This window comes from Pseudomonas sp. GD03875 (assembly GCF_029840585.1).
GTDB lineage: Bacteria > Pseudomonadota > Gammaproteobacteria > Pseudomonadales > Pseudomonadaceae > Aquipseudomonas > Aquipseudomonas paralcaligenes.
The window spans coordinates 1-57,070 of record NZ_JAOCCV010000003.1 but is presented as its reverse complement, the minus strand read 5'-3'; the positions used below and the strand labels follow the sequence as shown (position 1 = coordinate 57,070).

At 68.5% G+C, this 57,070-nt stretch carries 47 protein-coding genes (1 of these 47 cut by a window edge); 19 read left to right on the top strand and 28 right to left on the bottom strand.

The window, feature by feature from the left end; all coding sequences use genetic code 11:
• The 3 genes from N5D30_RS03215 to N5D30_RS03205 form a co-directional block, all read right to left on the bottom strand.
• A protein-coding gene (locus N5D30_RS03215) for a transporter substrate-binding domain-containing protein (RefSeq protein ID WP_279902740.1) crosses the window boundary here: on the bottom strand, positions 1 to 736 show its 5' portion. Its footprint begins 5 nt before the window's first position; only the first 736 of its 741 coding nucleotides appear in the window; its start codon is at positions 734 to 736; the stop codon falls past the left edge of the window.
• Positions 737 to 846: 110 nt separating this feature from the next.
• Positions 847 to 1,281, bottom strand: a complete 435-nt coding sequence (locus tag N5D30_RS03210) for a VOC family protein (protein WP_279907633.1) — start codon at positions 1,279 to 1,281, stop codon at positions 847 to 849.
• A gap of 60 nt (positions 1,282 to 1,341) precedes the next feature.
• Positions 1,342 to 2,016 (bottom strand): hypothetical protein, encoded by a 675-nt coding sequence (locus N5D30_RS03205; RefSeq protein ID WP_279907632.1) that lies wholly within the window; start codon positions 2,014 to 2,016, stop codon positions 1,342 to 1,344.
• A gap of 142 nt (positions 2,017 to 2,158) precedes the next feature.
• Here N5D30_RS03205 and N5D30_RS03200 point away from each other — a divergent pair, with 142 nt between their 5' ends.
• Positions 2,159 to 2,638 (top strand): NYN domain-containing protein, encoded by a 480-nt coding sequence (locus N5D30_RS03200; protein WP_279907631.1) that lies wholly within the window; start codon positions 2,159 to 2,161, stop codon positions 2,636 to 2,638.
• Between the two features lie 3 nt (positions 2,639 to 2,641).
• Positions 2,642 to 3,247, top strand: a complete 606-nt coding sequence (locus tag N5D30_RS03195) for a 3'-5' exonuclease (RefSeq protein WP_279907630.1) — start codon at positions 2,642 to 2,644, stop codon at positions 3,245 to 3,247.
• A 260-nt stretch (positions 3,248 to 3,507) separates the two neighbouring features.
• Here the strand turns inward: N5D30_RS03195 and N5D30_RS03190 are convergent, their stop codons facing one another.
• A complete protein-coding gene (locus N5D30_RS03190) occupies positions 3,508 to 5,091 on the bottom strand; it encodes a peptide chain release factor 3 (RefSeq protein ID WP_279907629.1) in 1,584 nt (527 codons plus the stop codon).
• Between the two features lie 525 nt (positions 5,092 to 5,616).
• On the opposite strand from N5D30_RS03190, the gene N5D30_RS03185 reads away from it, so the two are divergent.
• Together N5D30_RS03185 and N5D30_RS03180 are read left to right on the top strand one after the other, a co-directional pair.
• Positions 5,617 to 6,456: a transporter gene (locus N5D30_RS03185; protein WP_279907628.1), complete on the top strand. Its 840-nt coding sequence runs from the start codon at positions 5,617 to 5,619 to the stop codon at positions 6,454 to 6,456.
• A 60-nt stretch (positions 6,457 to 6,516) separates the two neighbouring features.
• Positions 6,517 to 8,307 carry an alpha/beta fold hydrolase gene (locus N5D30_RS03180; protein WP_279907627.1) on the top strand — a complete coding sequence of 597 codons (1,791 nt, stop codon included), beginning with the start codon at positions 6,517 to 6,519 and terminating at the stop codon, positions 8,305 to 8,307.
• A gap of 60 nt (positions 8,308 to 8,367) precedes the next feature.
• Here the strand turns inward: N5D30_RS03180 and N5D30_RS03175 are convergent, their stop codons facing one another.
• Positions 8,368 to 9,177, bottom strand: coding sequence for an AraC family transcriptional regulator (locus tag N5D30_RS03175; RefSeq protein ID WP_279907625.1), 810 nt, complete (start codon positions 9,175 to 9,177; stop codon positions 8,368 to 8,370).
• 274 nt (positions 9,178 to 9,451) lie between these two features.
• Between N5D30_RS03175 and N5D30_RS03170 the strand changes: the two genes are divergently transcribed.
• Complete coding sequence (locus N5D30_RS03170; RefSeq protein WP_279907623.1) at positions 9,452 to 10,027, top strand: TetR/AcrR family transcriptional regulator; 576 nt, start codon at positions 9,452 to 9,454, stop codon at positions 10,025 to 10,027.
• A gap of 44 nt (positions 10,028 to 10,071) precedes the next feature.
• On the opposite strand, the gene N5D30_RS03165 is transcribed toward N5D30_RS03170, so the two are convergent.
• The 4 genes from N5D30_RS03165 to N5D30_RS03150 all read right to left on the bottom strand — a co-directional run bounded on the left by N5D30_RS03165 (position 10,072) and on the right by N5D30_RS03150 (position 15,666).
• The gene (locus N5D30_RS03165) at positions 10,072 to 11,706 is read right to left on the bottom strand and encodes a methyl-accepting chemotaxis protein (protein WP_279907622.1); all 1,635 of its coding nucleotides are present in this window, start codon (positions 11,704 to 11,706) and stop codon (positions 10,072 to 10,074) included.
• A 108-nt stretch (positions 11,707 to 11,814) separates the two neighbouring features.
• Complete coding sequence (locus tag N5D30_RS03160; protein WP_220812021.1) at positions 11,815 to 13,077, bottom strand: sodium:proton antiporter; 1,263 nt, start codon at positions 13,075 to 13,077, stop codon at positions 11,815 to 11,817.
• A 163-nt stretch (positions 13,078 to 13,240) separates the two neighbouring features.
• Entirely contained in the window at positions 13,241 to 14,473 is a 1,233-nt protein-coding gene (locus N5D30_RS03155; RefSeq protein ID WP_279907621.1) for an NADH:flavin oxidoreductase/NADH oxidase family protein, read from the bottom strand.
• Positions 14,474 to 14,583: 110 nt separating this feature from the next.
• Entirely contained in the window at positions 14,584 to 15,666 is a 1,083-nt protein-coding gene (locus N5D30_RS03150) for a saccharopine dehydrogenase NADP-binding domain-containing protein (RefSeq protein WP_279907620.1), read from the bottom strand.
• Positions 15,667 to 15,948: 282 nt separating this feature from the next.
• On the opposite strand from N5D30_RS03150, the gene N5D30_RS03145 reads away from it, so the two are divergent.
• Positions 15,949 to 16,953, top strand: a complete 1,005-nt coding sequence (locus N5D30_RS03145; RefSeq protein WP_279907619.1) for an acetoacetate decarboxylase (ADC) — start codon at positions 15,949 to 15,951, stop codon at positions 16,951 to 16,953.
• 53 nt (positions 16,954 to 17,006) lie between these two features.
• Here the strand turns inward: N5D30_RS03145 and N5D30_RS03140 are convergent, their stop codons facing one another.
• A complete protein-coding gene (locus N5D30_RS03140; protein ID WP_220812029.1) occupies positions 17,007 to 17,453 on the bottom strand; it encodes a MerR family transcriptional regulator in 447 nt (148 codons plus the stop codon).
• 257 nt (positions 17,454 to 17,710) lie between these two features.
• On the opposite strand from N5D30_RS03140, the gene N5D30_RS03135 reads away from it, so the two are divergent.
• A complete protein-coding gene (locus N5D30_RS03135; protein WP_279907618.1) occupies positions 17,711 to 18,541 on the top strand; it encodes an alpha/beta hydrolase in 831 nt (276 codons plus the stop codon).
• Between the two features lie 125 nt (positions 18,542 to 18,666).
• On the opposite strand, the gene N5D30_RS03130 is transcribed toward N5D30_RS03135, so the two are convergent.
• Positions 18,667 to 19,572: a LysR family transcriptional regulator gene (locus tag N5D30_RS03130; RefSeq protein WP_279907617.1), complete on the bottom strand. Its 906-nt coding sequence runs from the start codon at positions 19,570 to 19,572 to the stop codon at positions 18,667 to 18,669.
• Between the two features lie 103 nt (positions 19,573 to 19,675).
• Here N5D30_RS03130 and wrbA point away from each other — a divergent pair, with 103 nt between their 5' ends.
• The 11 genes from wrbA (at position 19,676) to N5D30_RS03075 (ending at position 35,450) form a co-directional block, all read left to right on the top strand.
• Positions 19,676 to 20,302, top strand: coding sequence for an NAD(P)H:quinone oxidoreductase (gene wrbA / locus N5D30_RS03125; RefSeq protein ID WP_279907616.1), 627 nt, complete (start codon positions 19,676 to 19,678; stop codon positions 20,300 to 20,302).
• A complete protein-coding gene (locus N5D30_RS03120; RefSeq protein ID WP_279907615.1) occupies positions 20,302 to 21,504 on the top strand; it encodes an MFS transporter in 1,203 nt (400 codons plus the stop codon). The genes wrbA and N5D30_RS03120 overlap by 1 nt, the downstream gene beginning before the upstream one ends.
• Positions 21,505 to 21,691: 187 nt before the next feature.
• A complete protein-coding gene (locus N5D30_RS03115) occupies positions 21,692 to 22,390 on the top strand; it encodes a response regulator transcription factor (RefSeq protein ID WP_279902721.1) in 699 nt (232 codons plus the stop codon).
• Positions 22,387 to 23,712 (top strand): sensor histidine kinase, encoded by a 1,326-nt coding sequence (locus N5D30_RS03110; protein ID WP_279907614.1) that lies wholly within the window; start codon positions 22,387 to 22,389, stop codon positions 23,710 to 23,712. Before N5D30_RS03115 ends, N5D30_RS03110 begins: the two co-directional genes overlap by 4 nt.
• A gap of 88 nt (positions 23,713 to 23,800) precedes the next feature.
• Positions 23,801 to 25,744: a TonB-dependent receptor gene (locus N5D30_RS03105; RefSeq protein WP_279907612.1), complete on the top strand. Its 1,944-nt coding sequence runs from the start codon at positions 23,801 to 23,803 to the stop codon at positions 25,742 to 25,744.
• 689 nt (positions 25,745 to 26,433) lie between these two features.
• Complete coding sequence (locus N5D30_RS03100; RefSeq protein ID WP_220812045.1) at positions 26,434 to 27,597, top strand: type III PLP-dependent enzyme; 1,164 nt, start codon at positions 26,434 to 26,436, stop codon at positions 27,595 to 27,597.
• A gap of 359 nt (positions 27,598 to 27,956) precedes the next feature.
• A complete protein-coding gene (locus N5D30_RS03095) occupies positions 27,957 to 30,197 on the top strand; it encodes a catecholate siderophore receptor Fiu (RefSeq protein ID WP_347881407.1) in 2,241 nt (746 codons plus the stop codon).
• A 306-nt stretch (positions 30,198 to 30,503) separates the two neighbouring features.
• On the top strand, positions 30,504 to 33,065 hold the full coding sequence (locus N5D30_RS03090; protein ID WP_279907610.1) for a sulfite reductase flavoprotein subunit alpha: 2,562 nt from the start codon (positions 30,504 to 30,506) through the stop codon (positions 33,063 to 33,065).
• Between the two features lie 56 nt (positions 33,066 to 33,121).
• Positions 33,122 to 33,868: a LamB/YcsF family protein gene (locus tag N5D30_RS03085; protein WP_279907608.1), complete on the top strand. Its 747-nt coding sequence runs from the start codon at positions 33,122 to 33,124 to the stop codon at positions 33,866 to 33,868.
• Positions 33,865 to 34,539, top strand: a complete 675-nt coding sequence (gene pxpB, locus N5D30_RS03080; protein WP_279907607.1) for a 5-oxoprolinase subunit PxpB — start codon at positions 33,865 to 33,867, stop codon at positions 34,537 to 34,539. The genes N5D30_RS03085 and pxpB overlap by 4 nt, the downstream gene beginning before the upstream one ends.
• Positions 34,536 to 35,450 (top strand): biotin-dependent carboxyltransferase family protein, encoded by a 915-nt coding sequence (locus N5D30_RS03075; RefSeq protein WP_279907605.1) that lies wholly within the window; start codon positions 34,536 to 34,538, stop codon positions 35,448 to 35,450. The genes pxpB and N5D30_RS03075 overlap by 4 nt, the downstream gene beginning before the upstream one ends.
• Before the next feature lie 7 nt (positions 35,451 to 35,457).
• Here the strand turns inward: N5D30_RS03075 and N5D30_RS03070 are convergent, their stop codons facing one another.
• From N5D30_RS03070 to N5D30_RS03030, 9 genes are all read right to left on the bottom strand, one after another.
• On the bottom strand, positions 35,458 to 36,429 hold the full coding sequence (locus N5D30_RS03070) for an ABC transporter ATP-binding protein (protein WP_279907603.1): 972 nt from the start codon (positions 36,427 to 36,429) through the stop codon (positions 35,458 to 35,460).
• Positions 36,429 to 37,403, bottom strand: a complete 975-nt coding sequence (locus N5D30_RS03065; RefSeq protein ID WP_220812065.1) for an ABC transporter ATP-binding protein — start codon at positions 37,401 to 37,403, stop codon at positions 36,429 to 36,431. Before N5D30_RS03065 ends, N5D30_RS03070 begins: the two co-directional genes overlap by 1 nt.
• 99 nt (positions 37,404 to 37,502) lie before the next feature.
• Positions 37,503 to 38,414, bottom strand: a complete 912-nt coding sequence (locus N5D30_RS03060; protein WP_279907602.1) for an ABC transporter permease subunit — start codon at positions 38,412 to 38,414, stop codon at positions 37,503 to 37,505.
• A 103-nt stretch (positions 38,415 to 38,517) separates the two neighbouring features.
• The gene (locus N5D30_RS03055; RefSeq protein WP_279907601.1) at positions 38,518 to 39,528 is read right to left on the bottom strand and encodes an ABC transporter permease subunit; all 1,011 of its coding nucleotides are present in this window, start codon (positions 39,526 to 39,528) and stop codon (positions 38,518 to 38,520) included.
• 111 nt (positions 39,529 to 39,639) lie between these two features.
• A complete protein-coding gene (locus N5D30_RS03050) occupies positions 39,640 to 41,226 on the bottom strand; it encodes an ABC transporter substrate-binding protein (protein WP_279907600.1) in 1,587 nt (528 codons plus the stop codon).
• Between the two features lie 254 nt (positions 41,227 to 41,480).
• Positions 41,481 to 42,197, bottom strand: coding sequence for an SIMPL domain-containing protein (locus tag N5D30_RS03045; RefSeq protein WP_279902708.1), 717 nt, complete (start codon positions 42,195 to 42,197; stop codon positions 41,481 to 41,483).
• A 119-nt stretch (positions 42,198 to 42,316) separates the two neighbouring features.
• Entirely contained in the window at positions 42,317 to 43,702 is a 1,386-nt protein-coding gene (locus N5D30_RS03040) for a LuxR C-terminal-related transcriptional regulator (RefSeq protein WP_279907599.1), read from the bottom strand.
• Positions 43,663 to 44,784 (bottom strand): hypothetical protein, encoded by a 1,122-nt coding sequence (locus N5D30_RS03035; RefSeq protein WP_279907598.1) that lies wholly within the window; start codon positions 44,782 to 44,784, stop codon positions 43,663 to 43,665. Before N5D30_RS03035 ends, N5D30_RS03040 begins: the two co-directional genes overlap by 40 nt.
• Before the next feature lie 167 nt (positions 44,785 to 44,951).
• On the bottom strand, positions 44,952 to 46,892 hold the full coding sequence (locus tag N5D30_RS03030) for a DUF1302 domain-containing protein (RefSeq protein WP_279907597.1): 1,941 nt from the start codon (positions 46,890 to 46,892) through the stop codon (positions 44,952 to 44,954).
• Positions 46,893 to 47,134: 242 nt separating this feature from the next.
• On the opposite strand from N5D30_RS03030, the gene N5D30_RS03025 reads away from it, so the two are divergent.
• Positions 47,135 to 48,502 carry a DUF1329 domain-containing protein gene (locus tag N5D30_RS03025; RefSeq protein ID WP_279907596.1) on the top strand — a complete coding sequence of 456 codons (1,368 nt, stop codon included), beginning with the start codon at positions 47,135 to 47,137 and terminating at the stop codon, positions 48,500 to 48,502.
• Between the two features lie 564 nt (positions 48,503 to 49,066).
• Here the strand turns inward: N5D30_RS03025 and N5D30_RS03020 are convergent.
• The 8 genes from N5D30_RS03020 to N5D30_RS02985 all read right to left on the bottom strand — a co-directional run bounded on the left by N5D30_RS03020 (position 49,067) and on the right by N5D30_RS02985 (position 57,039).
• Positions 49,067 to 49,198 carry a hypothetical protein gene (locus tag N5D30_RS03020; protein ID WP_279907595.1) on the bottom strand — a complete coding sequence of 44 codons (132 nt, stop codon included), beginning with the start codon at positions 49,196 to 49,198 and terminating at the stop codon, positions 49,067 to 49,069.
• 293 nt (positions 49,199 to 49,491) lie between these two features.
• The gene (locus N5D30_RS03015) at positions 49,492 to 50,988 is read right to left on the bottom strand and encodes a DUF1214 domain-containing protein (RefSeq protein WP_279907593.1); all 1,497 of its coding nucleotides are present in this window, start codon (positions 50,986 to 50,988) and stop codon (positions 49,492 to 49,494) included.
• A 137-nt stretch (positions 50,989 to 51,125) separates the two neighbouring features.
• Entirely contained in the window at positions 51,126 to 52,457 is a 1,332-nt protein-coding gene (locus tag N5D30_RS03010) for an ectonucleotide pyrophosphatase/phosphodiesterase (protein WP_279907592.1), read from the bottom strand.
• Between the two features lie 76 nt (positions 52,458 to 52,533).
• Positions 52,534 to 54,081: a DUF1254 domain-containing protein gene (locus N5D30_RS03005; protein ID WP_279907591.1), complete on the bottom strand. Its 1,548-nt coding sequence runs from the start codon at positions 54,079 to 54,081 to the stop codon at positions 52,534 to 52,536.
• A 9-nt stretch (positions 54,082 to 54,090) separates the two neighbouring features.
• Positions 54,091 to 54,864, bottom strand: a complete 774-nt coding sequence (locus N5D30_RS03000) for a glucose 1-dehydrogenase (RefSeq protein ID WP_279907590.1) — start codon at positions 54,862 to 54,864, stop codon at positions 54,091 to 54,093.
• A gap of 17 nt (positions 54,865 to 54,881) precedes the next feature.
• A complete protein-coding gene (locus N5D30_RS02995; RefSeq protein WP_279907589.1) occupies positions 54,882 to 55,826 on the bottom strand; it encodes an NmrA family NAD(P)-binding protein in 945 nt (314 codons plus the stop codon).
• The gene (locus N5D30_RS02990) at positions 55,823 to 56,206 is read right to left on the bottom strand and encodes a hypothetical protein (RefSeq protein WP_279907588.1); all 384 of its coding nucleotides are present in this window, start codon (positions 56,204 to 56,206) and stop codon (positions 55,823 to 55,825) included. The genes N5D30_RS02995 and N5D30_RS02990 overlap by 4 nt, the downstream gene beginning before the upstream one ends.
• A 14-nt stretch (positions 56,207 to 56,220) precedes the next feature.
• Positions 56,221 to 57,039: a glucose 1-dehydrogenase gene (locus N5D30_RS02985; protein ID WP_279907587.1), complete on the bottom strand. Its 819-nt coding sequence runs from the start codon at positions 57,037 to 57,039 to the stop codon at positions 56,221 to 56,223.
• Positions 57,040 to 57,070: the final 31 nt, after the last annotated feature.

Below are 57,070 nucleotides of genomic sequence, written 5' to 3'. Positions count from 1 at the left end.
CCACCCGCAGGTCTTCCCCGGCCGCCTGCAGTTCCTCGTAGGCGCGGTCGAGCCTTTCCAGCAGGCGCTTGCCGCCGGGCCAGTGGCGCGAGGCGATCAACCTCGACTCGAAGCGCTGCAGTACGGTGTAGGGCAGGGGCGACAGGCCCAGCTCCTTGCGCACCTGCTCCACCGGGGCCTGGTAGTCGAGCAGGTAGTCGCCACGCTTGCGCAGCAGCATGGCCAGGGCGGAAGCGTGGGTGCTGGTGCGGTGGGTGCTGATGCCCATGTGCGGCGCTTCCAGCAGGTCGTTGATCTGCTTCCAGTAGCTGTAGCCGCCGATCACGATCACGTCCTTGCCGCGCAGGCCGTCGGGGAGTTCCGGCGGTGGCGTGTCGTGGCGGTAGTAGAGGGCCAGGCTGAAGTGGCCCAGCGCATGGCGGGCCTCGTGGGTGTGGCCGATCAGCTCCGACTTGCCGCCGGCGCCGGGCCAGAGCTGCACGCTGCCGTCCTGCAGCCCGGCGTACAGCCGCGCGCCCGGCAGCGAGCGGTACTCGCCGCGGTAGCCGGCGTGGCGCAGCAGGCGCTCGGTCAGGGCCAGGACCGAGCCGCGCGGCTCGCCGTTCTCGTCGGTCCAGGTGTAGGGGGGGAATTCGTAGTAACCGACCGAGATGACCGGTTCGGCGGCCGCGCTCTGGGCCAGGGCGCCGGCACAGCAGAGCCACGCCAGGAGGGCAGGAAGAAGGGTTCTGCGCATCGTTTACCGCCGCGCGACTCGAGGCCGTCTTGTTGTTTCGTCACGGCTTCGAGCATGGCGGCCGGCGCAGGCTTTGTCCAGTGCACACCTGTGCGCTCTTGCGCCTCGGCTCAGCCCTGCTGGGGCTCGACGTACAGCTCGTAGATCAGCTCCATGTCCCAGTAGGCGGCCTCGATCTTGTGCCCGTCCAGGTCGCGCACGAAGCAGCCGTAGTAGGGCTCGCCGTAGTGCGGGCGTGGCCCGGGCGGGCCATCCGGGCTGGCGCCGGCGGCCAGGGCGGCCTCGTAGAAGGCGTGTACCGCCTGCTTGTCCTGGGCGACGAAGCCGAAGTGGGTGCCGTTGCCGACGTTCGCCGGCTGGCCGTCGATGGGCGCCTGCACCCAGAACTCCGGGTATTCGCGGCCCCAGGCCACGGCGCCGGGGTGTTCGAGGACGCGCTTGCAGCCCAGGGCGGGCATCACCTTGTCGTAGAAGGCCACGGCCTCGTCGAACCGGTTGGTGCCGATGGAGACGTGGGACAGGATGCTGGGGTTCTGCTCGGCCATGGTGTTTCCTCCCTGGAGTGGAAGTGCCAAGCCTAGCAGTTGCGCCGGTTTTTTCCCGGCTCAGCTGCTGTGGCTGTCCTCGGTGGGTCGCGGGCTGCACAGCATGAAGCAGCGGAACAGCACCACGCTGGAGAACAGCTGGAGGAAGCCGTTGATCACGTCCAGCAGCAGGCCGTCGATGGCGTCCGGCTGCTCGCCGAGCAGTTGCAGGGTCCAGTCGTCCAGCAGCCACAGCGGCACGATCACCAGCAGCACGCAGGCCAGCAGGGACCAGAAGTGGCCCACGCTCAGCGCATAGCTCTCGCGCATGGACTGCAGCGGCGACAGGCCGCGCAGCACCAGCAGGTATTCGGCGAAGGCCAGCTTGACCATCAGCCACAGCGCCAGCGGCAGGAACAGGGCGCCGCCGAGCATGATCAGCAGCGTGCTCAGGGCCGTCAGCACGGCGAGCGACGGCCACAGCGGCAGGCTGGCGGCCAGCAGGTTGATCAACGCGGGGCGCTGGCCCTGGCTGCGGGCGTCGAGGTAGAGGATCAGCGCCGCGCTGTACAGCGGGTAGAAGAACAGCCCCACCAGCAGCTCGTAGGCCGGCGCGTGCGACGGTTCCACGATGGCCGAGACCAGGGCGCGCACCAGGCATTCGGCGGCGATCAGCGGCAGGCACAGCGGGGCGATGCGGGCCAGGTGGCGGGTAAAGAAGTAGAAGGAGTCACGCAGGATGCTGAGCGGGTTCATCGGCAGGTATCGCGGCAGTACGTCTGCCTCACTTTAGCCGATGGGCGGGGCGGGGAACATGCCCGGCACCTGCGCACGCATTAATGTCCCCGGTTACCGGGCGGCAGGTCATAATGGCGGCCTTTTCCATGCGAGCCCAGCCGTGCGCAGAATCGCCTTGTTCGCCGACGTGCAGAACCTCTATTACACCGTTCGCCAGATCCATCGTTGCCACTTCGACTACGCCGAGCTGTGGCGCCGGCTCTCCGCCGATGGCGAGATCGTTGAGGCGCGTGCCTACGCCATCGACCGTGGCGACGCCAGGCAGCAGCAGTTCCAGCAGATCCTCCGTGGCCTGGGCTTTCAGGTGATGCTCAAGCCCTATATCCAGCGCAGCGACGGCTCGGCCAAGGGCGACTGGGACGTGGGCATCGCCCTGGATGTGATGGAGGCGGCCGAGCGGGTGGACGAGATCGTCCTGGCCTCCGGCGACGGCGATTTCGACCTGCTGCTGGAGCGTGCCCGCGCCCGCCACGGGGTGACCTGCACCGTGTACGGTGTGGACGGTCTCACCGCCCATTCCCTGATCCGCGCCGCCGACCGCTTCGTGCCGGTCGAAGGCTCCCTGCTGCTGAAGCACTAGCCGATGACGGAACGCATCGCCGTGATCGACTTCGAGACCACCGGCATGTCGCCGGCCCAGGGCGCGCGACCGACCGAGGTCGGCGTGGCGATGATCGAGGGCGGGCGCATCGTCGCGCGCTACCAGAGCCTGATGAACGCCGGCGCCTGGGTGCCGCCCTTCATCGAACAGCTCACTGGTATCAGCAATGCCATGGTCCGCCGTGCGCCGCCGGTGGCCGAGGTGATGGCCGAGGTGGCCGGGTTCGTCGGCGACGCGCCGCTGCTGGCACACAACGCCGCCTTCGACGCGAAGTTCTGGGATGCCGAGCTGGGCCTGCTCGGTCGCCGCCGGGCGCGCGACTTCGCCTGCTCGCTGCTGCTCTCGCGGCGCCTGCTGCCGGAGGCGCCCAGCCACGCCCTGGGCAACCTCAACCGCTGGGCCGGGCTGCCCGACACCGGCCAGGCCCACCGCGCCCTGGCCGACGCCGAGATGGCGGCCAACCTGGCCCTGCACCTGCAGGGGCTGCTGTGGGAGCGTCACGACATCCGGGCGGACCACGCCTACCTGTGCGGCCTGCAGAAGCTTTCGGCGGCCAAGGTGCGGGCGCTGCTGCGCGCATCTGTGTAGAAGAGCAGGAGTCTCCCCTCTCCCCGTGGGAGAGGGGCCGGGGGTGAGGGTCTTCCAGGCCGCTCCGAGTTGCTTATGGCACCCTCACCCTACGCGGGCCGCCCCAACCCTCTCCCAAAGGGAGAGGGAGTCAGCTCTGTAGCGGCAGAGGAGCGCCGGTGCGCATGGCGCACCCTACCCGGCGCCGCAACGGGATTGTGCAGTTGACCCGAACGAAAACGCCCCGGCAGTGGCCGAGGCGTTTTCGTATCAGCCGCGCATCAGTGATGCTCGCGGGTGGCGCGGAATTTCACGTCGGGCCAGCGTTCTTCCATCAGGCTCAGGTTGACCCGGGTCGGGGCCAGGTAGGTGAGGTGTCCGCCGCCGTCCACGGCCAGGTTCTCGAAGGCCTTGTCGCTGAATTCCTTGAGTTTCTTCTCGTCGGCGCACTCGATCCAGCGGGCCGACCAGACGGTGATCGCCTCGTAGGCGCACTCGACCTTGTATTCCTCCTTGAGGCGGCTGGCGACCACGTCGAACTGCAGCACGCCCACGGCGCCGAGGATGATGTCGTTGTTGCGCTCGGGGAAGAACACCTGGGTCGCGCCTTCCTCGGCCAGTTCCTGCAGGCCCTGGCGCAACTGCTTGGACTTCAGCGGGTCCTTCAGGCGCACGCGGCGGAACAGTTCCGGGGCGAAGTGCGGGATGCCGGTGAAGCCCAGCACCTCGCCTTCGGTGAAGGTGTCGCCGATCTGGATGGTGCCGTGGTTGTGCAGGCCGATGATGTCGCCGGCCCAGGCCTCTTCCAGCTGCTCGCGCTCGCTGGAGAAGAAGGTCAGGGCGTCGGCGATCTTCAGGTCCTTCTTGATCCGCACGTGGCGCATCTTCATGCCCTTCTCGTACTTGCCCGAGCAGATGCGCATGAAGGCGATGCGGTCGCGGTGCTTGGGGTCCATGTTCGCCTGGATCTTGAACACGAAGCCGGAGAACTTCTCCTCGGTCGGCTCGACCACCCGCTCGTGGGCGGCGCGCGACAGCGGCTTGGGCGCCCAGTCGACGATGCAGTCGAGCACCTGGTCGACGCCGAAGTTGCCCAGCGCGGTGCCGAAGAACACCGGGGTCATCTCGCCCTTGAGGAAGGCGGCCTGGTCGAATTCGTGGCAGGCGCCCTGGACCAGTTCTAGCTCATCGACGAAGCGCTCGTAGAGGTCGCCCAGGTGGGCGCGGGCCTCGTCCGAGTCGAGCTTGTCGATGATCTTCTGCTCGGTGCGCTCGTGGCCGTGGCCCGGCGTGTAGACGATGATCTTGTCCTGGGCCAGGTGGTAGACGCCCTTGAAGTCCTTGTAGCAGCCGATCGGCCAGGTGATCGGCGCGGCCTTGATCTTCAGCACCGCCTCGATCTCGTCGAGCAGCTCGATGGGGTCGCGGATGTCCCGGTCCAGCTTGTTGATGAAGCTGACGATGGGTGTGTCGCGCAGGCGGCAGACTTCCATCAGGGCGATGGTGCGCGGCTCCACGCCCTTGCCGCCGTCGAGCACCATCAGCGCCGAGTCCACCGCCGTCAGGGTGCGGTAGGTGTCTTCCGAGAAGTCCTCGTGGCCGGGGGTGTCCAGCAGGTTGACCATGTGCGCCCGGTAGGGGAACTGCATCACCGAGGTGGTGATGGAGATGCCGCGCTGCTTCTCCATCTCCATCCAGTCGGAGGTGGCGTGGCGGTCGGACTTGCGCGACTTCACCGTGCCCGCGACCTCGATCGCCTTGCCCATCAGCAGGAGCTTCTCGGTGATGGTGGTCTTACCGGCGTCGGGGTGGGAAATGATCGCGAACGTGCGGCGTTTGGCGACTTCGGCGGCCTGGATGGTCATGGGTCTGTGCCTGCGGGAGAGCGGTGGCGGGCGCGGGGCGCCCGGAAAAGCGCGGGATTATAACGGCAACCGGCCCGCCAAGGCAGGCCGGGTGTCGCCGACGCGGCAGCGGCCATGTGGGAGAGCGGTGGGAGCGATCTTGTGGGAGCGGCCTTGGCCGCGATGGGGCCGGTGCGGGGTTTTCGCGGCCAAGGCCGCTCCCACGAGAGCAACAGCTCCGCATGGGCCGGGTTCGCTCGGTGCCCCTCCGCCCCCAAGGCGCCAGCCCATATCTGAACAGACCAATCCAGACGCTTCGTGAAGCCCCGTTTCATCGCCATCGCAGGGCGGCTGCGGACCCGAATAGCGGGTGGCAGGTGGCCTCCGTAGCATTTTGAGCCAGGCACCGCCGAGGGGGCGTTCGGAGTTCCATCACGCTCAGCTAAGCAGCCCAGCCAACGCTAAATAACAAGAAAGGCAGATATGACAATGGCGATTTCCAGGTCCTCGCTCACAGGTACTTGTCTGGCGGCATGTGTATTGTCCATGACCCACTCGGTGGGCGCGTATGCGGTTCAGGCCAGGGACTACATCCCGTTGCCGGACGGCACGGCGGCAATGCAGTTCCTGCATACGTACGGTACCGGCAACGAGCTGTATTCGCGCGGCCACAAGGTGTCGGATGACTTCGACCTGAGCAGCAACATCAACGTGCTGCTGCCGGTCTACTACTCGACCCTGTTCGGCATGCCGGCCGTCTATGAGGCTATCATTCCGTTTGGCCGCGCCAGCGCCAGTGGCGATGCCGTCGCCGCCGTCGATGCGCAGTACAAGCGGAGTTCGGGGCTGGCGGACCCCAGTTTCCTGGTGGGTTTCTGGCCGATCCATGACGAGGCCTCGAAGACCTGGTTTGGCGTCAGTGGCTGGGTGACTGCGCCGCTGGGCGAATACGACGGGGACAATATCGTCAACCTGGGGCGCAATCAGTGGGCGTTCAAGGCCCAGGTGGGGCTGGTCAAGGGATTCGGCGATTTCCGCGCCGAGGTGATCCCCTCGGTGGAGTTCTATTCGCGCAACAATGACCTCGGCGGGAACGACGGCACCCTGAAGCGCAAACCGCTTTACGCCGTGGAAACCCACTTCAGCTATGACGTGAACCCATCGTTGCTGGTGTCTTTGGACGCGTTTCACTTCCGTGGCGGCGCGACCGAGGTATCCGGAGCGACCTGGGATCGCCGCCTCGACTCCACGTCCGTGCAGCTGACCTCGCGTTTCGCCCTGGCCCCCAACCAGTTCCTGCACGTGCAATACCTGCAGGACGTTCGCGTCAAGGAAGGCCCGAAGATCGATAACCGTTTCAGCGTCCAGTTCACGCACGCCTTCTGACCCGGCCACCGGCCGCAGAAGGTGAAGAAACGTCACGATGTCATTGGGTGAAAACCGATCATGAAGAATTCCAGGCTACTCGTATTGGGCTTGCTGCTCGTGCTGCTGGGCAGCTTCGCCGCTTCGCGCCTCCAGTCGGGCAACGGCGCGATAGAGGTCGTCGATGTGGTGATCGCCGGCAAGAACGGCGCCCGCCTCAGCGCGCTGATGTTCATTCCCAAGGGTGTCAGCGATCGCGCGCCGGCACCGGCGGTGGTGATTGCCCACGGCTATGTGAACCAGAAGGAGGTCATGACCAATTTCAGCCTCGAGTTCGCCAGGCGGGGCTACGTGGTGCTGGCTCCCGACCTGTCCGGCCATGGCGGCTCGCAGGTCATTCCCGGGGACGGCAGCAGGGGCGTCGGCGATATGCTGCGCTATGTCCATGGCCTGTCATTCGTCGACCGCAACAACGTCGGCCTGCTCGGGCATTCCATGGGCGGCTGGTCGGTGATCACGGCGGCCATGGAGAATCGCGGGATGGCCAGGACCGTGGTGGTGGCGGGATCGTCCCAGGGCGGCCACGAGGCCGGGTTCATGCTCGGCGCGCCGACCATCCCGATGGATGCGGGCTTCAACTTCGGCGTCGAGTTCGGCAAGTACGACGAGTTCGTGGGGATCAACTACTTCGACCGCAAGAAGGCGGCCGACTTCGTCGACAGCCACTGGCTGAAGGGACCGTTCGGCACGGAGGAGCGGGTCGTGCTGGGCCGGGCCTATGGCGACTTCGCCAATGGCACGGGGCGCATCGCCACCCAGTCGGCCGAGACCCATGCGGGGGTACACCAGTCCGGTACGGCCATCGCCAACGTCCTGCGCATGTTCCAGCTGTCTTCGCCGGCCCCGCTGGAGCGGGACCCGATGGACCAGGTGTGGCCCTACAAGGAGGCCGCCAGCCTGGTGGCCTATGTCGGCCTGATCCTGTTCATGCTGGGCCTGCTGATCCGGCTGCTGGCGACGGCGCCGTTCGACTCCATCGTCCAGCCGGCCAGCGCCAGGAAGGCGCAGTCGCCGCTGGTGTACCTCGCCTGCTCGGTGCTCGTGGTCACGGCGGTGGCGCTGCTGCTGGTGCCGCTGCAGATGTGGGCGATGCATCACCTGGGCGTCAGCGAGACCTTCCCCCTGATGTTCGCCAATACCTCGATCGTCTATTTCGGTGCGATTCAGGCGGGGTTCCTCGGCCTGTTCGTCCTCTGGCACTTCCTGGTCGGCCGCAAGCGTGGCGAAACCTTGCTGAGCTACGGGCTGTCCACCCATCCCACGGCCATGGCGTTCAGCTGGCGCTACCTGGCCAGGGCGCTGGCGCTGGCGGCGATCACGGTGGCGGGCGGCTATGCGCTCCTGGCCTGGGTCTACGGCTTCTGGCACGTGGACGTACGCTGGTGGATGCTGCTGATCAGGCCGATGGAGCCCCATCGCGTGGTCACCGCGCTCGTCTATGTCATCCCCTTCACTGCGATCTTCTTCGTCAACAACCTGCTGGCGTTCGGCTGGCTGCGCCTGAAGGATTTCGGCAGCGACCTGCGCAACAACCTGTTCTGGACGCTGGCGCTGTTCGTGGTGAATGCCCTGGGGGTGGTACTGGTCATCGGCGCGCAGATGGGCTCCCTGTATCTCACCGGCCAGCCGTACATCGGCGAGGTGGGCTACGACACCCTGATGGTCATCCTGGGCAACGGCTACCTGCCGCTGTTCGCCGTGACCAGCGTGGTGTCGACCTACTGCTACCGACGCACGGGCAATGTCTACACCGGCTCGCTGCTGTGCGGCCTGCTGGCCACCTGGATGATCGTCTGCTACCAGCCGTACTGATGCACCGTGACAAGGCCGGCCCTGGCGACAGGGCCGGCCTTGTCGTTTCAGCGACAGCGCTCAGGCGGCGTCGTGCCCGGACGGCAGGAAGATCCTCGCATGCATGCCCTTGCCGAACAGGCGGCTGGGCGGCAGGCCCCACATGGAGCAGAAATAGTTGCTGTAGTGGGGCAGGTCGGAGAATCCCGCGTTCAGTGCCGCATCCGTGAAGTTCTCGCCCCGCCCGATCGAGATCACGGACTCGTACATCCGGTGCCAGAGACGGAAGCGGCGAATGGGCACGCCCGTCTGCAGCTTGAACAGCTGCACCAGCCTGGGCACCGACAGTTCCGTCATCTCGGCCAGCGCCGCCACGGGCAGGTTCTCCTGAAAGCTCTGCCTGATGCGCGCGACCACGTGGCTGATACGCCCGTCGATGGCCGAGGCGGCATCACCGTTCGCGTAGCCGTATTCGAGCAGGCGATCCAGGTGCCGATAGGCATCGTCGGAGCCGGCCGGCTGGTTGTACAGGGAGCTGAACTGGTCCCTGAAGTCCGCTTCGTCGCGCAGCTCGATACCGACCCCCTCGGACTCGTCCCGCAGACAGCCGCTGATGCGCAGGTAGTCCTCGCCCAGGACGTCCAGGTGGCAGATGGCGACCACCTCGCTGCGGGCGTCGATCGTCACGCACAAGCCTGCCGGAATCACGAAGCTGTGGCAGCGCACGACGCGCTTGCCGGCGCTGAAGCAGATCGCGTCGCCCAGGCTGACCACCAGCGTGGCGGCACCGTAGGCCACCTGGACCGGCGCGGGCAGCGGTCCGAGGAACAGGGTGCGCTTGCTCCAGGGATACATGAGCGCGTCTTTGAGGTGGCGGTGATAGGCATGCATCTGCGTTGACTGTCCTGGCGGAAGCGGTCGTGTCTGGAATGTACCCCACGTGGCTGGTGGCCAGTAGCCATCCTTGGCTGTTTTGCCGCCATCTGGGAGTGGATCATCAAAAATTACAATCTCTGTTTTTCCCCGCCGGGTAAGGTTGCGCCGCAAGGGCGATGGCGGTTGCCGCCGGCCGAACAACAAGAAGAACCATGCGGGTATTTTCATGACTTTCAGCCGTCCCCGGCCTGACCCCAGGTCGCGCCGCACGCCCCGGCAGCATCGTTCGATGATGACCGTCGATGCCATTCTGGAAGCCGCCGCCATCCTGTTCGCCCGCGATGGATTCGAGAAGACCAGCACCACCAGGATCGCCGAGCTGGCAGGTGTCAGCGTCGGTTCGCTGTACGAGTATTTCTCCAACAAGGACGCCTTGCTGGCCTGCCTGATCAAGCGCCACTGCGACCGGATGCTGGAGCATGTCGAGCAGCGGCTGCGGGCATCGCAGGATTGCGAGGTGATGACCGCGCTGGCGGTCTTCGTCGACTCGATCCACGAAAGCTACGCGATGAACATTCCTCTGCAGCGGGTGCTGATCGAGCACCTGGGCAGGCTCAGCAAGCCGCATCACTTCGAGCGCGTCTCCGGCGCGCTGATCAGCGTGCTGGAGGCGCATCTGCATGCGTGCGGCCAGGAGGTGCCCCGGCCCGATGTGCGCCAGGCGCTGTATGTCGTCGAATGCATCGTCGAGTCGCTGATCCACCGTTCGATCCTGTTCGATCCGCACTTCTTCCACGACAAGCTCAGGGACGAACTGCTGACCGTGTCTGCCAACTGCCTCGGGCTGCCCGCGGAGCGGGACTGAACCGGCTGGACCATCGCGGCGCTGCCCATCGACGATGCCGCGCTTCAGACCTTCAGCTTGTCGACCTGGTCATGCAGGCGGTGGGAGAGTTCGAGCAGCTCGGTGCAGGATTGGCGGGTCTGCTGCAGCGCGTCGACGCCGACGATGGTCGCATCGTGGATGCGGGTGATGCTGCGGTTGATCTCTTCCGCGGTGGCCGCCTGCTGCTCCGCCGCGCTGGCGATCTGCAGGGTCATCTGGTTGACGGTGGTCACCGAGTCGATGATCTGCTCCAGCGCCTGGCCGGCGCGGGCCGAATCCTGTACCGGCCGTTCCGCGGCGTCGACGTTGGCCGAGAGCTGCTCGGTCGCCCGGCGCGCGCCATGCTGCACGCGCTCGATGATTTCCTTGATCTCCAGGGTCGATGCCTGGGTGCGCATGGCCAGGGTGCGCACCTCGTCGGCCACCACGGCGAAGCCCCGGCCATGCTCGCCGGCCCTGGCCGCTTCGATGGCGGCGTTGAGGGCCAGCAGGTTGGTCTGTTCGGCGATGGACGTGATGACATCCAGCACCCTCTCGACCCTGGCGGAGTCCCCCGCCAGTTGCTCGACGACGGAGGCGCTGCCGGCCAGGGCGCGGGTGAGGTCCTGGATCGAGCCGATCGTCGCCTTCACGACTTCGTGCCCATGGATGGCCTGCTGTTCGGCCGTCTGTGTGGCGGTGGCGGCCGTCGAGGTGTTCTGGGCCACCTCCTGCACCGTCGCCACCATCTGGCTCATGGCGGTCGCCAGGCTGTCCGTCTCGCCTTGCTGGTTCTCCATGCCCTGCCTGGCCTGGGACGTGATCGCCTCAAGCCTGTCGCTGGTCGCCGAGACGTGGTTGCTGGCCTCGGCCATGCCGCAGGTTATCTGATGCGCGGCCTGCATCAGGTGGTTGAAGCTCTCGGACATTCGGGTCAGTTCGTCGTCACCCGTGACCGGCAGGCGCAGGCTCAGGTCGGTCACGCCCCGGGTGGCGCCGGCCAGCGCGCCCGCGGTCTCGGCCAGTGGCCGGACGATGCTGCTGGCGAACAGCCACGCGAGGAGGCCGATGGCCGCCAGGGCCAGGCCGGCGGCGACGGCCGGGCCGACCAGCACCTGGTTGACGATGTCCCGGACGTCCTGCGGGTGGAGACCGCTGACCAGCACCCAGCCCCAGGGCGCGAACAGGCGGGCCTCCGAAACCTTGTGCTCGGCCACGGTCGAGCCCGGGCGCGGGAAGGAGTATTCGACGAGGGTGCTGCCGTGTTCCCTGACGCCGCTGATGATGTCGCGGACGAACAGCCGGCCTTCGGCGTCCTTGAAGTCGAAGACCTCCCGGCCGTTCAGGTTGGGGGAGGTGGGGTGCATCACCACCACGTGATCGAGGTTGGTCACCCACAGGTAGTGGTCGCCCAGGTAACGGATGGTGCCGATCACCTCGGCAGCCTGCTGCTTGGCCTCGGTGAGGCTTATCTGCCCGAGCCGGACCTGCCGCTCGTAGTGCTCCAGGATGTTGGAGGCGGTATTGAGCGCCGTCGCCACGCCCGCCATCTTTTCCTGGTACAGGCTCCGTTGCAGCACGTTGCTGAACCACAGGCTCAGGATCACCAGGAGCATGGCCATGGCGCTGACCAGCAGGGTCACTCGGGTACTGATGCGGAGGTTTCTCAGTGCTGACATCGGAGGCCTCTTTCTTGTTTTTGTTGATTGGCAGACCCGTATCCCGGGTCTGCCTTTCGGCCGATTGCGGTTGGCACTGAAATTCTAGGAAGTCTCCCCCTGAGCCCGCTATTCGGATTGTGCCGGTGGCGGTGTGTGGCCCTTGTAGATGTGCTTGACCAGCGGCCCGATGGACAAGCCCTGCAGCAGGATCGACACCAGCACCACGATGTAGGTCAGGGTCAGCAGCAGGTCGCGCTCCGGGCCCAGCGGCAGGGACAGCGCCAGCGCCACCGAGACACCGCCGCGCAGGCCGCCCCAGGCCAGGATGCGGATGGTGCCCAGCGGCGCCGGGTGGCCGAGCCGGCGCAGCAGGAAGATCGGCGGTGCCACGGTGACCAGGCGCGAGGCCAGCACGGCGGCGCCGAGCAGGCAGGCCGCGCCGATGTGCAGCCAGGAGAACGGCAACAGCAGCAGCTCCAGGCCGATCAGGGCGAACAGCAGGGCGTTGAGGATTTCGTCGATCAGCTCCCAGAACTTGTCGATGTAGCGCCGCGTCTCGTCGGACATGATGTGCTGGCGGCCGTAGTTGCCGATGATCAGGCCGGCCACCACCATGGCGATCGGGCCGGACACGTGCAGCGCCCTGGCCAGCGCCGCGCCGCCGAACACCAGGGCGATGGTCAGCATGACCTCCACCTGGTACTGGTCGATGCCGCGCATCATCAGCAGGGTCGCGCCACCGATGGCCATGCCGAACAGCACGCCGCCGATGGCTTCCTTGGCGAACATCCAGCTCACCTCGCCGAAGGTCGGCGTGTGGCCGCTGAGCAGGATCGCCAGGAGGATGCTGAACACCACCACGGCGGTGCCGTCGTTGAACAGCGACTCGCCGACGATGGTGGTCGCCAGCGGCTTGGGCGCGCCGGCGGACTTGAGGATGCCCATCACCGCGATGGGGTCGGTCGGCGAGATCAGTGCGCCGAACAGCAGGCAGTAGAGCAGGGGAATCTGCCAGCCCATCAGGTCGAAGATGAACCAGGCCAGGCCGCCGATGATGGCGGTCGCCAGCAGCACGCCGAAGGTGGCCAGCAGGCCGATCGGCCATTTGTAGCTGCGCAGGTCGTTGAGATTGACGTGCAGCGCGCCGGCGAACAGCAGGGCCGGGAGGAACCATGTCATGAGGATTTCGGAGAAGTCGATGTCGCGGATCAGCCGCTGCATCTCCAGCTCCAGCACCGGGAAGCCGGCCAGGCTGACCACCTGCAGCAGGGCCGAGAAGACCAGCGCGGTGGCCATCACGCCGATGGTCGGGGGCAGCCTGATGAACCGGTAGTTCACGTAGGTGAGCAGGGTGGTCAGGCTGATGAAGGCGGCGACGAGGTTGAGCATCGGCGGGCTCCTGAAAAACGGGGCGGGCATCATCGCTTCCCGCACCCGCATCGGACAAGCCGAAACGCCCCGCGCCGGCCGGCGCGGCGGCCAGCCTGTGTGCCGGCTCACACTGCCCGGCCCCGCTGTGGCAGGGCAGGCGAGCCGGCGTGCGCCGCGGCCGTCAGCGCGTGCGCCGGGCCATCCAGCGCCGGTACTGGCGGGTGCGCGAGGCGTTGGCCAGCTGCTGCATGATCAGCGCGCGCAGCGGCGACACCCCGGGATTGGGTGTCTTGTCCAGGCTGAGCTTGCGCAGCTGGAACTTGACCACCGCCATGTTGGCCAGGGAGGCCAGGGTCTTGTTCTTCCAGGTGATGGGCGGCAGCTGCGGGGCGCTGTCCTTGCCCTGGCGCCAGTCGCGTGGCAGGTCGGGGTCGATGGCCAGGGCCGTGCCGATGCCGACCATGGCGACGCCGCTGTCGATCACCTGCTCGGCCACCGGCCGGCGGCGGATGCCGCCGGTGACCATCACCGGCATCGTCGCGACCCTCTGGATATCGCGGGCGAACTCCAGGAAGTAGGCCTCCCGCGCCAGGGTGCGGCCGTCGCGGGCCTCGCCCTGCATGGCCGGCACCTCGTAGCTGCCGCCCGACAGCTCGACCAGATCGACGCCCTGGCCATTGAGCAGCCGTACCACCTGCTCGGCGTCCTCGGCGCTGAAACCGCCGCGCTGGAAATCCGCGGAGTTGAGCTTGACGGCCACCGAGAACCCGGGGGAAACCTCGGCCCGCACGGCTCTGACGATCTCCAGCAGCAGGCGCGCCCGGTTCTCCAGGGAGCCGCCCCATTCATCCGTCCGCCGGTTGGTCAGGGGCGACAGGAACTGGCTCAGCAGGTAGCCGTGGGCCGCGTGGATCTCCACGCCGGTGAAGCCGGCCAGTTCGCCGAGCCGGGCGGTGCGGGCGAAGCGGCGGATCACCTCATGGATGACCTCCGGCGTCATCGCATAGGGGGTGTTGAAGTGCTTCGACATCATGCCCAGGTCCAGCGGGATGGCCGAGGGCGCCCAGGTCTTCTGCCCGAGGTTGGCCTGCATCTGGCGGCCGGGGTGGTTGATCTGCAGCCAGAACTGCGCGCCCCTGGAGCGGCCGATCCGGGCCCAGCGCTTGAACTTCTCCAGCTGCCGGTCATCTTCCAGCACCACGCCGCCGGGGCCGGTCATGGCGCGGCCGTCGACCATCACGTTGCCGGTGATGATCAGCCCGGCGCCGCCATCGGCCCATGCCTGGTACAGGCGCATCAGCTTCTCGGATGGCGCCTGGTCGTCGTCGGCCATGTTCTCTTCCATGGCGGCCTTGGCGATACGGTTCGGCATGCGCGAGCCGTTGGGGAGGGTCAACTCGTCGAAAACGCCCATGAAGCACTACCTCGTGTGATGGTGGTGCGACCTTAAGATTAAAGTTTACTTTAATGTCAAGACCTTCTTCGCGGCCCCGGACGGCGGCATCCACGTGCCGGGGTCGTGCCTCACTCGATGCGCAGTTCGCCGGACCCGGGCAGGCTGGTCACCAGGTCGGGGCCCAGCAGCCTGGCCGGGGTGTAGGCGCCGCCGGCCGGCCGCATCTGCATCAGGTAGCCGATCACCGCCAGCGCGCCGGTGACGGTCAGGCTGTAGACATTGACCGTGCGCAGCCGGGCCACCTTGCGCTCGCCACGGGCGTTGCGCGCCTCGCCCCAGACCCAGGTGCCCGACCCGGCGCGCTTGCCGTCGTCCGGCCCGGTGACCTTCCTGCCGATGCGGGCCTTCAGCTGCCGCTGTACCCAGGGCAGCCCCAGCAGCGGCCGGATCAGGTTGGCAAACCTGGCGCCACGGATCATGCCCGGGGAGCCGGGCACGAACACCTCGATGTTGGGGATGCCGGTGGTGTGGTAGGCGGTGGAGACATCGCCCCACGGAATGGTCATGGCGGGCTTCTCGCCGTCGCCGAAGTCGATGCGGCGCACCCGGTAGGCCAGCGGCACCTGGACGATCTTGCCGTCGCGGCGCACCTTGCCGCCCTGCGCCAGCCCCTCGATGGAGGTCTTGGCAGTGCCGGGCGACATGCTGGAGCGGGTGTCGAAGCCCAGCGCGAGATGGGTCGCATCGGGCAGGGCGGCCTTGAGCGCGGCGGCCACGCAGTCGGTGGGGATCACGTCGAATCCCACGCCAGGGCAGATCACCACGCCGGCGGAGCGTGCAAGTTCGTTCAGCGTCTGGGCGTGCTCGAACACCGGGATCTCGCCTGTGATGTCCAGGTAATGGGAGCGGGCGCGCAGGCAGGCCTCCATCATCGGCGCCGCGGTGGCGGAGAAGGGGCCGGCGCAGTGCATCACCAGTTCGCAGCCCGCGAGCTGCGCGTCCAGCCGCGACGCGTCGTCAAGGTCGAAGTGGCGCGCTTCGAGGCCGAGTTCGCCGGCCAGCGCCTCGACCTTGGCGCGGCTGCGGCCGGCCAGCACCGGCCGGTAGCCGCGCCGCACCGCTTCGCGGGCGATCAGCTCGCCGGTGTAGCCGTACGCGCCGTAGATCATCCAGTTCATCTGCTTTTCCATGGGAGGCTCCTGCATGGCCAAGGGCGTGCCGCTGCCCGCCCGGGTAGGTGCCGAACGGTAACCTTGAAGTTAAATTCAATGTCAATGACGCCCGGGAGCCGGCACGGGCGCTCCGGGTGCGTCGTTCCCGGTCGTTTATCGCTGACACGAATCGCAATGAATAAAGCCCCAGGCATACGCTTGACCTTGAAGTTCAGTTCAACGTTAGGGTGCGCGCAGCTGGCCTCTCACGGGTGTGCCAGGGCGACGCAGACAACCTGGGTTCTGCTCGCATATCAGCCATAGCGCAAGCGGAGACAGAGAATGAAACTCGGAAATATTGCGGTGATCACGGGCGTGCTGCTGAGTGCCGTTGCAGCTTCCTCATGGGCGGAGGGCTCCCTCGACGCCGCCCAGCTCGACGGCAGGACCAACCTTGGCGGCCGTGACGTGAGCGTGGTGGCGGGCGGGTTGTACGACCGCTATGAGTCGAACCCGCCGCTGTCGGTGATCGCCGCCGAGGCTCCGGACATCGACCTGAGCTGGTTCCGGGAACTGAAGAAGACCAAGGTCGACATGGGCTTCGAGTCGTATTCACCCAACTTCTACTACAAGAACAACCGGGTGACGGCGGTGTTCACGGCGGACATCGACAGGCTGAGGGAGCTGATGCCCGCCGAGGTCCTGGAGCAGGTCCAGCCGCTTCAGGTGTGGCCAGGCCGGGGCCTGGTGGCGTTCACCGCCTACGCCTACGAATACTGCGACAACGACAGCTACAACGAGATCGCGCTGTCGATCGTCACCAACAAGCCCGGCAACTCCAACCTGGGGCCCGTCACCCTGGTCGGCCAGGCCATGTCCAAGGACTTCTGGGGCTACGTGCTCAAGCTGCCGGTGAACACGGAGCTGGCCGAAGTGCGGGGCGTGGTCGGCTACAACCTGCCGAAGTGGCTGACCGAGATCAACTACCGCGAGACCGACAAGTCGGTCGTCTTCGAGATCATCGACAAGGAGACGGGGAAGGTCGACGTCACCTTCGAGGGCGAGAAGCTCGACGACCTCTCGGACGAGATCGAGATGGTCACCAACAGCTTCACCAACATCGGCCACGACGGCGAACTGGCCTACGGCTATGCGATTTCGCGCCAGCAGAGCCATGCGTCGAGTTCGAGCGAGGAGGCGGTGAAGCTCACCCTGAACGACGGTAGCCTGTCCGCCTACATCGAATCCCTGGGTCTGGGGAAAATGATGAAGTACGAGTATGTGCCGGAATTCCAGAGCGCTCTGTATTCCCCGGAGCCCCTGAAGGCCATGCTGGAACGCGATTGAGTCCGCACGGATTCGAGGAAGGTCAGGCCATGATGGCCTGACCTGATCGCGCTTCAGACCGGGGTCGAGCTTTCGCCCGTCGCCTTTTCCTCCTGCCCGTCTTCGCGAAAGCGGTTCAGCAGCCGTTGCGTGTTGTCGGCGCAGCGCATTCCCTCGGGCTTGGTCTCGATGCCTTCAATGACGATCAGCAGTTGCGCCTTGTTCTGCTCCAGGCGCTTCTGCAGCATTTCGATCTCGCCCACCTTGCGCTTGAGGCTCTCCAGCAGCTCGTCATGCCGCCAGGCATCGGAACTGACCGGCAGCAGGTTGCGGATCTCCTCCAGCGAGAAGCCGGCGTTCTGCGCGCCGGCGATGATCTCCAGAATCCATACCGCCTCGGGACCGTAATCACGGTAGCCGTTCGCCTTGCGCTCCACCGACCTGATCAGGCCGCTCGACTCGTAGAAGCGGATGCGCGAAGCCGTCAGGCCGCTGAGCTTCGCCAGTTCTCCGATTTTCATATCCCACACTCTCGAAAGGCGTTGACATTAAAGTTTACTTTAAACCTACAGTCGAAACGCGGCCAAGTGCGCAAGCGCTCCGGGAAACCCGGAACGGATCGCCGGGGCCGTGGCGGATGGGCGGGGCGGGCAGCGATGCCTTCTGCGGCGTCCCCATCCAGACCCAGCGCAGGAGCGACCGCTCGGACCATGAGCGAAACACGATCGGCCAGCATGCTGTCGATCGTCAGTCTCCACATCACATAGGAGAAACGACTATGGGATACGTCACAACGCAGGACGGGGTTGAGATCTTCTACAAGGACTGGGGCCCACGCGACGCCCAGGCGATCTATTTCCACCACGGCTGGCCGCTCAGCGCCGACGACTGGGATGCGCAGATGCTCTTCTTCCTGGCGCAGGGCTTCCGGGTGATCGCTCACGATCGCCGCGGCCACGGGCGCTCCAGCCAGGTCTGGGACGGCCACGACATGGACCACTACGCCGACGATGTCGCCGCGGTCGTCGAGCACCTGGGCGCACAGAAGGCCATCCACGTCGGCCACTCCACCGGCGGCGGCGAGGTGGTCCGCTACATCGTGCGCCACCCGCAGGACCCCGTGCCCAAGGCGGCGATCATCAGCGCGGTGCCACCGCTGATGGTGAAGACCGAGAGCAACCCGGGCGGCCTGCCGAAGCAGGTGTTCGACGACCTCCAGGCCCAGCTCGCCGCCAACCGCGCGCAGTTCTACCACGACATTCCGGCGGGGCCGTTCTATGGCTACAACCGCCCGGGCGCCAAGCCGTCGGAAGGGATCATCTGGAACTGGTGGCGGCAGGGCATGATGGGTGGCGCCAAGGCTCACTACGACGGCATCGTCGCCTTCTCCCAGACCGACTTCACCGACGACCTCAAGCGCATCACCATCCCCGTGCTGGTGATGCACGGCGACGACGACCAGATCGTCCCCCACGAGAACGCCGGCGTTCTGTCCGCGAAGCTGCTCGGCAACAGCACCCTGAAGATCTACCCGGGCTTCTCCCACGGCATGCCGACGGTCAACGCCGACACCATCAACAACGATCTGCTCGCGTTCGTGCGCAGTTGATTTTCGCGGGGGGCAGGGGCTCGCCCCTGGCCTCCGCCTTTTTACCCGAACGCGTTCGGCTCGCTCCCCGGAAGCCATCATGCCGGCACCCGATCGCCAGGGTTCGCCGTGTCGTTGCGAGGGCGCTATGCGTTGAGTGCCACCAGCGCCTCGGCCAGCGCGCGGGCGGCGGGGCCCATCGGTTCGTCGAGGCGGTGGGCCAGGTAAGCCTCCGATACGGATTCGCCCTCGCGTCCCAGCGAGTGGGTCCTCAGCCGCAGCAGCCGGCCTTCGTCCAGATCACTCTGTACCAGCCACAGCGGCAGCCGCCCCCAGCCGACGCCCGCCAGGATGAGGGCGTGCTTGGCATCCTGGGTGTTGACCCGGCAGGTCTGCGGCGAGATCACGCCGAAGTCGCGGCCCTCGGAGACGCGAGAGGGATCGGAGAGCACGATCTGGAGGTGATCGGCCAGTTCCATGACCCCGATCGGCTGGCCGGCCTCCTGCCTGGCCAGCGGATGCCCGGCGGCCACCACCACGACCTGCGAGACAGAGGACAGGGCCTCGAAGGTGATGCGCGGGTCGCGGAAGTCCTCGCCCACCATGATGGAGAGCGTGCAGCGCTTTTCCTTGAGCGCCTGCAGCGGACCGCCTAGAGGCTCGACCACGACCCTGACCGTGACCGAGGGGTAGATGGCGCGCATCCGGGCGATCGCCACGCCGACCTGCTGGATCGGAAACAGCGTGTCGACGGCAAGCGGCAGTTCCAGCTCCAGGCCGTCGCCCAGTCCGCGCGCCTTGGCCCGCATCGCATCGACGCGCAGCAGGATGTCGCGGGCATTGCCGAGCAGCACCCTGCCTTCCGCCGTCAACACCGGCCGATGCCCGGAGCGGTCGAACAGCAGGACGCCGAGCTGCGCCTCCAGATTGCCGATCGCCACGCTCACGCCCGACTGCACCCGGTACAGCTTGCTGGCGGCGGCGCGAAAACTGCCGGCGTCGGCGACGGTCACGAAGGTCCGCATCTGGTCGAGAGTCAGTGCATCCAGCATGTTCACCTCAATTGATCGACTTGATGAAGATTATATCGCTTATGTCGAACAGCCAGAGGGAGCACTCTTGGAGCACCCCATCACAACCTGCGAGGCAATCCCAATGACCAAGGTCCTGGTGCTCTATTACTCCTCCTATGGCCATATCGAGACGATGGCCGCCGCGGTCGCGGAAGGCGCGCGCCAAGCGGGTGCGTCGGTGGATCTGAAGCGCGTTCCCGAACTCGTACCGGAAGCGGCCGCGAAGCGCGCGGGCTACAAGGCCGACCAGAAGGCCCCGGTCGCCACCGTCGCCGAGCTTGTCGACTACGACGCGATCATCATCGGCACGCCGACCCGCTACGGGAACATGGCGTCACAGATGAAGAACTTCCTCGATCAGACCGGCAGGCTGTGGGCCGAAGACAGGTTCGTCGGCAAGGTGGGCAGCGTCTTCACCTCGACCGGGAGCCAGCATGGCGGTCAGGAAACCACCATCCAGTCCACGCACACCGTGCTCCTGCACCTCGGCATGCTGGTGGTCGGCCTGCCCTACAGCTTCAAGGGCCAGCTGCGGATGGACGAAGTCACCGGCGGCAGCCCCTATGGTGCCTCGACGCTCGCCGACGACGGTGCTGGCGGCGATCGCCAGCCGAGTGACAACGAGCTGGCTGGCGCCCGTTTCCAGGGCCGGCATGTCGCCGGGATCGCCCGCGCGCTGGTCGCCGGGCGCAGGCAAGAGGCGGCGTGATGGCCGGCGCGGCGCACGCAGCGCAAGCCACGTCGACCCGCTGGGCCAGCGTAGCGCTGATCGTCGGCGCCGGCGTCGTGGCGGCGCTGCAGGTGGGCAAGGCCGTGATCGCGGCGCCCATGCTGCAGGCGGACCTGGGCATCGGTCTGGCGGGCATCGGCTGGCTGACGGGAATCTTCGCCGTGCTGGGACTGGTCGGCGGCATACCCACCGGAGCCCTGGTCGCGAGCTTTGGCGGCCGGCGCATCCTGATCCTGGGTCTGCTCACGACGACCCTCGGCGCGGCACTCGGCGCCGTGGCCGCGTCCCTGTCGACGCTCCTGCTGTCGAGGGTGGTCGAGGGCGCGGGTTTTCTCCTGATCACGGTCGCGGCGCCGTCGATCCTGGCCCAGGTGACCGGGCCCTCCCATCGCGATCTCGCGTTCGCCCTCTGGAGCTGCTTCATGCCGGTGGGCATGGCGGTCGCCATGCTCGCGGGGCCGTTGTTCGGGAGCTGGCGGGCGATCTGGTGGACCAGCGGCGGGCTGGCCCTGCTGGTCTGCCTGCTGGTGCCTCTTGTGATTCCGCTCACCGGTGCGTGGCAGCGCTGGTCATGGCGAAGCCTGAACACGACTGCTATCGATGTCTTCAGGGCCAGGAAGCCCGTGCTGCTCGCGGCCATGTTCGCGCTCTACAGCCTGATGTTCTTCGCGTTGTTCAGCTTTCTGCCCGTGCTGCTCATGGAGCGCATGGAGGTGACGCACAGCAGCGCCGGCCTGTTGAGCGCGCTCGCGACAGCGGCGAATATCCTCGGCAACCTGGCCGCGGGCGTTCTGCTGTCGCGCGGCACGGCGCGGGCCACCCTTCTCGCGGGCGCGAGCCTGACGATGGGCCTCGCCAGCCTCGGCATCTTCCTGCCGGTGCTGCCGGACACCGCCACCTTCATGCTCTGTGTCGTCTTCTCGGCCGTGGGCGGGCTGATCCCCGCGGCGCTGCTGTCCGCCGCGCCGATCGCGGCACCCACGGCGGGCCTCGTGCCCGTCGTGCTGGGCCTGATCATCCAGGGCAACAACCTGGGCCAGATCGTCGGCCCCATCGCCATCGGCAGTGCGATACAGGCGTATGGCTGGGGCTCGGCCGCAGCTCTGGTCGCAGGCGCGGCACTGGTGGCTGCCGTGGTCGCCATGTCGCTCGGGCGAGCGCCGCAGGGCGCACGGCAATAAGGCTGCGACGGCGCCGAAGCCAGTCGTATCGAGGAAAGCCCGGGGACTGTCCCTCGGTTTCCCTGCTGGCGGCTCGGGAAGGAGGGAGCGTCTTCCCGGCCGCGGCGCTTTCGGCGGGCACCGGATACTTTGCAGTTTGCCCGCTTCTGCATGAGAATCGTTCTCCTTCGATTCCGGACGTTCCCTCATGACCAGCCACCTGGCCCGCATCCTCATCATCGAGGACGACACCACCCTGTGCGCCCAGCTCGGCGAGCTGCTGCGCGGCCAGGGCTACGCCACCCGCTGCAGCCACCTGGGCGAGGCCGGGCTGGCCATGGCGCTGGACGAGCCGCCGGACCTGGTGCTGCTGGACGTGCTGCTGCCGGACATCAGCGGCCTGGTGGTGCTGCGCCGCCTGCGCGAGCAGCAGCAGACGCCGGTGATCATGCTCACCGCCTGCGGCGCGGAGGAGGAGCGCATCCGCGGTCTGCGCCACGGCGCCGACGACTACCTGCCCAAGCCGTTCAACATCACCGAGCTGCAGCTGCGCATCGACGCGGTACTGCGCCGTACCCGCCCGGCCGAGGCGGGCAGAGGCGCGCAGCCCGGCGACCTGCGGGTGGACGACCTGCACCTGGACCGCCACGCCCTGCAGGCGCGGGTCGGCGAGCGCGAGCTGGCGCTGACGCCGATCCAGTTCCGCTTGCTGTGGCAGCTGGTCAGCCAGCGCGGCGAGGCGCTGAGCAAGCCCTACCTCTACCGCGTGGTGCTGGAGCGCGAATACAGCAGCTACGACCGTGGCCTGGACATGCACGTCAGCCGTATCCGCCGGCGCCTGGCCGAGGCCGGGCTGGCCGCCGACCGCCTGCAGACCCTGCACGGCCGCGGGTACGTCTTCGCATGAAGCGCCAACTGTTCTGGAAGCTGTGCATCGTGATCGCCCTCGGCAGCGTGCTGCTGTTCTGGCTGATCGCCAGGCTGGCCTGGCAGACCGAGGAGCGCATGAGCTTCATCGACCCCGAGCACCAGCGCACGCTCAAGCACTACGGCGCCCAGGCCGAGGCGCTGTACCAGGCCGGCGACCACGACGCCCTGGCGCGCTGGCTGGAGACCCTGCAACAGCAGGAGCAGACCTGGGCGGCGGTGGTCGAGTCCGAAGTGCGGCCGCTGGCGGGCGTACTCAACGAGCGCTTCCACGAAGGCTTCAGCCTGGGCCGCGACGTGTCGTGGAAGATCCATCTGTACTTCCCGGAAAACCCGATCATGGACCTGCCGTTCGCCGACGGCAGGACCCACTTCCTGATCATCCTGCCGCAGCGCATGCGCCCCGGCCTGTACTGGCATTACGTCTGGCTGCTACTGCAGTTCGTGGTGCCGCTGGCCACGCTGGTCGGCGTGTGCTGGCTGCTCTATCGCCACCTGATGCAGCCGCTGGGCCGGCTGGAACAGGCCACCCGCCAGTTCGCCGACGGTGGCTACGGCGTGCGCGTGCGCTCGCTGCTGGGGTCGCGCAACGACGAGCTGGCCAGCCTGGCGGGGACCTTCGACGCCATGGCCGAGCGCACCGGGCAGCTGATCATCGACCAGCGCCAGCGCCTCGCGGACATGTCCCACGAGCTGCGCACGCCGCTGACGCGGATCGAGATGGCGGTCAGCCTGGCCGAGCAGGAGCCGGGCAACCGCCGCCTGCTGGAGCGTATCCGCGGCGAGTGCGGCGAGATGCGCCGCCTGGTGGAGGACGCCCTGACCCTCGGCTGGCTGGAGAACGAGCGCCCGGAGCTGCGCGACGAGACCCTCGACCTCACCGCCCTGGTCGACAGCATCCTCGACGACGCGCGCTTCGAGTTCCCCGACCGGCGCCTGGTCGCCGAGCTTCCCGGCGAGGCCATGCTGGCCGGCAGCAGCCACCGCGCCCTCGGCCAGGCCATCGAGAACGTGGTGCGCAACGCCCTGGACCACACGCCGCCGGGCGGCGAGGTGAGGGTGGCGCTGGCCGAGGCCGGCGACGCCTACCGGCTGACGGTCGCCGACCAGGGGCCGGGCGTGCCCGAGCCATGGCTGGAGCGCATCTTCAGGCCGTTCTTCCGCGCCTCCGGCGAGCGCGCCGGCTTCGGCCTGGGCCTGGCGCTGGCCGAACGCCAGGTGCAGGCCACTGGCGGGCGCATCCTGGCGCGCAACCTGGACGGCGGCGGGTTGCAGCTGGAGCTGCGCCTGCCGCGTGCGTAACAGTTGTAAAAGTGTTTTCCTCGCCGCTCGGCTTGAGGCGAACATTTCTCAGTTGAGAAATATTCACATCGAAGCCGAGGGTAACCCCATGCCGTACCGCCCCTTCCGCCTCTCCCTGCTGGCCAGCGCCGTGCTCGCCGCCGGCATGGCCCAGGCCGCCACCGACCCGGCGCTGGAGCTGGCCGCCACCGCTGTCACCGGCCAGACCGACCGCGCCGAGACGGTCGAGGCCGAGCAGCTGGGGCGCTTCCAGGCCAACGACCTGCAGGACGTGTTCGAGTCCAACCCCGAAATCTCGGTCGGCGGCGGCGCCGGCGTGGCGCAGAAGCTGTACCTGCGCGGCCTCGAGGACACGCTGCTGAACATCAGCATCGACGGCGCCCAGCAGGCCGGGCAGACCTTCCACCACACCGGCCGCATCGGCATCGAGCCGGAACTGCTCAAGCGCGCCGAGGTGCAGGCCGGCACCGGCGACGCCACCGCCGGCCCCGGCGCCCTGGGCGGCGCCATCCGCTTCGTGACCAAGGACCCGGACGACCTGCTGCGCGAGGGCGAGCAGGCCGGCGCGCTGCTCAAGGGCGGCTATTTCAGCAACGGCGAGGGCTACAAGACCAGCGCCAGCGTGTTCGGCCGCTTCAGCGAGGATTGGTCCGCCCTGGCCCTGGCCAGCTACCAGGACCAGAACGACTACGAGGACGGCGGCAACCACGACGTGCTCGGCACCGGCGCCCGGCAGACGCTCGGCTACGCCAAGCTGGTCGGCAAGCTGAGCGAGGCGCAGACCCTGCGCCTGAGCTACGAGGAGCGCCACGACGAGGGCGAGCGCACCCAGCGTCCGCAGTGGATCGTCAGCGGCTTCAACCCGCTCTATCCGCTGCGTACCGAGCGCGAGACCTGGACCCTCAACTACGGCTTCCGGCCCCAGGACAACCCGCTGCTGGACGTCGAGCTGACCGCCTACCACACCGAGACCGAGCTGCAGCAGGACGGCCGCTGGGGCCTGTACTACGGCACCACCCGCAGCGACGGCTTCGACCTGCGCAACACCAGCCACATCGGCGCCCACAGCCTGACCTACGGCGTCGACTACCGCGACGACCGCGGCACCCTCGGCCCGGCCGGCGACCGCTCGCTGGACGGCGAGGACGGCAGTGTCACTGGCTTCTACCTGCAGGACGCCTACCAGGTCACCGAGCGCCTGCTGCTCGGCGCCGGCCTGCGCTACGACCGCTACAAGCTGGACGACCGTGACGGCCAGCGCTTCGACGAGGAGGGCGTCAGCCCCAACCTCAGCCTGCGCTACGAACTGACCCCGGAACTGGCCCTGCTCGCCGGCCACGCCCACGCCCTGCGCGGCCCGCAGGTGCGCGACGCGTTCAAGCTGGATTCGTCCGGCAACGACCCGCGCCTCAAGGCCGAGAAGGCGCGGACCTCCGAGCTGGGCTTCGAGTACCGCGACGGCGGCCTGGAGCTGTCCGCCAAGGGCTACGTCACCCGCATTGAGGACGCCATCGCCGACCCGCTGGGCAGGCCCAACCTGTACGTCAACGTCGGCGACCTGAAGAGCAAGGGCGTGCTGCTGCAGAGCGCCTACCACTGGCAGCGCCTGAGCCTGGGGCTGAGCTATCACCACAACGACGCCCGGGTGGACGGCGAGCGCCTCAACGTCTACGAGTACAACGGCCTCGGCACCAGCCTGGGCGACACCTGGACCGCCTTCGCCGACTACCGTGCCAGCGACACCCTGTCGTTCGGCTGGCAGGGCCGCTTCGTCGAGTCCATCGACGCGCTGCACACCGGCGTCGGCACCGTGGAGAAGCCCGGCTACGGCGTGCACGACCTGTACGCCGAGTGGCTGGCCCTGGGCGACGACCGCCTGACCCTGACGCTGACCCTGAAGAACCTGTTCGACAAGGAATACCTGGACCATGCCAGCAACGAGGACTTCGAGCACATCCCCGACTACGAGGGCGTGCGCGGCTCCAACGAACCGGGGCGCGAGTTGCGCCTGGGGGTTGCCTGGCGCATTTGATCCAGGGAGGCGGAGCACTTCGAGGGAAGGCTATCTATTAGGAATGGGCCCCAGGGCCGCGTAGCGGCATGAACAAGCCATCGGGCAGCTCGGGACCTGAGTCCCCGTCAGGAGGCCGAGCGGAGGTGTCGTGCAATCCCGGATTTCATCCGGGCTACGCTGAGTTGCCGGCCGAAGGTGCGCACGGCGCACCCTACGAGTCAGTCCACCCCTTTGGTGGGTATATAGCGCTAAAGGCCCGCCGAGCCCCGCTTGGCGGGCTTTTTTGTGCAGCATTTCTGACGCTTCGTTGCGTATCGAAAACAATCATTCACACACGCGACAACCGGGTGCAAAACGGCGGCAACTTTTGATTGCTAACACGGAATCTTGGTCCTAAAGTTCGCGCCCGAACGCTCATGCTGGAAACGATCCATCCGGCTCAAGTACTGACGACGAGAGAGTCGGAGGCTCTTGCAGAACCACCCTGGCGTTGTTGCTCCGCCTTGCCGTAGCCGGTCTACTGCCTGCGGCGAAGCGCCTGGCCATGATGATTCTGCAAGAGCCTCCGGTGCTGCGACTGCGGCGACTCGGCGACATGCCTTGGGAAGTAGGCGAACCAAAGTGGGGAAACTGATCAGGCGTTCGCGGCTCGAAAAACAGAGCCACTCCCTCTTTCCGATAACGTTTTGCCATTTGGAGTCCCGAGCATGTCGATCAAGGTCGAAGACTATTTCGCACCCGAAACCTTCAAGCGCATGAAGGCGTTCGCCGATCACCAGGAAACCCCCTTCGTGGTGATCGACAAGCAGACCATCGCCAATTCCTACGATCAGCTGGTGTCCTGCTTTCCCTTCGCCAAGATCTACTACGCGGTGAAGGCCAACCCGGCCATCGAGATCACCGAGCTGCTGCGCGACAAGGGCTCCAACTTCGACATCGCCTCGATCTACGAGCTGGACAAGGTCATGAGCGCCGGCGTCGGCCCGGAGCGCATCAGCTACGGCAACACCATCAAGAAGGCCCGTGACATCCGATACTTCTTCGAGAAGGGCGTGCGCCTGTTCGCCACCGACTCGGAGGCGGACCTGCGCAACATCGCCAAGGCCGCACCGGGCTCGAAGATCTACGTGCGCATCCTCACCGAGGGTTCCACCTCGGCCGACTGGCCGTTGTCGCGCAAGTTCGGCTGCAACCCGGACATGGCCCTGGACCTGCTGATCCTGGCCAAGCAGCTGGGCCTGGTGCCCTACGGCATCTCCTTCCACGTCGGCTCGCAGCAGCGCGACATCGACGTGTGGGACGCCGCCATCGCCAAGGTCAAGGTGATCTTCGAGCGCCTCAAGGAAGAGGACGGCATCACCCTGCAGATGATCAACATGGGCGGCGGCTTCCCGGCCAACTACATCCAGCGCACCAACGACCTGGAGACCTACGCCGAGGAGATCACCCGCTTCCTCAAGGAAGACTTCGGCGACGAGCTGCCGGAGATCATCCTCGAGCCGGGTCGTTCGCTGATCGCCAACGCCGGCTTCCTGGTCTCGGAAGTGGTGCTGATCGCCCGCAAGTCGCGTACCGCGGTCGAACGCTGGGTATACACCGACGTGGGCAAGTTCAGCGGCCTGATCGAAACCATGGACGAGGCCATCAAGTTCCCGATCTGGACCGAGCGCAAGGGCGAGATGGAAGAAGTGATCATCGCCGGCCCGACCTGCGACAGCGCCGACATCATGTACGAGAACTACAAGTACGGCCTGCCGCTCAACCTCTCCAGCGGCGACCGCCTGTACTGGCTGTCCACCGGCGCCTACACCACCAGCTACAGCGCGGTGGAATTCAACGGCTTCCCGCCGCTGAAGGCCTTCTATCTCTGAGTGACCCCGGCAGTCCGCGAGTCGCCCCGAACGGGGCGCTCGCGGTGCCGCCTTCCTCCGCGCCGGGCGCCGCAAGGGCGTCTTCCAGCACGCATTCCTGATCCTTTCCTTTACACAAGCCGTCCGTTCGGGGCGGGGCTTCCGGCTGCCTGGCGAATCCTGCCCCAGTCCAGGCATGACGCGGCTTTGGCGCCTATCCGGCGAGTCCTTTCACCGCTGCTGGAACGATCGAGTGTTAATGCGAGTGTGTCGCGATTGTAAATATTTCGTAAATGTATTGTTGTGCTTAATGCAAATAATTAGCATTCCGTCGCCTTGCATGCCGCGGGACCCACCGGGACCCGATTGGCTTCTTATAAATGGGGAGGGATGAAATGACGATTCGCAGCCGTAAGCATCGGAACAACAGACAGCTGGCAGCACTGGTAGTCGCCGCGGTACCGGCCATGAGCCTGAGCGTTCAGGCCGAGGAAGTGAAGGACATCAACCTGCCGGCCACCAGCATCACCTCGAAGGCCGAGGGCCAGTACCGCGTCACCAAGAGCGCCAACGCCAAGATGACCGAGCCCCTGCTCGACACGCCCAAGACCATCCAGGTCATCAATAAGGAAGTGATGCGCGAACAGGGCGCCACCACCCTGGTGGAAGCACTGCGCAACACCCCCGGCATCACCCTGCAGATGGGCGAGAACGGCAACACCGCCCTCGGCGACACCTTCATGATGCGCGGCTTCTCCACCCAGAACTCCACCTTCGTCGACGGCGTGCGCGACCTGGGCGCGATCACCCGCGACGTGTTCAACACCGAGCAGGTCGAAGTGGTCAAGGGCCCGTCCGGCACCGACAGCGGCCGCGGCTCGGCCTCCGGCTACATCAACATGGTGTCCAAGCTGCCGTCGCTGGAGAACAGCATCAACGGCACCCTCGGCTACGGCACCGCCGACAAGAAGGCCATCACCGCCGACATCAACCAGCGGATCGGCGACGGCTCCGCCGTGCGCCTGAACCTGGCGCGCCGCGATGGCGGCGTCGACGAGCGCGACTACGTGGAGAACACCAACTTCGGCATCGCGCCCTCCATCGCCTTCGGCCTCGACGGCGACACCCGCGTCTACCTGTACTCCTACCACCTGCGCCAGGAGAACGTGCCGGACGGCGGCATCCCGGCCATCGGCATGGACGGCTACTACAACGCCAACCCGCTGCTCGACGCCGCGCCCAAGGTCGACCGGGAGAACTTCTACGGCTCGCCGAGCGACTACGAGGACGCCCAGGCGGACATGTTCACCCTCAAGCTGGAACATGACCTGAACGACGTCACCACCGTGCGCAACCTGTCGCGCTGGGGCCGCTCCAGCATCGATCGCGTGCTGACCGGCGCCTTCAGCATCGCCGCGCCGGCCACCGCCGACCGCAGCACCTGGACCGTCACCCGCTCGCGCCAGTACGCCGACCAGGCAAACGACGTGCTCGCCAACCTGACCAACCTGACCACCGAGTTCGACACCTTCGGCCTGCGCAACGCGCTGTCCGCCGGCATCGAGTTCAGCAAGGAAGAGCAGCTGACCCGTTCGGGCGCCGTCACCGGCCTGACCAGCGCCGCGGCCAACCTGTACGACCCCAACCCCCACGACCCGATGGCTTCGCCGTTCAAGACCGGCGCCCGCAACGCCGGCGAGACCACCTCGGCGGCCCTCTACGTGTTCGACACCCTGCACCTGAACGAGCAGTGGTCGGTCAACGGCGGCCTGCGCTACGAAGACTACGAGACCGACTACAAGACCCGCGCCGTCGACGGCACCGTGGCCAAGCTGAACGTCTCCGACCAGTTGCTGACCTGGAACGCCGGCGTGGTCTTCAAGCCGCTGCCCAACGGCAGCATCTACCTGTCCTACGCCGACTCGCAGACCCCGCCGGGCAACAGCTTCACCATCAGCTCCGCGGCCGGCAACATCAACAACCCCTCGGCCGACCCGCAGGAAACCCGCCATGTGGAGCTGGGCACCAAGTGGGACCTGCTCGACGACCAGCTGAGCCTGACCCTGGCGGCCTACCGCACCGAGAACGAAAACCAGGTCACCCAGGACGAGATCACCCTGCAAAGCGTCCAGGAAGGCAAGACCCGGGTCGATGGCGTGGAACTGGGCGTGGTCGGCCAGATCACCGACAACTGGCAGATCACCGCCGGCGTGGCCCACATGAAGACCAAGCAGCTCGACCAGCAGAGTGTGAACGCCACCAGCGGCGTGGTCACCGAGACCACCGGCGTGCGCTGGTCGCCCGAGTGGACCGGCACCCTGTGGACCACCTACACCCTGGGCAAGCTCACCCTCGGCGGCGGTGCCCGCTACATCGACGAGCAGAAGCGCTTGATCACCTCGGGCACGGCCGTCAACGCCGCCACCACCTCGCTGGCCTACGTGCCGTCGTACTGGGTGGCCGACGCCATGGCCGCCTACCAGCTGACCGAGAACGTCAACCTGCGCCTGAACGTCTACAACCTGTTCGACGAGGACTACTTCGACGTCAACAACGGCGGCTCCCGCGTCCGCTACGGCCAGCCCCGCTCGGCGATGTTCACTACCGAACTGGCGTTCTGACCCCGCCCCGCAAGCTGAAGCCCGCGCCTTGCGCGGGCTTCTTGCATTCAGGGGAATCCGTAGCCCGGATGCAATCCGGGAGGGGCGTGCGGGAATGTACCCTCGATGTGCAGCCTGTAGGCGCGAGCTCTGCTCGCGAACATTTGTGGGCAAAGCTTCGCGAGCAGAGCTTGCTCCTACAACAGTGCCGCGTGCCAACGGGACATCGCCAAGGTAAAGACTGGGTAAACACGGCCCAGTTGGAAATGCTTCCTATCTAGAATTGCGCCACCCAAGGGCTCCGGCCCGTTGTCCAAGGTATTCATCGTGTTCAAGAAAGTCCTTTTCCAGCTGCACTGGTTCCTCGGCATCAGTGCCGGCCTGGTGCTCGCCATCATGGGGGTGACCGGCGCGCTCTACAGCTTCGAGGGCGAGATCATGCGCGCCCTCAACCCCGACACCCTGAAGGTGGAAGTGCGCGAGGGCGGCACCCTGGCGCCCGGCGAGCTGGTGGCGAAGATCGAGGCCGCCAGCGGCGACAAGGTGTCCGGGCTGTGGGTGGAGAACGACAGCGGCAGCGCCGCGCGGGTGTTCTTCACCCCGCCGCCGGGCGAGCGCCGCGGGCCGATGCGCTTCTTCGACCCCTACACCGGCGAGCTGCTCGGCGAGCCCTCCGGCCAGGGCTTCTTCCGCTTCGTCCTGCAACTGCACCGCTGGCTCGCCATGGGCGACACGGGCAAGCAGCTGACCGGCGCGAGCACCCTGGCGCTGATCTTCTTCTGCCTGTCCGGCCTCTACCTGCGCTGGCCGCGCAAGGCGCTGAGCTGGCGGACTTGGCTGACCTTCGACTGGGCCAAGAAGGGCCGCGCCTTCAACTGGGACCTGCACGCCGTGGCCGGCACCTGGGTGCTGCTGTTCTACCTCTGCGCGGCGCTGACCGGCCTGTTCTGGTCCTATGACTGGTATCGCTCGGGCCTCAACAGCCTGCTGTCGGACGCGCCGTCCGGCCAGCAGCGCGGCGAGGGCCAGCGCGGCGAAGGCCGTGGCCAGCGCCAGGGCGGACGCGGCGCCGAGGCGCCCGCCGGGCCGCCGTTGGTGGTCGACTACGACGCGGTGTGGCAGAGCGTCCGGCAGACCGCCGGCCCGGGCATGGTGGCCTGGAACCTGCGCCTGCCGCCGGCCGGTGGCCAGCCGATCAGCGTCTCCTACCTGCTGGACGACGCCCAGCACCCGCGCGCGTCCAACCAGATCCAGCTCGACCCGGTCAGCGGCAAGGTGTCTCGCCACGAGCTGTTCACCGACAAGAGCTTCAAGGCCCAGCTGCTGGCCAGCGTCTACGCCCTGCACGTCGGCGAATACTTCGGCCTGCCGGGACGCATCCTGATGATGCTGGCGAGTGCCGCCATGCCGGTGTTCTTCGTCACCGGCTGGCTGCTCTACCTCGACCGCCGGCGCAAGAAGCGCGCGGTCAGGGCGGCGCGTGGCGCCCTGGGCGGGGCGGCGGGCGGCGAGGGCTGGCTGGTCGGTTTCGCCAGCCAGAGCGGTTTCGCCGAGCAGCTCGCCTGGCAGACCGCCGGCCAGCTGCAGGCCGCCGGCCTGGCGGTGCGGGTCGAGCCCCTGGCGAAGCTGGATGAAGCCAGCCTGCGCCAGGCGACGCGCGCGCTGTTCGTGGTCAGCACCTTTGGCGATGGCGAGGCGCCGGACAGCGCCCGCGGCTTCGAGCGCAAGGTGCTCGACGGCTCGCTGGCGCTGGAGCAGCTGAGCTACGCGGTGCTGGCCCTGGGCGACCGCCAGTACCAGCAGTTCTGCGGCTTCGCCCGCCGCCTCGGCGACTGGCTCTCTCGCCAGGGCGCGCAGCGCCTGTTCGACTCGGTTGAAGTGGACGGCAACGACAGCCTGGCGCTGCAGCAGTGGCAACAGCAGCTCGGCGAACTGACCGGCGCGGCGCCGCTGGCGCTCACCGAAACCCCCTGGGACGGCTGGACCCTGGACCGCCGCGAGCTGCTCAATCCGGGCAGCCAGGGCGCGCCGACCTACCTGCTCGGCCTGGCGCCGCCGGCGCTACGCGACTGGCAGGCGGGCGACATCCTGGAAATCCTGCCGCGCCATCCGCAGGCCAGGGTCGCCGAATGGCTGCAGCGCCATCAGCTCGATGGCGCCATTCCGGTCGAGGTCGACGGCCTCGCCATGAGCCTGGCCGAGGCGCTGGCCGGCCGGCAGCTGCCGGAGAGCTTCGCCCACCTGGTCGGCCTGCACGCCCAGGCGCTGGTCGAGGCCCTGGTGCCGCTCGGCTCGCGGGAATACTCCATCGCCTCCGTGCCCAGCGACGGCGTGCTGGAGCTGATCGTGCGCCAGGAGCGGCGCAGCGACGGCAGCCTGGGGCTGGGCTCCGGCTGGCTCACCGAATACATCGCCGAGGGCGGCCAGGTGCTGGCGCGGCTGCGCCGCAACAGCGGCTTCCACCTGCCGGACGACGACCGCCCGCTGATCCTGATCGGCAACGGCACCGGGCTGGCCGGCCTGCGCTCGCTGCTGCGCGCACGCATCCTCGCCGGCCAGACGCGCAACTGGCTGCTGTTCGGCGAGCGCAACCGCGCCCACGACTACTACTGCGGCGCGGAACTCGACGCGGCGCTGGCGGGCGGCGACCTGCAGCGCCTCGACCTGGCCTTCTCCCGCGACCAGGCCGGGAAGGTCTACGTGCAGGACCTGCTGCGCCAGCACGGCGAAACGCTGCGCCAGTGGCTGGCCGACGGCGCCGCGCTGTACGTCTGCGGCAGCCTGGAAGGCATGGCCGGCGGCGTCGACGCGGTGCTGCACGACCTGCTCGGCGCCGACGCGGTGCAGGCGCTGGTCGAGGAAGGCCGCTACCGCCGCGACGTCTACTGACGCCGCCGTCCCCCGCGACGCTTCCCGTCGCGGGGGCGGGGCTTTAAGCTCGGCCCATGACCCGACCAATTCTGCTCAACTGCGACATGGGTGAAAGCTACGGCGCCTGGCGCATGGGCGACGACGCCCACGCCATGCCGCTGGTGGACCAGGCCAACCTGGCCTGCGGCTTCCACGCCGGCGACCCGCTGATCATGCAGCGCAGCGTGGCCCTGGCCGTGCAGCACGGCGTGGCCATCGGCGCCCATCCTTCCTACCCCGACCTGCAGGGCTTCGGCCGCCGCCACCTGAGCTGCTCGCCGGAGGAAGTCACGGCGCTGGTGCTGTACCAGCTCGGCGCGCTGGACGCCTTCTGCCGCAGCGCCGGCGCCGAGGTCGCCTACGTCAAGCCGCATGGTGCGCTGTACAACGACCTGGTGCGCGACGACGCCCTGTTCGCGGCGGTGCTGCGGGCCTGCGCCGACTACCGGCGCGGCCTGCCGCTGATGACCCTGGCCCTGGCCGACAACGCCCGCGAACGGCGCATGGCCGAGGCCGCCGGGGTGCCGCTGCTGTTCGAGGCCTTCGCCGACCGTGCCTACCTGGCCGACGGCCAGCTGGCGCCGCGCCGCCTGTCCGGCGCGGTGCACCACGATCCCCAGCGGATTCTCGACCAAGCCCTGGCCATCGCGGCCGGCGAGCCGTTCCCGGACATCGACGGCGCGCCCCTGCGGTTGCGCGCCGACAGCCTCTGCGTGCATGGCGACAACGCCGAGTCGCTGGCCGTGCTGCGCAGGCTGCGCGCCCGTCTGGACGGCCTGTGATCCGCTGCGAACCGGTCGGCGCCGAGGCTTTGCGGCTGGTGCTGGCCGAGCGGCCTGACCCGCTCCTGCCACTGCGCATCGCCCGCCTGGCCGAACGCATCCGCCGTGAACTGGGCGGGCTGGTGATCGACCTGGTGCCGGGCTGGACCGACCTGCTGCTGCACTACGACCTGCTGCGCACCGACCATCGGCAACTGAGCGAGCGCGTCGCGCCGCTGCTGGAGGCGTGGCTGGCCGAGCCGGCCGCCGCCGAGAGTGGGCGGCTGCATCGCCTACCGGTCTGGTATGTGGGCGAGGACCTGGCCGAGGTGGCCCGCGCCTGCGGGCTCTCCGTTGAGCGGGTGATCGAGCTGCACGCCGGCGCCGAATACCGGGTGGGCGCCATCGGCTTCGCGCCCGGCTTCGCCTATCTGGGCGGGCTGGACGCGCGCCTGGCCCTGCCGCGCCGGGCCACGCCCCGCACCTGGGTGCCGGCCGGCAGCCTGGCCATCGCCGAGCGGCAGACGGCGGTGTATCCGCAGGCATCCCCGGGCGGCTGGCACCTGATCGGGCTGTGCCCGACGCCGCTGTTCGACGCCGCCCAGGTGCCGCCCTGTCCGCTGGCGCCGGGCGACCGGGTGCGTTTCGAGCCGGTCGACGAGGCTGCCTACCGGCGGGCGTGCGGGGCGTGAGCGGGCTGCGGGTGCTCAGGCCGGGGCCGCTGAGCCTGCTGCAGGATGGCGGTCGCTTCGGCTGGCAGCACCTCGGCGTGTCGCCGGCCGGCCCGGTGGACTGGCAGGCGGCGGCCTGGGCCAACCGCCTGTTGGACAATGCCTGGGGCACACCGCTGCTGGAAATCGCGCTGGGCGATGTGGAACTGGAATGCCGCGTCGCCACCTGGCTGGCGCTGACCGGCGCCGATGCGCCGGCCGAGCTGGACGGCGCGCCGCTGCCGGCCTGGTCGCGCTTCGCCGTGCAGCCCGGCCAGCGCCTGCGCATCGGTTTCGCCCGCAGCGGCCAGCGCCTGTACCTGGCGTCGGCCGGTGGCTTCGCCGCTGATCCGGTGCTGGGCAGCGTCGCCACCCAGGCACGGGAGGGCCTCGGTGGCCTGGACGGCCAGGGCGGCGCCCTGCGCGAGGGTGACCTGCTGGCCTGTGCTGCCGCTGTCCGCTCGCACGCCGCCAGCGTGCCCTGGGTCCTCCGCCCGGAGGCCGAGGCGCCCTTGCGCGTGATGGTCGGCGGCGACGCGGCGAACTTCGCCGCCGAGCAGCTGGAAGCCTTCTTCTCCCACACCTGGCGCCTCTCGCCGCGTTCGGACCGGATGGGTGCGCGCCTGCTGGGCGAGGCCCTGGCGCCGCCGCTCCGCCAGTGGTCCCAGGGCGTGAGCCGCGGCGCCATCCAGGTGCCGCCGGACGGCCAGCCGATCATCCTGCAGGCCGACCGCCAGACCATGGGCGGCTACCCGGTCCTCGGCTGGCTCTACCCCCGCGATCTGTGGCGCCTGGCCCAGCGCCCGCCCAACGGCCCGCTGCGCTTCGTCCGCGGCGACCTCGCCGAAGCCCAGGCGGAGCTGCGCGATTTCTATCGCTTCTTCGGTCGCTGACCGGCTCTCAGGAGGCGATGGCCTCGGCGTGGTGGCAGGCCACCTGGCGGCCGCCGACCGGGCGCAGTTCCGGCACTTCCACCCGGCAGCGCTTGGTGGCGTGGGGGCAGCGCTTGTGGAAGGCGCAGCCGGGCGGCGGGTCCAGCGGGTTGGGCAGCTCGCCGGCGATGGCGATCCGCGGGCGGTCCGGGTTCGGGCGAAGGGTCGGGGTCGCCGAGAGCAGGGCGCGGGTGTAGGGGTGCAGCGGGCGCTCGTAGATGGGCCCGGCCGGGCCGGTCTCGACGGCGCGGCCGAGGTACATCACCAGCAGGTCGTTGGCCATGTGCCGCACCACCGCCAGGTTGTGGGAGATGAACACGTAGCCGGTGCCGAACTGGTCCTGCAGGTCCATGAACAGGTTGAGCACCTGGGCCTGGATCGACACGTCCAGGGCCGAGGTCGGCTCGTCCGCCACCAGCACCCTGGGGTTCAGCATCATGGCCCGGGCCAGGGCGATGCGCTGGCGCTGGCCGCCGGAGAACATGTGCGGGTAGCGCTGGTAGTGCTCGGGGCGCAGGCCGACCTGCTGCATCATCGCCTGCACCCGCTCGCGGCGCTCGGCGCGGGACAGCGGGGTGTTGATCGCCAGCGGCTCGGCCAGCTGGTCGCCGATCTTCTGTCGCGGGTTGAGCGAGGCGTAGGGGTTCTGGAACACCATCTGCACGTCGCGCCGCAGTTGCCGGCGCCGGGCCTTGTCGGCGCCGGTCACTTCCTGGCCTGCGATGCGCAGGCTGCCGGCGCTGGGCTCCTCGATCAGGGTCAGGGCGCGGGCCAGGGTCGACTTGCCGCAGCCCGACTCGCCGACCACTGCCAGGGTCCTGCCGGCGGCCAGGGCGAAGGACACCCCGTTGAGCGCCCGCACCAGCGCGGCGGGCCGGAACAGCCCGCGCGACACCTCGTAGTGGCGGGTCAGCTCGCGAGCCTCGAGTACGACGCTCATCAGGCCACCTCCGCGGACAGGTTGAGGGGGTAGAAGCAGCGCACCGCGCCGCGGGCGTGGGGCTCCAGCGCCGGGCGCTGTTCGTGGCAGCGCGGCTGGGCGTAGGGGCAGCGCGGCGACAGCAGGCAGCCGTCGGGGCGGTCGTAGCGGCCGGGCACGATGCCGGGCAGGGTGGCCAGGCGTTCTGCGCCCAGGTTGTGTTCGGGAATGGCCTGCAGCAGCGCCTCGGTGTAGGGGTGGGTCGGGGCGTCGAACAGCGCCGGCACCCGGCCGATCTCCACCGCCTGCCCGGCGTACATCACGCAGACGCGCTGGGCGGTCTCGGCGACCACCGCCAGGTCGTGGGTGATCAGCACCAGGCCCATGCCCTCGCTGCGCTGCAGGTCGAGCAGCAGCGCCATGATCTGCGCCTGGATGGTCACGTCCAGCGCCGTGGTCGGCTCGTCGGCGATCAGCAGCCGCGGTTCGGCGGCGATGGCCATGGCGATTGCCACGCGCTGGCTCATGCCACCGGAGAGCTGGTGCGGGTAGGCGTCGAGCCGGCTGGCGGCGGCGGGAATCTCGACCCGCTCCAGCAGTTGCAGGGCTCGGGCACGGGCGGCTTTGCCCCGCAGCCCGAGGTGCTGGCGCAGCACCTCTTCGATCTGGAAGCCGACCGTGTAGCTGGGGTTGAGCGCCGTCATCGGGTCCTGGAACACCATCGCCAGGTCCTTGCCGACCACCTTGCGCCGCTGCCGGCCCTTGAGGGCGAGCATGTCGTGACCGTCGAAGCGCAGGCGGTCGGCGCGGACGATGCCGGGGGCGTCGACCAGTCCCATCAGCGCCATCATGGTCACCGACTTGCCGGAGCCGGACTCGCCGACGATGGCCAGCACCTCGCCCCGCTCCACAGACAGGTCCAGGCCATCCACCACCGGCACGGCGTCGGCGCCGCCGAAGCGCACGGACAGGTTGCGGATTTCCAGCAGGCTCATGAGTCGGCCTTCGTGTGGGGACGGTGCGCACGGCGCACCCTACGGGGTGGGGTAGGGTGCGCCGTGCGCACCGAATCGACGTCGTGCACGCAGGCCTCCTCAGACGGCATTCTTGAGCTTCGGGTCGAGCGCGTCGCGCAGCCCGTCGCCCATCAGGTTGATCGCCAGCACACTGAGCAGGATGGTCAGCCCCGGCAGGGTGACCACCCACCAAGCGCGCTCGATGTAGTCGCGGGCCGAGGCCAGCATGGTGCCCCACTCGGGCGTCGGCGGCTGCACGCCGAGGCCGAGGAAGCCCAGCGCGGCGGCGTCGAGGATGGCCGACGAGAAGCTCAGGGTGGCCTGCACGATCAGCGGCGCCATGCAGTTGGGCAGCACGGTGACGAACATCAGGCGCGGCAGCCCGGCGCCGGCCAGCCTGGCGGCGGTGACGTAGTCGCGGTTCAGCTCGCCCAGCACCGCGGCGCGGGTCAGGCGCACGTAGGACGGCAGCGAGACGATGGCGATGGCGATCACCGTGTTGACCAGCCCCGGGCCGAGGATGGCGACGATGGCCACCGCCAGCAGCAGCGCGGGCAGGGCCAGCATGATGTCCATCAGGCGCATGATCGAGGGGCCGAGCAGGCGCGGGAAGAAGCCGGCGGTGAGGCCGAGGAGGATGCCGGGAATCAGCGACAGCAGCACCGAGGCCAGGCCGATCAGCAGCGACAGGCGGGCGCCGTGGATCAGCCGCGAGAGCAGGTCGCGGCCCAGTTCGTCGGTGCCGAGCAGGAAGCGCGCCTGGCCGCCCTCCAGCCAGGCCGGCGGGGTGAGCAGGGCGTCGCGGAACTGCTCGCCGGGGGCGAAAGGCGCCACCCAGGGGGCGAACAGCGCGCAGAACAGGATCAGCAGCATGAAGCCGAGGCCGAACACGGCGCCCTTGTTGCGCGAGAACGCCTGCCAGAATTCCTTCAGCGGCGAAGGGTAGAGCAGCGCCGGGCCGGCGGCGGATGGCGTGGTGCTGGCAGTCATCGCACGGCCTTTATGTAGGAGCGGCCTTGGCCGCGAAGCTTTTGTGTCGACTTTGTTCGCGGCCAAGGCCGCTCCCACGGGAGGTTGGGCATCGGTGATCGCCTCATCGCTGGTGACGGATGCGTGGATTGACCAGGCCGTAGAGGATGTCCACGACGAAGTTCACCAGGATCACCAGGCAGGCGATCAGCAGGATGCCGTTCTGCACCACCGGGTAGTCGCGGGCGCCGATGGCCTCGATCAGCCACTTGCCGATGCCCGGCCAGGAGAAGATGGTCTCGGTCAGCACGGCGCCGCCCAGCAGGCTGCCGACCTGCAGGCCGAACACGGTCAGCACCGGGATCAGCGCGTTGCGCAGGCCGTGGACGAACACCACGCGGGCCGGCGACAGGCCCTTGGCCCTGGCGGTGCGGATGTAGTCCTCGCGCAGCACTTCGAGCATGGCCGAGCGGGTCATGCGGGCGATCACCGCCAGGGGGATGGTGCCCAGCACCACGGCGGGCAGGATCAGGTGCATCAGGGCATCGCCGAACGCGCCTTCCTCGTCCGAGAGCAGGCTGTCGATCAGCATGAAGCCGGTGACCGGCTCGACGTCGTAGAGCAGGTCGAGGCGCCCGGACACCGGCGTCCAGCCCAGGTACACCGAGAAGAACATGATCAGCAGCAGGCCCCACCAGAAGATCGGCATGGAGTAGCCGGTCAGCGAGATGCCCATCACCCCGTGGTCGAACAGCGAGCCGCGCTTGAGCGCGGCGATCACGCCGGCGGCTACCCCCAGGGTGCCGGCGAACAGCAGGGCGGCCAGGGCCAGTTCCAGGGTCGCCGGGAACAGGGTGAGGAACTCGCTCCACACGCCCTCACGGGTGCGCAGCGACTCGCCCAGGTCGCCCCGGGCCAGCTGGCCGATGTAGTCCAGGTACTGGGCCGGCAGCGGCTTGTCCAGGCCCAGGCGCTGCATGGCTTCGGCATGCGCCGCGGGATCGACCCGGCGCTCGCCCATCATCACCTCCACGGGGTCGCCGGGAATCAGGCGGATCAGCGCGAAGGTCAGCAGGGTGACGCCGAAGAAGGTCGGAATCAGCAGCCCCAGGCGCCGGGCGATGAAGGACAGCATGGCGTGGTGGTACTCCGGGTCGTCAGGTGGTTGTTTTTGCTCCCGCCCCGTGAAAGGGGCGGGCTTTTCTCCCTCTCCCTTTGGGAGAGGGGAGTGAGTGTGAGGGGAGGGTCATTGCTTGCGCCGCACATGGGCGAAGTTGTTGGAGCCCAGCGGGCTGAGCACGAAGCCTTCGACGTCCTTGCGCAGCACGGCGAACTGTCTGGGGTGGGCGAGGACGATCCACGGCGCCTGGTCGTGGAGGATCGCCAGGGCCTCGCGGTACAGCGCCGCGCGGCGGTCGGGGTCGGCCACGCGGCGTGCCTCGCGCACCAGCAGGTCGAATTCCTTGTGGCACCAGCCGGCCTGGTTCTCGCCGCTTTCGGCGGCGGCGCAGGACAGGTTCGGGGTGAGGAAGTTGTCCGGGTCGCCGTTGTCGCCGGCCCAGCCCATGAACACCAGGTCGTGCTCGCCGTTCTTGGCGCGCTTGATCAGTTCACCCCACTCGAACACGCGGATGTCGGCCTGGATGCCGATGGCGGCCAGGTCGGCCTGCAGCATCTGCGCGCCGATGCCCGGGTTGGGATTGGTCGACCCGCCGCCGGGGCGAGTCCAGATCGACAGCTTCAGCCCCTGCTCGTGGCCGGCCTCGGCCAGCAGCTTGCGGGCGCGCTCCACGTCCTTGGGCCAGGGCTGCAGGCGCTCGTCATATCCGAGCAGGGTGGCCGGGTAGGGTGCCGCCGCCAGGCTGGCGTTGCCCTCGCCGTACTGGGCGCGCAGGTAGGCCTGGCGGTCGAAGGCGAGGTTGATGGCCTGGCGCACGCGCACGTCGTCCAGCGGCGGGCGGCGGGTGTTGAGGGCGACGTAGGCGGTCAGCAGCGAGTCCAGCTCCAGCACTTGCAGGTCCTTGTTCTCGCGCAGGGCCGGCACGTCGCTCGGGCGGGGGAACACGGCGATCTGGCAGGCGCCGGCCTTGAGCTGCTGGATGCGCGTGTTGGGATCGGGCGTGATGGCCAGCAGCAGGCGGTCCAGCGGCGGCTTGCCGCCCCAGTAGTGCGGGTTGCCGGCGAAGCGCACCTGGGCGTCCTTGGCGTAGCGCTCGAACACGAAGGGACCGGTGCCCACCGGATGGCTGTTGAGTTTGCCGGGGGTCTTCGCCGCCAGCAGCTGCCCGGCGTACTCGGCGGAATAGATGGAGGTGAAGCCCATGGCCAGGTCGGCCAGGAAGGGCGCCTCCGGGTGTTTCAGGGTGAAGCGCACGCGGTGTTCGTCGAGGGCCTCGATGCGCTCGATCAGCTCGGCGAAGCCCATGGCCTCGAAGTAGGGGAAGCCGCGCGGCGACAGGGCGTGCCAGGGATGGTCCTGGTCGCGCTGGCGCTGGAAGCTCCACAGCACGTCGTCGGCGTTGAATTCGCGGCTCGGCTTGAACCAGGGCGTTTCGTGGAATTTCACGCCCCGGCGCAGGTTGAAGGTGTAGGTCAGGCCGTCCTCGCCGACCTCCCAGCTCTCGGCCAGGGCCGGGACGATGCGGGTGCTGCCGGGGGCGAACTGGACGAGGCGCTCGTATACCGTCTCCGCCGAGGCGTCGGCGGTGGTGGCGGCGGTGTACTGGACGATGTCGAAGCCTTCCGGGCTGGCCTCGGAGCAGACCACCAGGGACTGCTGGGCGAACGCCGGCAGGCCGGCGCCCAGGGCCAGGAGCAGCAGGAGAGTGCGCATCAGCGATCCTTCTGTGGGTGAGCGGGCTCTTGCGTCTGCACGGAGTTTACCCGCTGGCCCGGGCGATGGTCCTGTAAAGACTGCTTGCGACCTTGTGAGCTCTGAAAAAGCCTCCCGCTGTCACTCCCGCGCAGGCGGGAGCCCAGGCGCTGCGGGCCTCTGGACTCCTGCCTGCGCGGGAATGACGACGGTTTCAGAGTATTCCTCGGGTCAGGCCTTGCCTGACCTTCGCTCGACGGCTTTTCGTGCAGAACCTAGGGCAGTTGCACCTCGATCACCCCATCGGCGCTCATGCTCACCCGGCTGGTGCCGGCCTCGATCTGCGGCGCGGCCTCGCTCTTGCTGAAGCTGCCGCTGTCCATCGCCATCGCCCGCATCGGCATGATCGGCTGGAAGCCGCCGCTGTTGAGGTTCAGGCTGACCAGCTTGTAGCCCTTGCCACCGACCGCCTCGGTGGCCAGCTGGGCGCGCGCCTTGAAGGCCTCCACGGCGCTCTTGATCAGGCCGTCCTCGCTGGATTTGCGGGTGTCCTCGGCGACGGCGAAGCTCATGTCGGCCATCTTCAGCTCGCCCAGCAGGTCGGCGGAGAGCTGGGACAGGCGGGCGAACTCGGCGCTTTCCAGGCGCAGCTCGGCGCGTTCGCGCCAGGCGCTGATCTTGCTGCCTTCCTTCTCGTACACCGGGTAGCTCTGCCGGCTGCCCAGGCTGACCTTGACGCCCTGGACCTTGCGCGCCTTGTCGAGAGCGGCGTTCAGGGTCTTGGTCACGCCGGCGGCCAGCTCCGCCGGGTCGTCGCTCTGCGCCTCGGTGTAGAGCGTCACGTACATGCGGTCGTGGGCCACTTCCTGGCTCACCTCGGCGCGCAGGGACACCTGGTTGTAGCGCGGCTCGTCGGCCATGGCCGGCAGGCTGGCGAAGGCGGCGCTCAGGCCGAGGGCGAGCGGGGCGGCGAAGCGGTTGAATGCGGGCATGGGAACTCCTTGCGGGTGATTGTCCTGGGGTTTGACGAAGGTTTCAGACTATTCGGGTCAAGGGCGGTTCGCCCATGACGATATTCTTCCGCTCGCCCTGCCGCCACCCGCGCGCGACGTCAGCCGATGAGGCTCAGTTCCTTGGCCCTGACCACCGCCTGCACCCGGCTGGAGACGCCCAGCTTGACGTTGATCCGCTGGGCATGGCTCTTCACCGTGTGCAGGGACAGGTGCAGGTGCTCGGCGATGTCCTGGTTGCGCAGGCCCCGGGCGATCATCTGCAGCACCGACAGCTCGCGGCGGCTGAGTTGCGCCAGCGCCGCCGAGGGCGAGTCGGCGCACGGTACGCTCGCCTTGCCCGCCCAGCCGGCCAGGCCCGGGTCCGAGGGGCGGCAATGCCACTCCATCCCGGCCATGCCCATGCGCCGGCCCAGGGCCAGACCGTCCAGCAGGGCGCCCTGGGCCTTGCGCTGGCGCCCGCGGGCGAAGTGGCTTTCCGCCAGGGCGAACAGCAGTTCGCGCCCCATGCCGTGGCGACCCTCGTTCAGGGCCTGGTGCAGGCGTTGTTCCAGCTCCGCTTCGAGATCCTGGCCGGCGGCCGACAACGCCCTGGCGCGCAGCAGCCATAGGCGCTGGGACAGTTCGGGGCAGGCGCCGCTGGCGTCCTGTTCCAGGCACTGCCCGGCCAGATGCAGGGCCCGCGCGTGCTGGCCCTGGCACAGCCACAGCCGGCCCCGCAGCAGGCCGACCTTCGCCCGGTAGCAGGACTCGTCCACCCGGCGCTGCTGCAGCTCGCGCTCCAGCTCGGCCAGGCGCGAGAAGGCGGCGGGGAAGTCGCCGGCTTCCGCGTCCAGTTCGGCCAGCCCGAGGTACCCCTGGGCCAGCCAGGGATCGGCGCATTCGGTACATTCGCGCAGGCCCTGGCGATAGAGGCTGGCCGCCTCCTCGCGCTGCCCCAGGTGGGCGAGGAGGCGTGCCCGCCGCAGCCGCGCGCGTCCGCGCAGCAGATCGGCCGAGGCATCCCGTGGCAGCGCCTGGAGCAGGCGCTGCAGCAGGGTGTCGGCGCGGCCGAGTTCGCCGCGCATCTCCAGCATCTCCGCGTGCTGCAACAGCAGCAGCCCCTCCAGGGCCTGGCAGTCGTGGCGCCTGGCCAGGCCGGTGGCGCGGCGGTTCAGGGCCTGGGCGTCCGCGATCCGGCCCTGGGCCAGCGCGGCGTCGGCCAGGGTCAGCCAGGCCAGCCCCGTTTGCGCCCAGGCCCAGTCGGGCAGTTGCGCGGCGGCCTCGCCGAGCGCCTGCGCGCCCCGCCCGCGCGCGTGGGCGAGCAGCGTGGCCAGCAACTGCCCCTGGGCCAGCAGCTCCCGTTGGCGGCGGGCCGTGGGTTGCGGCAGGCTGCGCGGGAACAGGGCGAGGCAGCTTTCCAGCTCGTCCAGGTGCCCGGCGAGCAACAGTGCCCAGCCTTGCAGGATCACCAGGCGCGGCGAGCCTTCCAGCCATTCCGCCGGCAAGCGCTGGCGCCAGTCCAGCAGCAGGGCCAGGCCGCGCCCCTGCAGCAGCCGCTCCAGGGGCAGGCGTTCGAGCAGGCTGGCGGCGGCCTCCGGCTGTTCCGCCCGCAGCGCGTACCGGATGGCGTCGCACAGCTCGCCCTGCTCGGCCAGGTGCCGGCTGGCGTGGCGGTAGAGCGAGCGCCGTTGGGGCTCGGGCAGGCGCCCGGCCAGTGGATGGGCGACGGCCGGGTGGATGCGGAAGCCGTTGCCCAGCGGTTCGACGAAGGCGCCCAGGTCGTGGAGCCGGCGGATGCAGTGCGCCCCCGTTCGACGCCGGCCAGCTGCTCGCAGAGTTCGGCCGCGCTGCCCGGCAGGCAGGCCAGGGTGCTCAGGGCCTGGCAATGCCCGGGCGCCAGGTCCTCCAGCAGTTCCTGTTCGAGGTAGTTGCGCAGCATGTGTTCGCCGCGTTCCGGCGCCTGCGCGGTCAGCAGCCGCAGACGCACGCCGGCGCACCAGCCGGCGGTCTGCTCCAGCAGCTCGGCGGCCTTGCGCTCCGGTTCCGGCCAGCCTTCCTGGCGCAGCAACTGTTCGAGTTCGCTGGCGGTCAGCGCCAGTTGCGCGCCGTCCAGTTCGTGCAGCTCGCCGGCCAGCAGCAGCCGTTCGAGTTGCAGGCCGCTCCGCCGGCGGCTGGCGAGCCACCAGTGGACCTGGGGCGAGGCATGCAGCAGCAACTGGTTCAGCAGCGCGTCGAACTCGGCGTCGGCACGGCGCGGCAGGTCGTCGAGCATCAGCCAGATCGGGGCCTGCCGTTGCGCGAGTCCGGCCAGCACCTGCTCGGGCTCGGCGCCGTCCAGGTCGAGGGCGGCGGCCAGCCGGGTGAGGAAGGGGCCGATGGCGGGAGCCTGCCCGTACAGCTCGAAGCGGCACAGCCGGGTGTCGTCCGGGCAGGCTTGCGCGCATTCCCGGAGCAGGGCGCTCTTGCCGCTGCCGGCCGGGGCCCACAGCAGGTGGATGCGCGCCGGGCTGCGCAGCAGGCTCTGGCTGAGTCGCGGGCGATGCAGGTGGCCGGTCGCCGGCTCGGCGTCACGGGGCGGCGAGGGCATGACGGGTCGCTCCTGTGGTTTGCGCCGATGCTAGGCGGGCCACGGGGCGGGGATGATCCCCTGAATGGGGGGCGGGTGGGGCAAAAAAGAGGGCGACCGGAAGGTCGCCCGAAGTCATGGAGTAGCTCGGTTCCCGGGCGCCGCGTGCGCGGCGGACAGGCCCGGCGTCAGAAGCTGACGCCGACGCTGAGTGCGAGGAAGTCGCGGTCGACCAGGGTGTTGTACGTGCCGCCGAAGAAGTCGGTGTAGGACAGGCTGGCGCTGTAGGTGTTGGCGTATTCGGCGTCCAGGCCCAGGCTGATCGCCTTGGCGCCCTCGGTGAACAGGCCGTTGGGACCGTAGCCCTTGACGTCGTGGGACCAGGCGATGCTCGGCTTGAGGTTGACCCCGGCGAACACGTTCGGGTAGTCCCAGATGGCGCGTACGCGGTAGCCCCAGGAGGTGCTGGTGGCGAAGCCATCGTCCTCGCAGTACTTGCTGGCGTTTTCCGCGCCGGCGCCATTGCCGGCGCCGTTGTTCAGCGTGCCCTTGTTCAGGCCCACGCAGGTGGAGTTGCCGGCGCTGGCGGGGAACAGTGCGCCGGCGGTGTTGCCCAGGGTGCCGGGCAGCGGCCCCGGGCCGAACACCGGGTCGCGGCCGTAGCGCGCCTTGTCGCTGCCTTCCAGGCCGCCGATGTGCGCCACGCCGACTTCGCCGACCAGGGTCAGGCGGCTCGCCCCCATGATCTGGTCGATGAAGTGGGTGAAGGTGGTCTGGAACTGGGTGATTTCCTTGCGCCGGTAGCCGACGGTGTCCTGCCCCGGGGTGCCTGCCAGCACGGAAACGTTGCCGAAGCCGAGCATGGGCGTCAGTCCGGAGTAGAGGATGTCGGTGGAGTTCAGCTGCACCGGCGCGTTGGGCCGGTAGCTGATCTCGCCCTGCCAGGCGGTGCCGGTGGGCAGGGTGGTGGCGAAGCTCAGGCCGTACAGCCTGATGTCCTCGGGGTAGTCCATGAAATAGCCGGCCTTGGAGGCGCCGGCCACCGCGCGCAGCGAGCCGGTGGGGCCGGTGGCCGGGAAGGCGGCCTCGATGGCGTCGATGGTCGCCTGGTCGGGCATCGACAGGCTCATGAAGGGCGTGCGGCTGTGGTAGTTCATGAAGTAGGCGCCGAACTCGGTGTCCAGCGGTTCGAACAGGTAGCGCAGGGTCAGGCCCCACTGGCCGTCGTCGCGCGCATCGCGGTCCGCGCCGCGCCGGATCAGCACGCCTTCCTCGTTGACGTCCGCGCCGTAGTTGCGTTCCAGGGCGGCGAGCAGCGCGCCGCCGAGCGGGGCCGCCAGCACCGAGCGCGGCGACAGCGCGCGCAGGTTGTTCGAGCAGCCGTCGCTGACCACGTCGGTCTGGGCGAAGAAGGTGCCGCAGTTGTCCAGCACGGTCTGGTCCCATTCCAGCTGGTAGAAGGCCTCGGCGGAGAGGTTGTCGGTCAGGCTCTGCGAGAGGTAGAGCATGTTGACCGGGATCAGGCCTTCCTTGAGTTCGGCGCCGGGGCGGCGGAAGGCGGAGACGTCGACCGGGTTGATGGCGTTGATGCCGTTCATGATGAAGGTGCTCTCGCCCCAGCTCACCACCTGCTTGCCCACGCGCACGGAGCCCGGCAGCCCGGCGATGTCGTAGTTGTGGTAGAGGAAGGCGTCGAGCAGCTGCGCGCCGGAGGACTGCGAGCCTGCCTTGCGGTTGCTGTCGTCGATGTCCTTGAACAGGCGGCCCTCGTCCTTCAGCTCGAAGTCGTACCAGTACTTGCCGCGCAGGAACACGCCGGTGTCGCGGTACTTGAGTTCGAGGTCGTGGAGGCCCTTGAAGATCTTCGAGAAGGTTTCGCCGCGCTTGAAGTTCTGGCGGCTGTCGTCGGAGGTCTGCGACAGGCCGTCACCGCCGTTGTTGGCGCCGATCAGGTCCGGGTCGGCGCTGCGCGTCGACCAGCTTGCGCCGATGGACAGGGTCGAGTCGAACTGCCCGTCTATCTCGCCGATGTTGAAGGTGGCGGCCTGGCTGCCGGCCGCGCAGCCCAGGGCGACGGCGGCGGCGAGTGCCTGCAGGCGGAATGCTGCGCGCGGTGTGATGTTCTTCATGCGGCTCCCCTCTTGGGTGTTCTTGTTGGCCGCAGTAGCTAAGCAACTCGCTTTGCCGGTCGAAAGCGCCGAAGTAGCGATTCGAAATTCATCCCTTGGCCCCGCGCCGGTGGGCCGCGGGCTGCGCCGGAGGGCGCCCCCCATTCGGGGGAGATTTTCCCGGCGGGTGGATTGTTAGCGTGGGTAACAGGCGGACTCCGGTCTGTCGCCCACGCTCATATCCGTTCATCGAGGAAAGTCGAATGTCTCCAATAAGAACCTGGCTGCAGTCCGGGGCTTTCTCGCTCGCCACCCTGTCCACTGCCGTGCTGGCCGCCGTACCCGCCGACGAGGCCGCCCAGCTCGGCGCCAACCTCACCCCGATCGGCGCCGAGCAGGCCGCCAACGCCGACGGCAGCATTCCGGCCTGGACCGGCGGCCTGGCCAGGGATGCCGCCCCGGTGGATGCCAATGGCTTCCTCGGCAACCCCTATGCCGACGACCAGCCGCTGTTCACCATCACCCAGGACAACCTGGAGCAGCACCGGGACAAACTGACGCCCGGCCAGCTGGAGATGTTCAAGCGCTATGGCGCCAGCTACAGCATGCCGGTCTACTCGACCCGGCGCAGCGCGGTCGTGCCGGACGCGGTCAACAAGGCGATCAGGAAGAACGCCACCGACACCACCCTGGTGACCGGCGGCAACGGCCTGCAGAACTTCGATACGGCCGTCGCCTTCCCCATTCCGAAGAGCGGCATCGAGGTCATCTGGAACCACCTCACCCGCTACCGCGGCGGCAGCTTCTCCCGGGTCATCGCCCAGGCCACGCCGCAGGCCAACGGCGGTGGCACCATCGTGACCTTCGAGGATCGCTTCACCTACCGCACCAACCTCAAGGACTACGATCCCGCCAAGCCCAGCAACGTGCTGTTCTACTTCACCCAGAACGTGCTGCAGCCGGCGCGCCTGTCCGGCAACGTGCTGCTGGTCCACGAGACCCTGGACCAGGTCAAGGAGCCGCGCCTGGCGTGGATGTACAACTCCGGCCAGCGCCGCGTGCGCCGCGCGCCGCAGGTGTCCTACGACGGCCCCGGCCAGGCCACCGACGGCCTGCGCACCTCGGACAACTACGACATGTACAACGGCGCGCCGGATCGCTACGACTGGAAGCTGATCGGCAAGAAGGAAATCTACATCCCGTACAACAGCTACAAGCTGGCCTCCACCGATCTGAAGTACAGCGACATCCTCAAGGCGGGCCACATCAACCAGAACCTGGCGCGCTACGAGCTGCACCGCGTCTGGGAAGTGGAGGCGACCCTCAAGCCGGGCCAGCGCCACATCTATGCCAAGCGCCACTTCTTCATCGACGAGGACACCTGGCAGGCCGCCGAGATCGACCACTACGACGGCCGCGGCATGCTCTGGCGCGTGGCCGAGGCCCACGCCATGCAGATGTACGACCATCAGGTGCCCTTCTACGCCCTAGAGACCCTGTACGACCTGCAATCGGGCCGCTACCTGGCCCTGGGCATGAACAACCAGGAGAAGCGTTCCTACGACTTCGGCTTCCAGGCCTCCAGCGCCGACTACACCCCGGCGGCCTTGCGCAACATGGGCGTGCGCTGAGGCGTTCGGCGGGTACTTCGGCCACCTTCGGGTGGCCTTTTTTAGGGGGCGTCCGGGACGGGGGCGTCTGCCCGAGGGGAGCGCCTGTCGATCTCTGTCGCTGTCGCCAGCCGCTCGATTTTCCCTGGGGTGCAATGCGGCAAGACCGCCCGCTTTACCCAGTCGCGCCGACCTGTCCGATGCGCTCGTCCCTCTACGCCAGGATTCCGCTCACTTTTCTGAAGGGGCGTTTGGCACGCCTGATGCGCTGGCGATGCGAGGCTCTGTCCTCCGTCTGGGCGCTATCACCAGCGGCTCGCTTTCCCTAAGACAACCCCCCAGCCCCCAAGCCCCGTCATACCGGCGCAGGCCGGTATCCAGATGCCCGCTTCGGGTCGCCTGCGGGTTTCCTGGACCCCGGCCTGCGCCGGGGTGACGGGGGAAGGGGAGGTGTCGGTGGGTAAGGTGAGGTTCTGAGTCGAAGGGCGCGGATGGAGGGGGCCGCGGCGCTCAAGGCGCGGCGGTTATCCGCATAACGGCCGCGCCCGCCCGGGGCTTCCCGGGCGGGCGCGGGCTTGCCCGGCGTCAGTCGAGGCGCTCGAAGTCCGCCAGCTTGAAGCGCTTGTCGAAGAACGGCTGCAATGGCGCGTAGAGGCGGAAGTACACGAACCAGCCATCCTCGCCGACCGTGCGCATGGGCGATGCGAAGCGCTGCAACCTGTCCGCCGTCTGGGCGCTCTCGCCAGCGGCTCGCTTTCCCTGAGACACCCCCCAAGCCCCGTCATACCGGCGCAGGCCGGTATCCAGATGCCCGCTCCGGGTTGCCTGCGGGTTTCCTGGACCCCGGCCTGCGCCGGGGTGACGGGGGGAGGGTAGGCGTTGGTGGGTAAGGTGAGGTTCTGAGTCGAAGGGCGCGGATGGAGGGCGCGCGGCGCTCAAGGCGTGGCGGTTATCCGCATACCGGCCGCACCCGCCCGGAGCTTCCCGGGCGGGCGCGGGCTGGCCCGGCGTCAGTCGAGGCGCTCGAAGTCCGCCAGCTTGAAGCGCTTGTCGAAGAACGGCTGCAACGGCGCGTAGAGGCGGAAGTAGACGAACCAGCCATCCTCGCCGACCGTGCGCATGAAGTTGCTCTCGTACCCCGTCGGCGCCCTGGCGCCGATGTAGAGGTCCACGGAGCCGTCGGCGTTACGCTTCAGGTCCTTCAGGCGGCTGTCCAGGTTGGCGCTGCGCAGGGTACCGGTGCCGTTGTTATAGGGGCGCCGGGTGTCCTCGCTGTACAGGGTCAGGGCCCAGAACTGGCCGACCGGCACGTCGGCCGGCACGCGCAGGCGATAGGTCTTGTCGGCGCGCAGCAGGCGTCCCTGGCTGTCGCGCTTGGCGGTCATGAAGACCTGGCCCGTGCCGACCTGCGGGTCGATCATGCCCTTGCTGCTGCTGACCGCCTCGTAGAACCAGGTGGCGCGCTGGTCGATCTCGATCTTGCTGTCGGTTTCCTGCGCCAGCGAGAAGTCGAGGCTCTTGTACCACTGGGTGCCGGCCCAGTACGGCTCGGTGTAGCGCGGGTTGATCTGCAGGTTGCGGGTCATCAGCTCGCCGAGGGCGGCGCCCTGGCGGAGCAGGTGTGCCTGCCGTTCGTCCGGGGCGAAGCGCTGGCCCTTGGCGATGCCCAGCGGCTCCAGCAGGGCCATCCAGGGCTTGTCCTGCTCGCGGATCGGTTCGCTGGCGACGATCTCGCTCAGCGTCTTCCAGTAGTCGAGGCCGCGCGGGACGGTGGCCGACCAGGGCTTGTCGAGGCCCTCGACGAACTCGATGGCGACCGGCTTGCCGCCCACCGCGGCGATCTTCATTTGGGACATGAAGCGTTCCTTGAAGCCCGGTTCCTCATCCAGCAGGCGCAGGCCGATGAGGACGTTGTTGGTGGCCGACTGGACGACGTGCACGCCGTCCTGGCGGTAGCGCTGCGGGTCGTCCTGCGGGCCGACGATGATGTAGCGGCCGCCCTTGCCCTGGTCCGGCCCGGTCAGACCGAAGTCGGTGACCGGCCTCTGCCAGAAGTCGAGGACGCCGCCGGCGGTCTTGCCCGCCGGGTAGTCGACCACGACCGGGCCGTCGGCGAGGTTGTCGAAGTTGAAGATGTAGGGCGTGGTCAGGTTGCCGGTGACGATGCCCAGCTTCTCGTTGAAGCTGGTGAGCACGGCGAAGCGGCCGCGCGCGTTCGGCCCGTACTCGGCGTTCTGGCGGTCGCGCCAGGTGGCGATGCCGACCAGCGGGGTCGACCAGATGTAGGCCTGGCTGGCGCGCTGCAGGTCCATGGCGTCGAACAGCGTCCGTGCGCTGTCGTCGGTCAGGTAGCCGTGCTGCAGTTCCAGGGTGCCGTAGGGGCTGGCGATTTGTTCGTCGCCCTTCAGTCGCGCCTGTTCCAGCGGCACGGCGGCCCAGACGGCCGGTGCGGCCAGCGCGATGGCCAGCGCCAGTGCGGAGAGGTGTGCCGAAGCGTATCTGTTCATCCGTATCACTCCCGGGTGGTCAGGAAGCGGCCGCCGGCTGCCTGCCGGGGCCGCTGAGCGAGGGGTTCAGTTGCCCATTTTCACGGCGTTGCCCAGGGGATCGTGGCCCTCTTCGTCCGCCGAGCGCAGCAGCGCCTTCAGGGCGGACGGCCCTCGGCGTCTTTCAGGCTGGCGCCCCAGAGGTCGGCGATGGTGGGGGCGATGTCGATCATGCGGATGAAGGGCACGGTGTAGCCCTGGCGGAAGGCGGGGCCTGAGGCGATGAAGCTGGCGGCCATGTCCGGCTCCGAGGGCAGGTAGCCGTGCATGCCGCCGCGGAACAGGCCGCCGGTGGGCATGAGCAGGCCGGCCTTGGGCTCCGCCAGCGTCAGCATGTAGCCGGAGGTGCCCGAGAGGGCGAAGACCGCGCCCGGGTAGCCGCCCAGCCGCTCGATCTCGTCCTGCTCGAGGGGCACGACCAGGTTCTGCAGGTCGGCCGTCGCCATCCTGCGCAGGGCGTCCACGGCCTTGCTTACCGCTTGTTGCGGGGCGCCCTCGACGGGGTAGAAGGCGGCCGAGCCGCCCTGCACGATCGAACTCAGCACGGCGGACTTCGAGCCGGTGGCGGTATTGGCGTCGGCGAGCATGGCGTTGACGTTGATGCCGGTGTGCACGGGCAGGAAGCCGTGGTCGCTGACCACGATGAAGTTGGTCTGCTCGCCCAGGCCGGCCTCGGCGACGGCCTTGCGCAGGGTGCCGAGGTGCTGGTCGATGCGCTCGAAGGATTTCAGCGTCCTGGCGTCGTCCGGGCCGTACTCGTGGGACTTGTGGTCGGCGTCGAGGAAGTGCACCAGCAGGAACTGCGGCTTCTTCTGGCGGATCAGGTTGGCCGCCAGGTGCACGGTCAGGTCGTCCAGCTCCTTGCCGCCATCGGGGTGGAAGAAGGGCTTGATGATCTTGGGCGCGCCACCCGCCGCCAGGGCGTCGAACAGGCCCGGCGTCGCTCCGTCGCGGATGTCTTTCACCGGGTTCATCAGGTAGAAGCCGAGGTTCTCCGGCACCAGGTAGTCGACCTCGGCGCCGTAGCTCACCGGCCAGGTGACGATGCCGGTGCTCAGGCCCTTCGCGCGGGCCAGCTGCCAGAGGGTCTGTGCCCGGATTTCCTCGGCGTTCAGGTACCACTCGATGCCGGCCTTGAAGTTGCCGATGATGCCGTGGCGCGCGGGGCTGGTGCCCGTGACCAGGCTGGTGTGGGACGGGTAGGTCACGGTGGGGAAGACGCCGATCACCCGCCTGGCCTGGATGCCGGCGCGGGCCAGTTCGCTGAGGTTGGGCACCTGGATGCCCAGGCGCTCGGGTTCCAGGTAGGTCTGTGGGCGCATGCCGTCGACGGAGATCATGATGACCCGCTGCGCGGCGTCGTCCGCCATCGCGCCCGAGCAGAGCAGCAGCGCTGCCAGCGGCAGCCATCGGTGGAAAAGGTGTTTCATCGCGGTACTCCAGTAGGTGCTTTTTTATTGTGGGTGCTGCGAGCACTGGCCGGCGCCGGGCGGCCGGTGTCCCGTGTCAGTCCAGCTTCTCGAAATCGCCGGGTATCCAGGTCTTGTCGAAGAAGGCCTGTTCCGGCCCGTACAGGCGCAGCAGGCTGAACCAGCCCTTGCCGGGCACGGTGCGCACCCAGTTGGCGTCCTTGTCGACCGGCGCCTGCGGCCCGAAGTACAGGGTCACCGAGCCGTCGGCGTTGGCCGTCAGGTCATCGCGCGAGCCGATCGAGGGGAACGGCTGGCCGTTGTCCAGCCCGGAGCCGCTGACGGCGTCGTAGGCGGTCACCGACCAGAACAGCTTGGCCGGGACGCCCGCCGGCAGGGTCAGGCGGTAGGTCGAGTCGCCGCTGAGGAACCGGCCCCTGGAGTCCTTGATGCCTTCGAGGAACTTGGCGCCGACGCCGGGGATGGAGGTCATCATGCCGGCGCTGGTCGAGTAGGCGTTGATGAACATGTGCACCTGGGCGTCGAGGTCGGTGTAGTGCTCGCCCTTGACCTGGAAGAAGATGTCGTCGACCGACTCGCGGAAGTCGTCGCCGCCGTTGCGCACGTGGGCCAGCCACTGGCGGTCGGCGTACCACCTGGCCTTGGGCGCTTTCTCGAACTGTTCGAAGGCGATCACCTTGGCCATCTTCCAGGCGCTCTGCGCCGCCAGGTCGAGCAGCTTGCGCTGTTCCTCGCTGGGTTTGAACGGCTGGCCCTTGACGATGCCGATGGCGGCGGCCATGCCGCGCATGTAGTGGTCCCTGGGGTCGACCACCTCGCTCTGGATGAAGCGGTCGAGGATCTCGAAGTAGCTGGCGTCGCCCGGCGGCAGCAGGTTGGCCGGCACGCCGGAGGCGTCGGGGAACTGCATCGGCTTGGCCGCGCCTTCCTGCCCCAGCGGGTAGACCTTGATCCGCTCCAGGCCGGCGACGGCGGGCGCCAGGTTGTTCGGGTCCTGGAAGAAGCTGCGCAGGAACAGGAACACGCCGTTGGTTTCGCTGCGGTAGACGAAGTAGCCGTCCGGCACCTCGCCCTGGTAGCCCGGTGGCAGGATCAGGTAGCGCCCGCCCTGGCCGCGATCCGGGCCGGGCAGGCCGATATCGCCGTAGTGGGTGCGCCCGTCGAGGGTCGGCCCCTGGATCGGCCGGTGCCAGAAGTCGTCGATCAGCGCTTGCAGGCCGGGCGGAGCCTCCACCACCAGCGGGCCGTCCTGGCCCAGGTCGAGGAAGCCCAGGCCGTAGATCACGTCGGAGTTCGGCGTGAGGATCAGGGTCTTGGCGTCGAGCCGCTGCTTCCACAGGGCCATGACGTTGTAGCCACTGCCGAAGTGGCGCGCGGTACCTTCCTTCATGGCGTACATGTTCACCGCCGGCAGCGCCCAGTGGTAGACCTGCACGGCGCGCTGGAAGAACAGCTCCTGGGCCAGGTCACGGCTGGCCTGCGCGGTCGGGTAGCCCTGCGCGAAGGGCTGCTGGGCCAGCGTCTGCAGACGTTCGAGCTGGCCGGCGCCAGCCTGGCAGGCCAGCGTCAGTCCAGCGGCGGTTATGGCCAGGCGCAGCCCCTTCCTGCTTTTGTCGAGGATCATGAGCGTCTCCTATTGCGCCAGGTAGCCGCCATCGACCACCAGGTCGCTGCCGGTCATGTAGCTGGAGTCGTCCGCGGCGAGGAACAGCGCGGCCTTGGCGATTTCCTCCACGCTGCCCAGGCGGCCCATCGGGATGCGCTGCTGCAGGTAGCCCTGGAACTGCTGGGCCAGGTCGCCGCCGGCCTGCTCCAGGCCGCCGCTGATCATCCGCGTCATCACGTAGCCGGGGCACAGGTTGTTGATCCGCACCGGGTAGCCACGGCGCGCGCAGTGCGCGGCGGCCGAGCGGGTGAAGATGCGCACGCCGCCCTTGCTGGCGTTGTAGGAGGGCACCAGCGGCTCGCCGATGATGCCCTCGATGGAGGCGACGTTGATGATCGAGCCGCCGCGCTCCTTCATCGCCGCGATGGCCTGCTGGGTGCCGATGAACACGGCGTCCAGGTTGATCGCGTTGGTGCGCCGCCATTGCTCCAGGGTCAGGCTCTCGACGTCGGCGAGGATGGCGATGCCGGCATTGTTGACCAGCACGTCGAGGCGCGCCCAGCGCTCGCGCACGGTTTCCATGACGCGCTGCCAGTGCGTCTCGTCGGTGACATCGTGCTGCTGGAACAGGGCGTTGAAGCCCTGCTGGCGCAGGCGCTCGGCCTGGCTCTCGCCGTTGTCGGCGTCGATGTCGGTGAGCAGCACGGTGGCGCCTTCGGCGAGGAAGGTCTCGGCGATGGCCAGGCCGATGCCGCTGGCGGCGCCGGTGACCAGGCACACGCGGTTGTTCAGTCGTTTCATCTTGTCGTCGCTCCGGTTCAGGTCTTCAGGTTGGCCTGCATGGCCGCCACGAAGGGTTCGATGTAGTCGGGGAACAGCTGCTCCAGCGGCGTGCCCTGGAACTGCGGCAGGTGCAGGGCGTTCCAGTTGGCCCACAGCGGCATGCCTTCGGGGCACTCGGTCGCCGCCACGCCGATGGCCATCACGGTCTTGAGCGGGCCGGGCGGCTGCGCGGCATAGGCCGCCTGCCACTGCGCGGCATCCAGGTAGTGGCGCTCGACCTGGCGCCCGAGCAGGCGCTCGCGCATGTCCAGCAGCTCGTTCCAGCTGCAGTAGGCGGTGGCCGCCACCGGGCACACGGCGTTGCGCGAGGCCGGGTGGGCCAGCACGTGGGGGATGATGCGGCCGACGTCGCGGCCGGTTGACCAGGCCATCCTGGCGTTGCCGTCGCCCATCACCGCCACCGGTTCGAGCAGGTAGTACTCGGGCCACAGGCCGGCGGGGATGATGGTGTAGTCCAGCCCGGCCAGCTCGATCACCCGGCGGATGAAGGCCTTCTGCCGGGCCATGGCGCGGTGCTCGGTGTCGCTGGGCCAGAACTGCTCCCACTCGTAGATGAAGCCGAACTCGGACGGCACGAAGCGCTCCACCCCGGCCTCGCGCGCCGCGTAGATCAGCGCGTACTGGCTCTCGGTGGCCGCGTAGGGGGCGCAGGACACCAGGTAGTCGGTGCCGCGCAGCGCCGGGATCAGCGAGGCGTGGGAGGCGATGTCGGCCTCGATCAGGCGCACGCCGCGCTCGCGCCAGCGGGCGTACAGCGCCTGCTTGTCGGCCTCGGCGCGGCCGCCGAGGGTCGAGCGGTCGCGATCCTGGCCCTGGCGCAGCAGCACCTGCACCTCGAACAGGTCCTGCTCCAGCATTTCCTCGACGCAGGCGCTGCCGGCCACGCCGGTGGCGCCGTAGAGGGTCACGGTCTTTCTCATGGTGAAGTTCCTTGGCTCGCGCGCAGCAGGGCGATGAAGAGCAGGGCGTAGAGCAGGTCGATGCTGGCCAGCGCCGGCAACTGCCAGCCGACGTTGCCGGCCAGGTAGTGCGCCAGCACGGTCGCCACCACCGCCAGCTTGGCGCCGGCGCCGAGCAGGGCGAACGGGCGGTACTGGCGGAAGTCGATGGCCAGCATCAGGTAGGCGCAGCCGAAGGCGATGACCAGCACCGCGAACAGGTCGACGAAGACCCGCGCGCCCGCCGCCACCGGCTCCAGCGCCAGCAGGCGCTCGACCAGCGGCAGGGCGAGGATCAGCCCGCCGCCGACGGCCCAGTTGAACAGCGTCGCGCTGAGCAAGAGGCCGCGTTGGCCGGGCATGCCCGCTGCTCCGCTCAGCACGCCGTGGCGCCGCCGTCGAGCACCAGCTCGGCGCCGGTCATCCAGTCCGCGGCCGGGCTGGCGAGGTAGAGCACCGCCGCGGCGACGTCGCGCGGCAGGCCGTAGCCCAGCGGGTGCAGCGACTCGACGAAGGCGTCGGCGCTGGCCGCGTCCGGGGCCAGGCCGACCCGCACCATGTTGCTGACCACGTTGATGCCCATGTCGGTCTTGATGATCGCCGGGTGCAGCGAGTTGATCCGCACGCCGTAGCTCAGCCTGGCCGCCTCGATGGCCGCCGCCTTGGTCAGCAGGCGTACCGCGCCCTTGGAGGCGCAGTAGGCGCCCAGGCCCGGCGTACCGACCAGGCCGGCCACCGAGGACAGGTTGACGATCGAGCCGCCGCGCCCGCTGGCGCCGCCCGGGCGCATCGCGCGCAGGGCGTGCTTGATGCCGAGGAACACGCCGTCGACGTTGATCGCCATGGTGCGCTGGAAGTCCTCCAGCTCGCACTCGGCGAGCAGCGCGGCGGTTTCGATACCGGCGTTGTTGACCAGGATGTCGAGGCCGCCGAACCGGTCGACGGTGCCATCCACCGCCGCGATCCAGTCCGCCTCGCGGGTCACGTCGTGGCGCAGGAAGGCGGCGCGGCCGCCGTGGGCGGCGGCCAGGCGGCTGGCGGTCTGTTCGCCCAGCTCGACCAGCACGTCGCTCAGCATCACGCTGGCGCCGGCCTGCAGCAGCGCCTCGGCGATTTCCGCGCCGAGGCCACGGGCCGCGCCGCTGACCAGGGCGACCTTGCCGTCCAGGCGCATCTGTTCCAGGTAGTGGGTCATCTTCTTGTTTCCTCTTGAAACCTGTTGGTCG

Excerpts from the sequence above, each read along its gene's own strand:
- N5D30_RS03175 (WP_279907625.1), bottom strand. The coding sequence starts at position 9,177 with ATGCATGCCTATCACCGCCACCTCAAAGACGCGCTCATGTATCCCTGG.
- N5D30_RS03195 (WP_279907630.1), top strand. The coding sequence starts at position 2,642 with ATGACGGAACGCATCGCCGTGATCGACTTCGAGACCACCGGCATGTCG.
- N5D30_RS03005 (WP_279907591.1), bottom strand. The coding sequence starts at position 54,081 with ATGATCCTCGACAAAAGCAGGAAGGGGCTGCGCCTGGCCATAACCGCC.
- N5D30_RS03185 (WP_279907628.1), top strand. The coding sequence starts at position 5,617 with ATGACCCACTCGGTGGGCGCGTATGCGGTTCAGGCCAGGGACTACATC.
- N5D30_RS03045 (WP_279902708.1), bottom strand. The coding sequence starts at position 42,197 with ATGCCCGCATTCAACCGCTTCGCCGCCCCGCTCGCCCTCGGCCTGAGC.
- N5D30_RS03130 (WP_279907617.1), bottom strand. The coding sequence starts at position 19,572 with ATGCTGGATGCACTGACTCTCGACCAGATGCGGACCTTCGTGACCGTC.
- N5D30_RS03055 (WP_279907601.1), bottom strand. The coding sequence starts at position 39,528 with ATGCTGTCCTTCATCGCCCGGCGCCTGGGGCTGCTGATTCCGACCTTC.
- N5D30_RS03165 (WP_279907622.1), bottom strand. The coding sequence starts at position 11,706 with ATGTCAGCACTGAGAAACCTCCGCATCAGTACCCGAGTGACCCTGCTG.
- N5D30_RS03155 (WP_279907621.1), bottom strand. The coding sequence starts at position 14,473 with ATGGGCGTTTTCGACGAGTTGACCCTCCCCAACGGCTCGCGCATGCCG.
- N5D30_RS02985 (WP_279907587.1), bottom strand. The coding sequence starts at position 57,039 with ATGACCCACTACCTGGAACAGATGCGCCTGGACGGCAAGGTCGCCCTG.
- N5D30_RS03190 (WP_279907629.1), bottom strand. The coding sequence starts at position 5,091 with ATGACCATCCAGGCCGCCGAAGTCGCCAAACGCCGCACGTTCGCGATC.
- N5D30_RS03205 (WP_279907632.1), bottom strand. The coding sequence starts at position 2,016 with ATGAACCCGCTCAGCATCCTGCGTGACTCCTTCTACTTCTTTACCCGC.
- N5D30_RS03095 (WP_347881407.1), top strand. The coding sequence starts at position 27,957 with ATGGGGAGGGATGAAATGACGATTCGCAGCCGTAAGCATCGGAACAAC.
- N5D30_RS03025 (WP_279907596.1), top strand. The coding sequence starts at position 47,135 with ATGTCTCCAATAAGAACCTGGCTGCAGTCCGGGGCTTTCTCGCTCGCC.
- N5D30_RS03060 (WP_279907602.1), bottom strand. The coding sequence starts at position 38,414 with ATGACTGCCAGCACCACGCCATCCGCCGCCGGCCCGGCGCTGCTCTAC.
- N5D30_RS03000 (WP_279907590.1), bottom strand. The coding sequence starts at position 54,864 with ATGAAACGACTGAACAACCGCGTGTGCCTGGTCACCGGCGCCGCCAGC.
- N5D30_RS03065 (WP_220812065.1), bottom strand. The coding sequence starts at position 37,403 with ATGAGCCTGCTGGAAATCCGCAACCTGTCCGTGCGCTTCGGCGGCGCC.
- N5D30_RS03160 (WP_220812021.1), bottom strand. The coding sequence starts at position 13,077 with ATGCTCAACCTCGTCGCCGCCTTCATCAGCCTGACCACCCTGCTCACC.
- N5D30_RS03135 (WP_279907618.1), top strand. The coding sequence starts at position 17,711 with ATGGGATACGTCACAACGCAGGACGGGGTTGAGATCTTCTACAAGGAC.
- N5D30_RS03170 (WP_279907623.1), top strand. The coding sequence starts at position 9,452 with ATGATGACCGTCGATGCCATTCTGGAAGCCGCCGCCATCCTGTTCGCC.
- N5D30_RS03110 (WP_279907614.1), top strand. The coding sequence starts at position 22,387 with ATGAAGCGCCAACTGTTCTGGAAGCTGTGCATCGTGATCGCCCTCGGC.
- N5D30_RS03115 (WP_279902721.1), top strand. The coding sequence starts at position 21,692 with ATGACCAGCCACCTGGCCCGCATCCTCATCATCGAGGACGACACCACC.
- N5D30_RS02995 (WP_279907589.1), bottom strand. The coding sequence starts at position 55,826 with ATGAGAAAGACCGTGACCCTCTACGGCGCCACCGGCGTGGCCGGCAGC.
- N5D30_RS03145 (WP_279907619.1), top strand. The coding sequence starts at position 15,949 with ATGAAACTCGGAAATATTGCGGTGATCACGGGCGTGCTGCTGAGTGCC.
- N5D30_RS03105 (WP_279907612.1), top strand. The coding sequence starts at position 23,801 with ATGCCGTACCGCCCCTTCCGCCTCTCCCTGCTGGCCAGCGCCGTGCTC.
- N5D30_RS03035 (WP_279907598.1), bottom strand. The coding sequence starts at position 44,784 with ATGCCCTCGCCGCCCCGTGACGCCGAGCCGGCGACCGGCCACCTGCAT.
- N5D30_RS03010 (WP_279907592.1), bottom strand. The coding sequence starts at position 52,457 with ATGAAACACCTTTTCCACCGATGGCTGCCGCTGGCAGCGCTGCTGCTC.
- N5D30_RS03210 (WP_279907633.1), bottom strand. The coding sequence starts at position 1,281 with ATGGCCGAGCAGAACCCCAGCATCCTGTCCCACGTCTCCATCGGCACC.
- N5D30_RS03100 (WP_220812045.1), top strand. The coding sequence starts at position 26,434 with ATGTCGATCAAGGTCGAAGACTATTTCGCACCCGAAACCTTCAAGCGC.
- N5D30_RS03070 (WP_279907603.1), bottom strand. The coding sequence starts at position 36,429 with ATGAGCGTCGTACTCGAGGCTCGCGAGCTGACCCGCCACTACGAGGTG.
- N5D30_RS03030 (WP_279907597.1), bottom strand. The coding sequence starts at position 46,892 with ATGAAGAACATCACACCGCGCGCAGCATTCCGCCTGCAGGCACTCGCC.
- N5D30_RS03085 (WP_279907608.1), top strand. The coding sequence starts at position 33,122 with ATGACCCGACCAATTCTGCTCAACTGCGACATGGGTGAAAGCTACGGC.
- N5D30_RS02990 (WP_279907588.1), bottom strand. The coding sequence starts at position 56,206 with ATGCCCGGCCAACGCGGCCTCTTGCTCAGCGCGACGCTGTTCAACTGG.
- N5D30_RS03140 (WP_220812029.1), bottom strand. The coding sequence starts at position 17,453 with ATGAAAATCGGAGAACTGGCGAAGCTCAGCGGCCTGACGGCTTCGCGC.
- wrbA (WP_279907616.1), top strand. The coding sequence starts at position 19,676 with ATGACCAAGGTCCTGGTGCTCTATTACTCCTCCTATGGCCATATCGAG.
- N5D30_RS03050 (WP_279907600.1), bottom strand. The coding sequence starts at position 41,226 with ATGCGCACTCTCCTGCTGCTCCTGGCCCTGGGCGCCGGCCTGCCGGCG.
- N5D30_RS03180 (WP_279907627.1), top strand. The coding sequence starts at position 6,517 with ATGAAGAATTCCAGGCTACTCGTATTGGGCTTGCTGCTCGTGCTGCTG.
- N5D30_RS03015 (WP_279907593.1), bottom strand. The coding sequence starts at position 50,988 with ATGAACAGATACGCTTCGGCACACCTCTCCGCACTGGCGCTGGCCATC.
- N5D30_RS03120 (WP_279907615.1), top strand. The coding sequence starts at position 20,302 with ATGGCCGGCGCGGCGCACGCAGCGCAAGCCACGTCGACCCGCTGGGCC.